This is a genomic window from Arthrobacter sp. 3Tela_A (assembly GCF_049311025.1).
In the GTDB taxonomy this organism is placed as follows: domain Bacteria; phylum Actinomycetota; class Actinomycetes; order Actinomycetales; family Micrococcaceae; genus Arthrobacter_B.
In genome coordinates, this window is sequence record NZ_JAXIOM010000011.1 from 1 (window position 1) to 54760 (window position 54760).

Consider the following 54760-nt stretch of genomic DNA (forward strand, 5'->3'; position numbering starts at 1 on the left):
GCCCGATATCGGGCGGCCCGGCTGTTTCTGTTGTGGGATAGCACTCCCCGCTCCTCGGTTCAGCGGCCCACCTTGCCGGAAAGCTGGGCAATTGGCCGCAGGACCATCGGCCTGGCGAGGACCCACGCAGTGACAATAATGGCCACAGACAGTGCGAAGAAGATCAGTCCGAGCCATCCACCGTCGTCCCGTGCAGCGTACATGTGGTTGAGGTTCCGACGTGCGCCCGTCGCCAGCACCAGTGCGGTGTGTACCGCCGTGAACGCGACGAAATAGATCATCACCGGGAAGTGCATGCGCCGCGCTAACTGGATAGGGAAAAGACGTGACGGCCTCTCCCACGTCGAATGCCAGAGGGGTGACATGCGGAACCCGGTGGCCGCGGCGAGCGGAGCAGCGATAAAGACAGTTGTGAAGTACGCGAGGACCTGGAGCGCGTTGTAATTGACCCAGCCGTTCTCGATGGGCCATTCCAGAGACGCGTACTGCAGCGCGACGGAAATGGCATGCGGGATGAATTCCCACGACGTAGGCACAATGCGGATCCATTGCCCCGACACGAATAGGAGAGCTACAAATACAACACCGTTCAACATCCATGCCCAATCAATGGAGAAATGCAGCCAATGATTGATGGAGTGCTTTTCCGGCTGCCCCTTCGTTTTAATCCGTCCTGAATTGTCCCGCGTCCAGTAAGCGGCCGGGCGACGAGTGGAGCGAATGAGCCAGCCTGAGCGCACCAAGAGGATCAGGAGGAACACATTCAGGAAGTGTTGCCACGCAAGCCACGCAGGGAAGCCGACTGGCGCTGCCTCCGGAAGGTGGACTTCTCCGGAATAGGCCGCAATAAAATCACCTGCGGAAGTCTCGAATCGCAGCCACCTGACCAAAAGGACTGTTGCGATGAGCAGGACCAATGAGAGCGGGACCGCCCAGGCGACAACCTTAGCGCGCGATCGCGTTCCCTTTTGCTGGGCGGCGGTAGTGCTCATCTCCGCAGCTCAAGCTCTTCGATGAGCTGCGGAACGACCTTGAATACATCACCCACAACGCTGAAATCAGCAACGTCGAAAATGGGTGCCTCCATATCCTTATTGATAGCGACAATTGTTTTAGACGTCTGCATTCCGGCGCGGTGCTGGATTGCACCGGAGATTCCCAAGGCAATGTACAGCATCGGAGCCACCGTGGTTCCTGTCTGTCCGACCTGACTTGACTGCCCGACGAACCCAGCGTCAACTGCAGCGCGTGAAGCGCCTACCGCGGCACCCAATCGATCAGCGAGTGTTCCAACGAGGGCGAATCCTTCTGCTGACCCCAGCCCACGGCCGCCCGAGACCACTATGGAAGCCGTTCGGAGGTCTGGTCGGCCACTAACGGTGCCATTGGAACTCTTAGCTACGACCGTCGCGGACACCCCTGGTTCCACCTGCACGACGAAGCATTTGCCCGCGGCCGCAGGAGCGGAGGCATCGATCGCGCCTTCACGGACTGTCAAGACAGGGAGGCCACCGTCGATCCTGGACTCCACGACATATGCCCCTCCGTAGATCGAATGGACGGCGACGATGTCCGTACCCTCCCTGCGCAGGTCCACCGCGTCAACCGCCAGCGCGCCCCCGCTCCGCAGAGCTAGGCGGCCGGCCACCTCTCGTCCTTCGTTGGTGTGAGGGATAAGCACGGCGTCCGGTTGTTCATCAGCCACTGCCGCCGCAAGGGCTGCGACCTGGACTCCTGTCTCCAGGTGGCCGTCGATCGGCGTGGAAACACGCACCCGCTCGGCACCGAGCGCAGCCAGCGCCGTGGCAACCGTCTCGGCGTCGGCGGAGGTCACAGCTACGGCCACAGGAGTCCCCAGCCGGGATGCAGCTCCCAGCAATGCGCCGGCGCTGGCGGTGGGGAGACCATCAGCACTCACATTAACAAACACGATCACATTCGACATTGTGGGTTCCTTCAGATTAGACGTGCGCCAATGAGGTACTCGGCAAGCTCGCGCCCGGCATTCCCCTCATCGACAATCTTGGTTCCCGCAGTACGCGGAGGACGTTCGGCGGCGGACACAATTACGGAAACTGGCCCGGCGAGGAGGCCGCTACCGCCAAGGTCCCCGGCCGTAATCTGCCTGAGGGGCTTCTTTTTCGCCTTCATGATTCCCCGGAAGTTGGGGAACCTCGGTTCGGGAGCCTGTTCAGTCACGGACACCACAGCCGGGAGCGCACAGGCGAGTTCTGCATTGCCGGTGTCAGTGGCGCGGATGCCACGCACGGCGGTACTCTCAATCTCAATTGACTGCAGCGATGTGGCATGCGGCCATCCCGCCAGCTCTGCCACCATCGCCGGAATCATCCCGCCCCTGCCGTCGGTGCTCTCGTTGCCGCATATCACGAGGTCGGGGGCGCAGTCCTCGACCAGCAAATGAAGCATCCGCGCGGTCCGCACCAGATCCGATCCGGCCAGCGCATCATCTATCAAATGGATCGCAGAGTCCGCTCCCATCCCAAGTGTTTTCCGCAGGGCATCCGTGGCACCGGAGGGACCCATGGTCGCGACGATGACCTCGGCGCCCAATGTGTCCTTGGCGACGAGGGCCGCCTCGACCGCGCGCTCTCCCACCTCGTCAATGACCTGATCGTCAGTTGCCCGGTCCGCTCGTCCTGTTGAGAGGTCGAGGTGACGATCACCCCACGTGTCCGGAACCTGTTTGATGAGTACAAGTATTTTCATTTGTCCGCCCCCTTAGATCGCGATGCCGATGAGCTTGGTGTCGAGGTACTCGTTGATACCCTCATAGCCGCCCTCTCGCCCGAGACCACTCGACTTGATGCCGCCAAAGGGTGCCGCGGCCGACGTCGGGTTGATGTCGTTCACCCCGACCATTCCAAAGCGGAGTTTCTCTGTCACACGAATGGCCGTCGAGAGGTCGTTCGTGTAGACGTAGGCAGCAAGACCATACTCCGTGTCATTGGCGAGCCTAATCACCTCATCCTCGTCATCGAACGGGGTGACCGCCGCGATGGGACCAAAGGTCTCTTCATGGCTGATGACCATGTCACGGGTGACGTCAGCCAGTACCGTAGGACTGTAAAAGTTCTTACCGGTGAGACCATCGACCGTCACCCTCTCTCCCCCGACAAGCACCCGCGCGCCCTTGGACCGCGCGTCTTCCACCTGCTCCACCATCTTCGCGGTAGCAGCGTCGTCGATGAGCGGACCAATTGTGACTCCGTCCTGGTCGCCCTTCCCAATGCGGAGCGCGGCCACCCGCTCCTGCAGCGTGGTTAGGAACGCATCGTAGATCGACCGGTGCACGTAGATGCGGTTGGGGCTGATGCAGGCCTGACCTGCATTGAGGAACTTCACCAGCGCGGCACCTTTGGCCGCCCTTACCGGGTCAGCATCGGGAAAGACGATAAACGGTGCATGTCCACCTAGTTCGACTGATACCCGTTTCAGCGTGGCGCCGGCGCGTGCGGTCAGCATCTTGCCGACGCCCGTCGAGCCCGTGAAGGTCAGCTTTCGCACATCACTGGAATCGAGGAACGCGTCACCCACCTCGGAGGAACGCTTTGAAGTGATCATGTTAATGACTCCGGGCGGCACACCGGCGTCTTCAAACACCCTGAGCACAGCAACTGCGCAGAGCGGAGTTTGGTTCGCGGGCTTAAGAACCGATGTGCAGCCTGCCGCAAGGGCAGGGCCTAGCTTTCGGGTGATCATGGAAATGGGATAGTTCCAAGGCGTAATGGCAGCGATGACCCCAACGGGCTGCCTCATCGTCACAAAGCGCTGGTCTGCCCTGGCGGAGGGAATGGTGACTCCGCTGATCCGCTTCGCCTCTTCCGCAAACCAGGAAAGGAAGTCCGATGCGTAGGTCACCTCGTTGCGGGACGCCTTCAGCGGCTTTCCCTGCTCGAGTGTCATGAGCTGGGCAAGTTCTTCGCGGCGCTCAAGCATGATGGCGTGCGCTTCCGAAAGGATTGCTGCCCGCTGGTATGGGGTCTTTCCTGCCCATTCTTCAAACGCAGCGGCCGCAGCGGCAATGGCGTCCTCCGACTCTGCGCGCCCTCCGTTCGAGGCGTACCCGATCACATCGCCGGTACTGGGGTCGTGTACCGGGAATTCACCTCCGTCATCGGCTGCACGCCATTTCCCATCGATGTACAGCGTCTGAGCCGCTTCGTCTGCCATTGGTGCGCTCCCTCGCGTCGTTGCGTAGTTTCCTGGTTCGCAGAACCAGTACTCGTAGAGCTTACGGTAACATATACTGCAATGTGAACGGGGGTGCTTTTTCCCTAGGATGACAACGAAGGGGAACGGATGCGACGCGAGGCGACCCTCATCCATGGCACAGCATCGACGGCTTCCCATACGTGGGAACGAAGCGGCTGGCTGGAGCTTCTCGAAGACGCCGAGATCGCTGTTGCGCTCTTCCCCCTGCCTGGACATGCTGGCTCCACGCTTCCAGCGTCCGCTCCCTTGGAAGCCGTGGTTGATGCACTCCTCGACACTGCTAGAGATTCGACGATCCTCATCGGCTTCTCGGCCGGAGCCACACTTGCGCTCCATGCCGCCCTGGCTGCCGAGGGGCGCATCACCACCCTCGTTTTACTCGGCCTCGGTGACGGATTCTGGAGTGCCGGCTCGGCGAAGCCGGACGTGGCCGAGCGAATGCGGCAGGGGGCCACCGATGCCTTCACTCGCCTCATGTCCGCCACGGCCACGAGCGCGGGGAACACTGTGGAGGACGTTGCGACCTTTATCGAGGCTGCGCACAGTCCCCCGCCTTTGTCCGGTTTGAGTGCAGTCTCCGCTCGCACGCTGATCATCTGCGGCACTGACGATGCTGCCGGCCCTGTAACGGGGCTCACCTCCGCCCTTCCCGAGGCCACAGTACTCAGCCCAGTGGGGCTCGACCATTTCCGCACCACCTCCTCGCGGGAGGTCATGACGGCGGTCATGCGGTTCCTACAGCGATAGCATCTATACGACTGCCGTACCCACACGATCCCGGGGAACCGTGTCCCGGAGCACGGCGATGCCGATGGGGATAAGAGGGACGCCGAGCCCTGCGAGGGCACGGCCCATGAGCATGAATCTGATGTCCGCAGACGCGCGGACCATCCCGCTTAAGGCCACCACGCCGGAGACCATCCGCGGGTCAAATGACCGGGCCATGTTCCCCCCGTCCGCCGTTTCCCTCGAGCCGACGGGGCACTCCTTAGTCGTTCACAAGGCAGAGCGCGTCGACTGCGAGAAACCCGTCGTCAGTGACGAGTACCGGGTTGGCGTCGATGGAGTCCATCCACCCAGCCCCTGCTGCCGCAAGCTGCCCCGCGTTCACCAGGAGGTCCGCGAGGGCGTCGAGGTTCCACGGTTCCTGGCCGCGGAATCCGTGCATCAGTTTTGTTTCCTCGAATTCTGCGATGAGCTCCTCTGCCTGGCTTCGCGTTATGGGTGCCATCCGGCCGCCCACTTTCTTTAGCACTTCGACGAAGATGCCCCCAAGCCCAAACACGACCATCGGACCGAGCTCACTGTTCTGGATGCCAAGGAATGCCTCTCCCTTAGCCTGGATCATCGGCTGCACTGCCACAACGGACGCGAGGCCGTCTGCCTGGGCGATCTCCCGTAACTCCTTGACCGCTGCGGGCAGCGCGTCGGCGTCGATGTTCAGGAGAACTGCCCCGTGTTCTGTGCGGTGGGCAACGTCCGAGAGTTTGACGACGTATGGCCCTTCGAAGGACGGCACCGTGGTTTCCTCGTCCTCGGTCAGGAGATGGTAAGGGGCTACAGGAATGCCGTTTTCCCTGAGCAACCGCATGGCATCTGCAAATGGAAGCATATTGCCCTCGGGGCCAACAATGGGAGTTCCTGAGGGCCGGGCCAATGGCTCTGGCTTCGATGCCACTGCCGTGAGGGCAGTCCGGGCACGCACGAACTGTCCCAGCGTCTCGATGCCGCGAAGAGTGGCTCGAGGACCGTAGCCCGTGGCGGCCCCCGGGTGCGCATCAATGATGCCGGTCGCCCATCCACCCAGTTCGGTGGCACAGTTCGAGACGATAAATGGCTTGCCGTGCGTCGCGGAGGCTTCAGCAAACAACTGCACAAAAGGGCTGCCGCCCGGTCCTGCATCCTCTTCCGCGAGGGGATGGACCATAAGGTATGCGTCAATTTGGGAAGATTTGCCGTAGATGTCAAGAATCTCCGGCCATTTCAACGCGCCCATCCCCGTCGTGTCCAGGGGATTCGGCACAGAAACGCCCGGGAGATTCTCCGCCACCCATCCCCGTAGTTCATGGAGTGGTGGCACATTTATGCCCTCGTCGGTGGCGAGGTCCATGCACATCGACGCGAACCCGCCCGTGAACGTGAGGATGGCGAGGTTTTCAACCGCGGTCCAGTAGCTGGAGTCGAGCTGTTCAACGATTGCAAGCCGGTCAACCAGCTCCTCGGCGTCACGGGCGATGCCTATTCCCAGCTGGCGGAAGGCGACCTCATAAACCCAAGCATCGCCAGTGAGTGATCCGGTATGTGATGCGGCAAGTTCCTGGGTGCGCGTACTGCGGGCAAGCTTCAGCGCAACTATGGGCTTACCCGCGAGGATCGCACGCTTGGCAGCCGCGAAGAACGCCTCCGGGCGCCGAATCTTCTCGATCACCAGTCCGATCGCCGTCGTTCCCGGGTCATCGACGAGGTAATCAACGTAGTCCGCGAGGTCGGTGACCGCCTCGTTGCCCGCCGACACCAGGACATTCAGTCCAATTGAAGGAAGCCTCCATGCCGCCATCGCGACGCCGCTGAGAACGGCACCGCTTTGGGAAATGACAGATATTCCTCCCGGCCTGCGTTTGTGATCACTTGCCAGCGTCAGGCTCACTTGGTGGGGGACATTGATAATGCCCAACCCGTTGGGGCCCGCCACAGCGAAACCCCCGGCCTCCGCTGCAGCTTTGAGCCGACCCTGCAATTCAACTCCGTTCGCCCCGGCTTCTGCAAAGCCTCCCGCCACGAGGACAAGCCCGCCAATGCCGAGCGAGACACATTGCTCGGCGATGCTCACCGAAACTGCGGCATTCGTGACCGCGTAGACCACATCGATCTTCCCAGGGATGTCGGTCAGATCCTTATACGCAGTCCGGCCCATCACTGTGTCGTACTTGGGACTTACGAAGTACACGGTGGCATCACTATGGTCCAACGTGCGCTGCACGTACTGCGGGAAAGGCGAATCATCCTTCATCCCCACAATCGCGATCGTCCTGGGGTTGAGCATTCGGCCGATATCAGCCCGGGTTCGGCCTTCGGCAGGGGCGAGTTTCATGCGTTTCTCCTTGGAGCATCAGAGGAAAGGCGGGATCACGGGCAGCCCGGCCTGGGGCTCAGTGCAATGCGCCGGGATAGGGGTTCACATGAGGGAGGGCAACCAGGTGACGAAGTCGGGGAAGAAGATCATCAGCATGGTCAGGACAATGATCGCGGGGAAGAAGAGGCCAACTGCCATGAAGACATCCTTGAGCGAGATGCGCTGCCCCAGATTTACTTCCTTCGCCTGCACCATCTTGTGCACGATGAAAGTGAGCATTCCCACCGGCGGAGTAAGAATGGCCAGCTCCCCCATAAGTACGGCGAAGACCCCAAACCACAGGACGTCGATTCCGAGCACCTCGAAGGAGGGCTGGAGCACCGGAATGGTGAGCAGGAGAATCGCCAGGGGATCCATGAACATGCCGAGAATTATGTAGATCCCCATTACAACCAGCAAAAAGCCGACGCGTCCCAGCCCGAGGCTGAGGATCATGTCGGAGAAGAGCGCACCGAGGCGGGTGACGGCCACCATGTGACTCAGGATGGTCGCCCCGATCAGGATGAAGAAGATCGCGCCAACGCTCAGAACCGTTTGGGCCGCGCCTTCAACGATGTACCCAAAGGGCTTATCGCCGCGGCGGAACCACAGGGTCAGGAGCACGGCGACGAATGCGCCGAGAGCGCCGGCCTCGGTCGCCGTAAGCACTCCGCCAAACATTGCCCCGAAGATCGCAATCATAAGCACCGCGATAGGCCACACACCGCCGAGTGACCGTACACGGTCGAGGAACGTGTATTCGGTCGGGTCCGCTGCCTTGGCGGTTGCACGCTGCTCGGGAGCACGACCGGCCCAGCGGGGTTTGATCAGTGCGTAGATGAGTATGGAGACGCAGACCACCAACACGAGTGCAATCCCGGGAAGCACGCCTGCGATGAGCTGCGGACCAACAGCAGCTCCCGTGATCCCGGCGACAATGATCAAGAAGGTACTCGGAGGAATAAGCTGGCCCGGCAGGCCAGCCATGACGACGGACCCGATTGCAAGCTTGGGGTCGTACTGCCTCTTGAGCATCTCGGGGATGCCGACGCGCCCGAGAGCGTAGGTGATACCTATGGTTGATCCTGAGACCGCGGCGAGGCCAGCACCGGCAACGTTCGTTCCGATCGCCAACCCACCGGGAAGCCAGCCGAGCCAGAGTCGTGCGGCGGTGTACGCGCGGGTCGTGATTCCTGAAGAACCAAGCAGCATTCCCATAAGGATGAACATCGGGAGCACGCTGAGCGACCAGTTGGAAATGGCAGTATAGGGGGCGCCGGTCAGCAGGTTCTCTACCGCGCGCCATCCGTTGATCGTGAAGAGCCCGAGCAAACCCGGGATAGCCAGGGCGAACGCAATTGGCACCTTCATAAACATGAGAATAAGCATGAGGACGACGGCGAGTCCTCCGATCATCTCCCGCTCGGGGACGACCCACATGAGTGCAATCGTGACGATGGCCGCTGCTATCAACGCCCATATGACCCAGGTGGGACCGCGGCCAGCTTGAAGCCCGGGGTGCCCAGCGCTAACGACTCTGCGGCGGTTACGTTTCTCGGCCGTGATCGTCATCAGAGGGTCTCCTTTTTCGTGGCGCCGAGATGTTGATTGGGTCCCTGCGTGGGCTCGACTCTTTGCTCGTCGTCCATCTGCCGTATGAATCCATCTGGGTCGTCGTCGTCGGCGGTGTCATGCACTCCGAGATCCCCGCGGATCGCTTTTATCAAGTCCATCAAATACATGGCTACCAGGATCAGAAATACGGCGGGCAGCAGGAAGAAGACCGGCCAGATCGGCAGCGAGGATACCCCTCCGGTGGTCTGCACCTTGAGCCCGTGCAGCGCCTCGTTGACGAACGTGAAGTAGGCGTACGCCGAGCAGACAACAACCCCCAGCCCTGAAAACATGATCACCAGAACGCGGCGGTTTCCCCAGGTGAGCTTGTCGAAGATGAGGGGCGCATCGATGAATTCGTTCGCGTGTTTGGCCAGGACGAAGCCGAGGGCCGCGACAATAGGCAGATACCAGAAGCTGACGTATTCGAGCGTGTTCGGAAGGGGAGAGTTGAACAGGTACCGCGTGAACACATTTGCGAGGATATGAAGCATCATGACCACGATGCCCAGGCTCGCGATGATGTTGAAGATCCTCAGGGCGAGGAAGGCAGGCCCCTTGGGCTGTACCTGGTCTTCAGAAGACATGGGGACCTACTTTCCGTGGCGGCCTTGCCACGCGGACGAAACGGGTCACGGACGAGGGAGGTGCGCTCCGAAACACCGTTGATTGTGCCGGAGCGCACCTGATACTCAGGAGGGGCGGTTCGGGATGTGAACCCGCTCGTAATAGACCTCGTTGAAGGACTCCCAGTCCGGGGATTCCTTGAGCCAGTTTTCGTAGTCGCTAAAGTCCGCGTCAGAGAAGCCTGCTTCGACCATAAGGTCGTTCCACTCTTCGAGAGATGCAGTCAGTTCTTCGGAGAAAGCGGCACCGTTCTCCAGATGTGGACTGCTGCTCCATCCGTCCTGCACCGTTTTGTTGTACGCGGCTAGGGCTTCGTTTACGTCATCATCCAGTCCGAAGAAGCCGCCACCCGCAGCGACTGCTTGTTCATGCTGCTCCGTCAGATGAAGGAACGTCTCGGAGACGGTTGTGAGTGTGTATTCAGCGAGCGTGTCAGAGACCAGCTGGCGCACCGGCAACGGCCATTCCTCATAGTCTGAACCCACAATGTCGATTCCTGTGGTAGACGCAAAGCTGGCACCGGAGGGTGTGTAGATGTAGGGAGCAAGCTCAGTCATTCCAGGGATCAGGGCCATCGTGGACGTACCGATAACCATGCAGTCGACTATGCCGCGCTGAAGCGACTCGTACAGGTCCGCGAACACGACTGAGACAGGCACCGCACCCAGGGCCTCGATCTGGCCATATGTAGCTGCCGGCCCAACACGAATCTGCTTGCCTTTCAAGTCGGCAAGACTCTCCACCGGTTTGCTGCAGGCGAGTGAGGCAGCAGGCTGGGTCGGCATGGGCGCCATAACGGTGAGGCCGCGGTCCTCGAATTCCTCGTGCATTTCGGGGAGACCCCAGGCGACTTCGTTGGTCGCTCCAAGCGCCGCGAGGTATCCGCTGAGGTAGCCACCCGGTCGTTGGATGGTCAGCTCCGGAAAGATCTGGCCGGTAACGGGGAAATCACTCGGCTGCTGGAACGGGACGAGGAGGTGGATATCGGTGCGACCATCCTCAAGTGCCTCGTCACCGTCCTGGGGCTTACCCGAAATCGCCTGCTGGAAGGCGACCTCGACCGTTACCTTCCCGCCCGAGCGCTCCTCCATGAGGTCTGCCAGCTCCTGCGTGTGCGCGCCGGAACTACTGGCAGCCGCACTCGCCGTCTCCCATACGAGTTCCCAGCTGCCGTCGACTTCCTCGAAAGCTGCATTCCATTCATCGATGCTCGCACCGAAGTCCACGCTCGGGCCCTCCGCGGAAGCCCTGCCGCCGGCTGCTGATCCACTGCATCCGGACAATGCTAGGGCTAACACCGCCGATGCTCCCGCGAGGGGAAGCAGGCGCCTGTTGGTGATTCCTAGTTTCATTGAAGGTCTTCTTCCTACGTCGTTGTAGATGAATCGACTCTTTCGGCACGTGAGGCCGGCACCGCTGCCAGGTACCTATGCAGCACCACAGTATGGAAGCCCAATTGCTTTGTCAATGGACTTGCGGTAAGGCGTTCGGTAAGAGTTATGAGATGATCTGGCTTTGTCTTATCCCCGTTATCCCCGGTCGCGCGGGCCCCCTGGAACATCCCATGTCGTCCAGCGGAAGGCAGCCCCATGCGTGGTCGTCGGGTCGGTTATAAGGGTGTGGTCATCCCGGGCGACGGTCGCGATTCCTTTCGATTCGAAGTAGCGCCGTGTGTCATCGAGATCGAGGACCCGGAAGGTCGCAGCGTGCAGGCATTCATTGTTTCTCTCCATGTCTGCCGCAGCGATGGTGCCGTCTTCAATCGGATGAGAGAGCTGAACGACAGTGTCGCCCAGCTGCACGTATGCGTCCTCCGTCCCCGTCAACGCACTGGTCGAACGATGGAGAAGCGTTCCCCCGAGGAGTCCGGAGTACACCTTCACCGCACGGTCAAGATCGCGTGTCAGTACAGTGGTGTACGCCAACCCGGGCGTCTTCACCGGATGGTTCTTGATCCACCACTCGGGGTCAAAGTCCGATCCGTTGATGCGGGGATCACGCGCATCGATGGTGCCTGCGGGGTTGAAGAACTCGAGCTGCGTGATCGTGTCTTTCGGATGGGTCATGATTGCAGACTTCGGCGCCGGGCGCTCCGCAGTCAGGACCCCGCCCTCGACAAAGACTCGGATACCTCCGTCGACGCACCGCTGCCACATTTCGCCTGCGTCATCCGAGTACCAGGCAATTGAATGCCAGTGATTCCCAAAACGGTTGTAGAAACGTCCCAGCGGCATCTGGTCCCAGCCCTCGATCCGAAAGGCGGGGGCGAGTGGCTCTATGACTGAGTCACCCAAAAGGACCAGGGAGGCATCACGCTTCTCCCCGGGCATGTAGTTGTTGTCGAGGAAGCCGCGGCGGACACTGAAGACGTCGTCATACCAAGCTTCGAGCGCGGGCAGGTCACCCGTCATATGGATGAGATGGAACAGTCTTCCGATGGACATTGTTGCTCTCCGATCTGTCCGTGTTGCGTCAGCTGATTAGGAGGCAGTGGTAACAAATGCCCGGCTGCCGGGATATTCCATGCGGGGAAGTCCGAGTTCGTGCTGCGCGATGATCGTCCGGAACACTTCGACGCTGCCGCCGTACGTGATGGTTCCCTGGGCGAATCTATTCACGAACTCCGCAACGCCGCCTCCGAGGGCGTCCGAACGGCCAAAGTCGATGAGTCCCTCCGGGCCGAGGATGTCGAGCATTTCTGCCCCAGCCCAGACAGTTGTCTCTCCGCCTTTAATTCGACCGGCGGGACCTGGCGTAGCGAGTGAAGCATCCATCTCCATCGCAAGGCGCCCGAGGCGCTCCAGCAGCGCGGGCCCAACCAGACCCGATGCGTCCGCCCAGTCGAGTACGGTTTCAAACCCCTCGTGCACTTCCTGGATGAAGCTGGCAGCCATTGAAAGCTCTTGCAGGCCTTGGGAGACATCACGACGGCCGCCGTGCTCAGCGTCGAGCGGTCCGCGCAGTACCGTCCAGCCTCCGTTGGGTTCACCCAGGAGATACCGCTCCGGCACCCGGACGTCGTCGTAGAAGACCATATTCGTCCGCTCACCGCTGAAGGCGCGGATTGGCTGGATCTCGATGCCCGGCAGATCCAGCGGAACCAGGAACATGCTGAGGCCCTTGTGCTTTGGCAGGGACGGATCCGATCGGGCAATTAGAAAACAGTACTGAGTGTGCTGCGCCCCCGTAGTGAACATCTTGGCACCGTTGATAACCCATTCATTTCCGTCTCTAACCGCCCGGGTCCGCGACATGGCAACGTCGGAACCGCCGTGGGGTTCGGTGTAGCCGAGAGAAATGCGCACGGTACCGTCGGCAACTCCCCGCAACACATCTTCCTTTATCTCGGGGGACCCGAACTGTTCCACAGCAGTGACCGCCAGCCGGGTTGTGCTCACCGTCGGGAACGGCATCTTGGCCCGCGCGAGCTCACGCGTGAGCAGATAGATGCCTAGCGGATCCATACCTGCCCCTCCCCGGTCCCGAGGCCACTGGGGCATGATCCAGCCGCGCTCCCCCAGTGCCAGGTGCACCTTCTCGTTGAAACCGTGCCCCGTCTCGATTTCGTACCGGCGGACCTCATCCGTGATGTGCTCCTTGACGAATGCACGTATCTCACTCAGCAGGGCGGCGTGCTCCGTGTCCAGCTCAATTTCACTAAAGTCCATGGTTTTGCTCCTGACTCGGTCTGATGATCATGCGGCGGCCGACTCGGCTGCACGCTTTTGCCGATGCTCTTCGAGCACCAGTCGGCCCGCTTCCCGCAGTGACTCCACGGGGTCTCCAGCCCCCAGAGCCCAGCCCTTCGCGCGGAGAAAGTACAGGCTTGCGTCGGACTCGGCGATGAACCCGAGTCCGCCCTGGACGTGAGCCGCGATAGACGTTCCTTTAGCCGCCATTTCGGCCGCATAAGCAAATGCCTCGTAGGGCAGCGCCTGTTCTGCCTCGGGCTCCTGGTCCATGAACCATGCAGCCCGGCGGACCAGATTTCGCGAACCTGACACCCACATGTGCACGTCGACGAGGGGGAACTGAACACCCTGGAGCTTCCCGATGAAGGTCCCCATGGTCTCGCGGGTCTTAGCGAACTCGACGCCGATCTGCAACGACGCTTCCGTCAGTCCGGTGAGTGCAGATGCCATGAGGACACGCCACTCCCTTCCACCGAGACCGAAGAGCCCAGGGGCGTCCATCGCGGCGATATGGGTGACCTGCGAAGCCCCCGGATCCACCCACGCATAGGGCAGTGATGCCTGGTTGGGAACGTGCGCACGAGGCTCGGCTTCAGAGAGGAGTACGAGATTGCCGTCGACAAAGCCGACGACTGTCCGGGTCACAGCCGCGTGACTGACGATCTGGCGGCCGGAGAAGGCTCTAGGCGAGAACCCGAGCATCTCCGTTCCTTCAACTGCTGCGGCCAGGAGTCCTGCGTGCACCGGATCATTGGCGGCTGCAAGAAGCCGGGTGGCGACTACATGTTCAATGATCGGCACAGGTGCAAGGGACCGTCCGACCTCCTCCATGGCCAGGGCCATTTCAACGAGTCCGGCACCGTCCCCGCCATGGTCCTCGGGAATCGCCATTGACGTTAGCCCGAGCTCAACAACACTCCCCCAGAGCGACTCATCGAAGCCGAGCGGCTCCGCCCCCCTCACACGGGTGGTCGGGACCTCCTTCGCAAAGAAGTCGGTGAACGCCTCTCGAACCAGCTCCTGATCCTCGTCCAACGTGTAGTTCTGTTTGCGGTATGCGTACGGGTCCATGTCTTCCCTCTCGGCTGGGTCGGTCAGTGAGCAAGTGGATTAGGCTGTGGTTGCCCATCGGATGGGTGAACCGGTTATTCGGTGAACGCGGCTCATGAATTCGAGGTGTTCCAGGTGTGCGAGGGTCTCGGACATGGCCATCTGCCTCATGGGCCCCGTCAGCGTTTCCCAACCCCGCGACCAGGAAATGGCCCTCGTTATCTGCCAGGTCGTGGCCCCGTCATCTACCTCGCATTCGATCTCCTCGAGGCGATGCGAGTGGTGGAGCAATAACTGGCCGGCACGCTCCACAGCACCCTCGAATCGGTACTCGTGCGCTGGGAGGACTTCATCGGCGTCGAGCTCCGCAACGCGGGCAAGCGAGGCCAAGTAGTCTCCGAGCGGATTCCCCAGCTGGCCTGACATCCAATTCACACTGGGTGTGATGCGCGGGAGCAGATGGTCGCCAGAGAAGAGCAGCTTTTCGTCCTCCAGGAGAAAGCTCATATGCCCCGCCGTATGCCCGGGCGTCCAGATGGCTCTGAGGGAGGGCAGCGCGCCGACCGGGATTGAGAGATCGACAAGGTCGAGATCGCCGGGCTTCATTCGTGTGTAGGCCGCGATGAAATAGCCGGCATGGTTTTCAAACTCCGTAACGGTGGCGGGGTCCTCCGGCATGCCATGCTGGGTGAACCACCCGTTACCGCGGCCGCTCGCCCCCTGCAGGGCCATAAGTGAGCTGGATTCGAGGGCGTGCATGTGAACGCGGGCCCCGCTGCGCTCGACTACCCGGCCGGTGAGCCCGTGGTGATCAAGATGTGAATGCGTCAGGAGCACGTCCGTCACGTCTTCGACGGTGTGCCCGGTCTGGTCGATACCGTCGGTGAGGTCGGTCCAGGACTCCGGCGAGTCCCAGCCCGTATCGATGAGCACGAGACCGTCTGCCGTTGCGATCGCGTACGCCATCACGTACCGCAGCGGGTTGTCCGGAATGGCGGTCGGGATCGACCACACACCCTCACGCACCATCTCCACCGCCGGGGTAGCGCGGCGGTTCCACGCCTCGTACTGAACCCGCGCCGAGCGCGCGGGGCGTGCGGCCTCGATCACCCGGCTGCCCCGTTCACGACGGGCGTGGTGCCCGCTGCTCTCCTGCACGAGCCACCACCTTTTGCTTCGCGGTTCACAGAGCACGTCCTCAGTTTGTCGTCACGGACCTCGGCGTCCGCACGATCAGACTGACACCTCGACCTATCCCTGTCAAATGGTTTACTGTAAGCCTCACGGCTAGCTATCCGATAACACTTTTCAGGAGCGGCATCATGATTAATGCCCCGGCGTCCCCGCACATGTTCGTCGACGGAACAGCCGTTCAGGCTGCTCTCAGCGCGCAGCGCTACCTTGCCGATACCGCGCTTGCAACGACGGTCTATCTTGCAGAAGCACTTGAGAAACCACTGCTGATTGAGGGGCCCGCAGGCACGGGAAAGACAGAGCTCGCGCTCGCCGTCGCGGCGTCGACGGGGTCACGCCTGATTCGCCTCCAATGCCACGTGGGCATCGATGAGTCCCGTGCCCTCTACGAGTGGGACTACCGGCGCCAGTTGCTGGCGATTCAGGCATCTCAGGGGGACAGCAAGGTGGAGAGCATGTTTACCGAGGAGTTCCTTCTCTCCCGGCCCCTCCTCGACGCCATCCGGGCCACCGAGCCCGTGTTGCTCCTAATTGACGAGGTTGACCAGTTGGATCCGGAATCAGAGGCACTGCTTCTGGAGTTCCTCGGCTCATACCAGGTCAGCGTTCCCGAGCTGGGGACCATCCGTGCTTCCCAAATCCCCCGTGTCTTCCTCACCTCCAATGGAAATCGCGATCTCACCGAAGCTCTCAAGCGGCGCTGCCTTTTCCTGCACCTCGACTATCCGACGCCGGAACGAGAGAAAGCGATCATCCAGGCACGAATCCCCGGCATCGAAAATCGGCTTGCCGGCCGGATTGCGGAAACAGTTGCGACGCTGCGCGCCATGGACCTTCGTAAACGTCCGAGCGTCTCTGAGACGCTTGATTGGGCACGCACACTCAAGCTCATCGGCGCCCCGGACGTCACTGACGCTCTTGTTCTTGAGTATGCGAACGTGCTCCTCAAGAACAAGTCCGACCTCGACGTTCTGAAGACCGAGTTGAGCAGCGCATGATAGCCACTATCCACGCGCTCGCGGCGGAGCTCCGGCGGGTTCGAATACCTGTTGCCACGAGCGACGTCATCACGGCTGTGGAAGCCCTGCTCCACATCGATCTAGGCGACCCCGCCGAGGTAAAGGCGTCGCTCGCTGCCAGCATCATCAAGCAGGCTGACCATCGACCAACGTTTGACCTCTTGTTTACCCTCTTCTTTGCCGGCCGTACGGACGGGGCTGATCGCCCGTTGGGTGCCCTGACAGACGGTGAACTACGCGCTGCCCTCGTCGAAGCGCTCACCCACCCGAACCGCCATTTGCTGCAGGAGATCGCTACGGAGGCCATCGCCCGCCATGCACGGATCAAACCGGGGAGGCGGTCTGCGGGTACCTATTACATCTACCGCACGATGGAGGCACTCAGACTGGACTCACTCCGGGAAGAGATCCTCCCACCGGCCTCGTATGACACTCCGGCGCTGGCGTGGATCACGGAACGGACTCAGAAACGCAAGTCAGCCGAAGCCTTAGAGGAGTTCGAGCGAATCGTAGAGAGCCAGGTGCGCAACAGGCTTGCCGCGGAAATGGGCGCGGCGGACCTGGCCGGAATGCTTCGGCACCCGCTGCCCGAAGACACCGAATTCCTTACGGCATCGGCCGACGCCGTCAAGCTCATGGATGCGGCGATAGCACCGATGGCTTCCGCCCTGGGGAACTTCCTGCAGGAGAAGCGACGATCTTCGGCGCAGACAGTGGACCTAGGCCGAACGCTTCGCCGTTCCCTCTCCCACGGCGGCATACCGGTTAACCTCGAGTTCAAGTCCCCGAAGGCACCGAAACCCCGGCTGGTCATTCTTGCCGACATCTCTGGCTCAGTCGCGAGCTTCGCGGCCTTTGGCCTACAGCTTGCCTTCGCGCTGCGCGCCCACTTCTCTCGCCATCGATCATTCGTATTCGTCGACGGTACCGATGAGGTCACTGACCTCATCCACGATGTCCGTTCCATCACCAAGGCAACGGAACGCATCAATAGGGAGCACCGTGGAGTCTGGATCGACGGGCACTCTGACTACGGAAACGCCTTCACGAGTTTCGTAGAACACCACATCAACAGCATCGATGCACAAACCACTGTGCTCATCCTCGGCGACGGACGCAACAACTATCGGGACCCATGTGCGGATGCCCTGGCTGACATCCATGCCAGGAGCGCGGGCATCTTCTGGCTGAACCCTGAGCACCCAAGGCTCTGGCGGGACGGCGACGCCGCTATGGGCCACTACGCACCCCACTGCGACGAGGTCGTCGAGTGCCGCACCATCCGCCAGCTCGACGCTTTTATCCGCTCGCTGGCCCAGCGAGGGACCACAAGAAAGGAAGCATCATGAAGAGCAGCATCACCGCAGCTATGAAGGAGGCCGTTGGCACCCAGATAAGCCGACGGGTCAGTTATCCAGTCTCCTCCTCCGACATCCGCCGGTGGTCCCTAGCCGTGTACTGGCCTGAACCCCCTCCGGCGCGGTACTTGTCCACCAGCAAATCAACCGTCGTCGCACCGGAGGAGTTCAATCCCTTTGGCTGGATCGAGGCGGAGACTGAGCTGCACCCGGCCGCCGTGACAGTAGACCACCTCAACCCTGATCGCACTGAGAAACAGATCGGCATCGAAGGGCCCGGACTCAAGTACCAGCTCAACGGCGGCATGTCCGTCGAGTACGGCGTGGCAATACGCCCAGGTGATGTAATCACGAGTACCAACCGGCTCTCGGGATACGCCGAACGCGAGGGCCGCCTGGGGCAGATGCTCATGACAACCACCGAGGACACGTGGATCAACCAGCGGGGAGAAGGCGTAAAGCGCTCCACCATGACCCTCATCCGTTACTGAACCCCCGACCGCAGGAGACCATGGCCATGACCACGATTGATACCAACACCATCGATGTCGGCACCGTTATCGGGCCATTCGTTCGCGAGACGGGGCTCGCGAACTGGAACCGGTACGCTGCCGTGAATTACGAATTCGTTCCCATTCACATGGATGACGAAGCTGGCCGCGCGGCCGGGATGGATGGAGCCTTTGGAATGGGCAACCTTCAGATCTCCTATCTTCATGCGCTCCTGAGGGAATGGATGGGAGAGAACGGACGCCTCCACAAATTCGAAGTGCAGTTTCGCAAGCCCAACAGCAGGGGGACGGTCAGGGCATTGGGCGTCATCACGGCAGTGATACCGGGCGACGATGGCCTGACCGTAGAGCTGGATGTGTGGACCGAGGACGCCGCCGGAGACAAAATGGCCCGGGGCACTGCCACCGTCACGCCGGGCAGGTGAGCTAGGCCATGGCCAGGGTTTCGGAATCGTCGAAGCACCGCGGGGCTCCTACATCCTGATCGATTGCTCGTTTGTCCGAGCCGGCGGAACGATGGGACTCAGCGGGCCACCCGATGGCTAAATCATTGAAGGGCAAATCGAGCAACTGGGAGTGGTCGACGGCGTTCTTTTCCAGGACACGGACTCCCCGTCAATCCGATGCGGCTGTTCCTCGCTCTTTGTCCAAAACCGTCTCGGCCTGATCGAGGATATGCGCCACAGCGAATTCGAAGGCTTCATCACCAGTGTTGTCGATGATCATCGGCTCGGTCCTGACCAGCTCAGTGAGCAGCGGCATCTTCTCCGCGTCCAGCAGGTTTAGCTGCTGCAGGCCCTCTGGCGGCGTTTGGTTGATCCGGCGAACGCGCTCGGCGATCATCAGGCCTCGAAGGTAAACACTCAGCGTAGAGAAAACCATCCACGCGGAGCGCGGGGAGAATCCAGCCTCCACAAGGAACGCGATGATGTTCTCGAGTCCCTCGTACACTGTATGGGTTGTCGTCCGCGAGTAGGAACCGGTGCGCAGGTAGACGAGGTCGACGAGTAGATCGTCCTCCGCAGACGCAGCCCGCTGGAAGTTTGCTGAATCGATGAGGAACTGCCGCCACTCCCTCGGATCATAATCAGAGGGCGCAGGTACCTTCGCCTGGATCTTGGCATGGGCCCGGGCGCTCATCTGCCGCAGGAGGTCTTCCTTATTCCGGAAGTACCAATAGATGCTGGTGACCCCAACGTCAAGGTGGGCTGCAAGGTTGGGCATGCTGAGTCCTTCGAGCCCATCCCTGCCGGCGATCTCGAAGGCACCTTCAAGGATCTCCTCGGGATCGATAGAACCTCGTGCGCGCCGCTTACGAGGTGCCGTGCCAGCCATCAGATAGCTCCTGTCCTGCCGCTACGGCATCGCCAGCTTTCATGCAGTTCGTGAATATACTAGCCCGTACCGCATGCCATACGATAATCACTCCGCTACTATGTACGGTCCGGTGCAGTGCCCATCGCCCCGCACCGGTTATCTACGCCCGGCCGATCCTTTTCCAGGAGCGTTTCGTTTAGCGCAAGCGCCGCGTTGGATTTGTCGACACCTCGGCCCACATCACACATTCCCTCCTGCTTTCTCCAGGTCCTTGCTCCAGGCCTGTGCATGGAAGCCGAGCACCGCCTCCTGCTGAAGGGAAATCCCCATCCGGTTGCACAGGAGCATGCTCTCGGTCAGGACCATTTGGTGCGCACCGCGGCTAACCCGCTGTTTGTCCGCCCGAAACAGGTACATGTCGATGGCCCGCACCCACCGTTTGCGCCACATCTCCACCGATGGTTCGGATACCAGTGCCGCCATGCTCCGGTGAGCGGACCTGGTGCCGGGGAGGGGCCGGTCCCTCATCGTCTGGCGGCCCCGCTCGGCGCGGTTGCCTAACGCAGAGGTGCACGCGTGCAGGTGGGCATCCCAGTAATAGTCCCAGCTGACGGTCCTGCGGTCGGGCCACCGCGCTGACCGGGTTCCCCACATCATGCTGTGGCAGGCATCAAAAAGAAGCAGTGCAGCCAGCGGTTCCCGGGTTTTTCCGGCAGGAAACCGGTTAACCGCCCAGATGGCCAGGTCGGATGCCAACTCGGATACTTCCGCTACCAGCTGCAGGCCTTCCTCCCCGCCGTAGCGTGCGAAGACCGTTTCAAGGGCTTCAGGCACGGGCTGTCCGTGCTTCGGCGGATAAACCAGGCTTTGCAGTTCGGTCAGCTCGACGGGTCCAGCCTGCGGTGCGCGCTCCTCGGCAACCGCATGGGCGAATTTCCATACCCGGTCCACCACTTCGCGGGGGGCGCGAAGGTGAAGCCGCACTTGGGGATTCTCCGAATCAAAATTCCGTACAAACCCAAACCGGGAGCTCCCCCAGGTACGCGCCTGGGCGCTGAGCGGACCGACCAGACGCCGGACGACCTCATCTCCGGCTCCCTTCCGTCCCGACTCAATCAAGAGCGTCCACCACAGCGTGTCGCAGGGGGAAGCCTCTGAGGCCCTTTGGCCAGTTCCGGATAACGCGGCGGTACTCATATTCCCTCGCTCAAATCGGGGGGATCGGTGCAGTACCAACACCCTTAGCCCTAAAAACCAGAAATGGAACCGGTCAAGCCAAGTTTCTACCGGACGGAAAATAATCGTATGAACCTGACCGGCCCTGGATTAGGCTGGCAAGTTTGGTACGGGCCAGCGGCGACTACCGTCAAACCGTCGGCAGCGCTGCACCCACCGGCGGGAGCTCCTCGAACGCCGGCTTGGCAAACCAATAACCCTGGAACAGCCGAATGCCGGCTTCTTTCAGGACAACGAATTCATCTTCACTTTCGATGCCTTCAGCCAGGACAGCAATATCCAGTTCCGTGGCGATCGTCAGAATGCCGTCCACGACCGCCCGGCGGGCCGGGCTGGTGTCGATTCCCCGGATAAGCCTCATATCGATTTTGATCAGATCCGGCTGGAAATCAGCCAGCAGTCCCAGGCCTGCATATCCGGCACCGAAATCATCCAGGGCGGTGGTGAACCCGTGCCGGCGGTATTCAGTGATGATGTTTGTGAGGTGGGCTGTGTCCCGCACTTCTTCGTTTTCGGTGAACTCGAACATGATCGAGGACATTGGGAAACTGAACTGCCGGGCAGCGCGCAGGGTCGCTCTGAGGCAGGCTGCAGGTTCGTAGACCGCCTTCGGCAGGAAGTTGATGGACAGTTTCAGCTCCTCCCCTGCAGGAAAGAGCCGTGACGCCAGCTCGATGGCTTTGACCCGGCAATCCTGGTCGAACCGGTACAGCTGTTCCGCTGAGACCTTGGACAGCACTTCGCGAGCGCCCTCACCGTTCATGCCCCGGACCAGCGCTTCGTAGCCCCACACACGCCGCTCAACGGCGTCGTAAATCGGCTGGAAAGCCATGCTGAACTCGAAGTCGAGCTTTGAAGCCGTACTGCAGCCGTCACATGCCATACGAAGTCTCCCGGAGTTTGGTTTTCCCAAAGATTACAGCGGCCCCTCACACTCCCCGCGCAGCCAGTCCGTCGCCGCAGCGAGCGGATCTTCGGTGAGGACATCCGGCTGCAGCGGCCCGCCGTCGGCGGACTGTCCCGATGCCGTGGCCATGTAGCTGGTGGTAATGCGCAGCCCCGTTCCGTCGCTGAGCGTCCGCACCGCATTCCCGGTGGCCAGTCCGGAGGAGGGGACTCCGAAACTGCGGACACCCGGTTTCTCGGCAAAGGACAGCAGCACTGCCTCCGCAGAACTGGAGGTCCCGTCCGACTGCAGCAGCGCCACGGGTTTGCCGGTCTCCTTGGCCGCGGCGGCCGGTGCCAGGAGCTCCTGTCCCAGGTAGACACCGTCCGGGAGCAGAGTCGCCTCCGTGGTGCGGCCGTCCCGGTCGATGAGCTGCATAAGCGGCCCGTCCGGGAGCAGCGGACTGAGGGCACCGAGCATCGGCCACATATTTCCCCCGTAGTTCTTCCGCAGGTCCACGATCCAGCCGCAGGACGCATCCGGGGCCGCAGCAAGGATCTGCTCGTTTCCCCTGCCCGCATATTCATCAACGTGTTCGGGCCGGGGGGAGCGGAAGCCGGGGACGTCGACGACGGCGATTCCGGGGGCTGTGATACTGGCCTCCGGAGCCGCAATGTAGCTGTAGCCAACGTTGCTGACCGGCCCGCGCAGAGCGCTGTGCCTGCCGCCGGCCTGGTCCAGTGCGTCCGCGAGCGCGGCGTGGGTCTCTTCCGGGGCGGTGACTCCGGAGATCCGGTCCAGGGTTTCGGCGCGGATCCCTGCCCAGTCGATGGCCGGGACGAACAGGGCCAGCTCCTCGATATGGTCCAGCGCCTCCTCCACGTAAGCGGCAGCGTCGAAGGGAGCCTGTTCGATGGGCTGTACCGACTCGGCGGAAGTTTCCGGAGGACTGCCGCCGGAGCTGCCTTCCGGAGTGCATGCGGTAAGCAGGATCAGCAGTACAGCGGCTGGTGCGATCCGCGGTTTCATTCCGGTGATGTCCTCCCCCCCAAGATGCCACGACCCTACCCGATGAAAAAGCTCCAGTGCATCCGGGACCGCACTGAACGGATTCAGAGGGAGCGGGCCTAGAGCACCGTCCTCAGCTCACCCGTTGTAGGGGGCTTCGACGTCGATCACCCAGGTGACGCCGAAGCGGTCGGTGAGCATGCCGAAGCCGGGGCTCCACGCGGAGGCAGCGAGCGGTTCGATGATGTCCGCGCCGTCGGCAAGCCGGTCCCAGAGGGTGAGCACTTCCTCCAGGCTCTGCCCGCGCAGCGACTGGAAGAACGTGCGGTCCGTAACGGTGGTGCCGTTCTCGCGGCGGGTGGTTCCCGCCGTTACGGTGGTGTCGGCGGTGTCCTGGCCGGGAATGTCATAGGCCATCAGCCGGAAGCCGTCCGCGGTTTCGACCTGCCCAAACACGATCTTCTCAGCACCGGGAACCTCTTTTGGCATACCGAAGTCGCCATAGGTCGCAGCCGTCAGGGCGCCGCCAAAGACCGCCTGGTAGAACTCCAGAGCCCGTCCGGCGGTACCGCGGAAGTTCAGGTGGGTAGTGGTGGTGATGCTCATGGGATCTGTCCTCTCGTTTCGACACGGTTTGTGCCGTTGAACCCAGCCTGGACCTGGTAGCGGACAGGATGTGTCCTCTTCTTCAGGAATACTCGGAGAATGTCCGGAACCTCCTCGCGAATGCTCACCCTGCTCTCCCTGCTGCAGTCCCGGCGGGACTGGCCGGGGAAAGTCCTGGCCGAGCGTCTGGACGTGGCACCGCGCACCGTCCGCCGGGACGTAGACCGGCTCCGCGGGCTGGGGTACTCCATCACCGCAGTCAAGGGGCCCGACGGCGGCTACCGGCTGGCCGCCGGGTCAGACCTGCCGCCGCTGCTGTTCGACGACGAGCAGGCCGTGGCCATTGCCGTGGCGCTGCAAAGCGCGCCGTCCAGCGGGGTGGACACGGGCGACGCGGCTGCCCGGGCACTGACCACGGTGCGGCAGGTGATGCCCTCCCGGCTGCGGCACCGCATCGACGCCATCCGCTTCACCGACACCGGCGCATCGACTGCACAGGTTGACCCAACTGTCCTTGAAACGCTCAGCGCCGCCGTCCGCGACCAGAGAATTGTCCGCTTCGACTATGGCGGAGACACCTCCGGGCCGGCCCGCCGCGCGGAGCCGCATGCGGTCGTCGCGCGCAGAGGCCGCTGGTATCTGGTGGCCTGGGACCTGGATAAGGAGGACTGGCGTATCTTCCGGCTGGACCGGCTCACGCCGAAGTTCCCCGCGGGAAGTACCTTCACCCGGCGTCCCGTTCCGGGAGGGGACGCCGCCGCGTTCCTGGCCGCCCGTCAAAAGGGATCGGAGTCCGACGCCGTGTGGCCGTGTTACGCGGAGTTCCTCCTGGAGCTGCCCGCAGCCGATGTGGCACCGTGGCTGGGCGACGGTGAACTGGAGCAGGTCTCCGGCGCCCTTTGTCGGGTGCGGGTGGGGTCGTGGTCCTGGGCAGGGCTGATGTCCTGGGTCCTGCGCTTTGATGCTCCGTTCAAGGTGCTGGGCCCCGATGCGTTCATCGAGTCACTTGCCGGCTTCGCAGACCGGATCAGCGCCTCCTGCCCAGGCACGGACAAAGCCGGTTAGGACCGTACCTGTAGGGTTCAAAGTCAGGAACCTCTTCGGTTCCGCCTACAGGAGCTGACATGTCAGACAAGTCCCCGCGCCAAGCAGCATCCAAAAAGTCCGGCAAATCCATCAAGGAAAAACGAGCCGACAAGAGGGCCGCGGCAGCTCCATCCAGCTCTGCGGACAAGGCCGGCACCCAGGCCGCAAGCCGCAAAAAGTGAGCGCCCCTTCGAACGGCCTCACGCTGGGCATTCTCGCCAGCACGCGCAAACCAGCTGAGCGGCGGCTGGCAATCCACCCGCTGCACGTTGAGCGGATCGAGCCCGAGCTCCGGCAGCAGCTCATCCTTGAAGAAGGTTACGGCGAGACGTTCGGCGTCTCAGACGATTTCCTGAAGCCTCTCGTGGGAGCGATGCTTCCGCGCACACAGCTGCTGGCGGAGGCCGACGTCGTCCTCCTCCCCAAGCCGCAGCCCGCGGACCTGGCCGAATTCCGGGACGGCCAGACGCTCTGGGGCTGGCCGCACTGCGTGCAGGACCGGTCGATCACCCAGCTGGCAATCGACAAGAAGCTGACGCTGATTGCCTTCGAGGCAATGAACCACTGGAAGAGCGACGGCGGCTTCGGCCTGCATGTGTTCCACAAGAACAACGAGCTCGCCGGCTACTCCTCCGTGCTGCACGCCCTGGCCCTCACCGGTTCCACGGGCGACTACGGACGGCGGCTGAGCGCCGTCGTCATCGGCTTCGGTGCCACCGCCCGAGGCGCCGTCACCGCCCTGAACGCACACGGCATCCACGACGTCCAGGTGCTGACCAACCGTGATGTCGCCGCCGTCGGATCACCGATCCACTCGGCGCGGATCATCCAGTTCGACCATGATCCGAAGGCACCGTTCCTCAGCGAAGTCATTACCGAACACGGCCGGGTACCGCTGGCACCGTTCCTCGCCGAAGCGGACATTGTGGTCAACTGCACCCTGCAGGATCCCAACGCACCGCTTACCTACCTGCGCACCGACGACCTGGCCGGCTTCCGGCCCGGCAGCCTGATCGTGGATGTTTCCTGCGATGAGGGCATGGGTTTTGAGTGGGCGAAGACCACCACGTTCGCGGACCCCATGTTCCAGGTGGGCGAACACATCGACTATTACGCCGTCGACCACAGCCCGTCCTACCTCTGGAATTCGGCCAGCTGGGAAATCAGCGAAGCGCTGCTGCCCTTCCTGGAAACGGTGCTTGCCGGACCGGGGGCCTGGCAGGACAACGACACCATCCGGAAAGCCATTGAAATCCAGGACGGCGTCATCCGGAACAAGGATGTGCTCCAGTTCCAGCAGCGCGAGGCCGCCTACCCGCACGCCGCGCTGGGCTAACGCCATTCAGGCGGAGGCAGGGCTGCAATGCCGCTAGGGTGGGACAACTGTTCACATTCTCCGGGGGAATCATGAGAAAAACCGCTGCCGTCCCTGTCCTTGCCCTGTTGCTCCTTACCGGGTGCACGGATGCCGGGTCTGATGCTTCTCCACAGACCGCGTCACCGTCGGCGTCGTCGTCCGCCGGGCAGTCCGCCGGGCAGCCCGCTGAAGCTGACGAAGCGGCCGAGGCAACAGAAGAGCAAATCTGCTCCGAACTGCTCGGGGCCGACGGCAAGGGGCCTCTCTACCAGGCGATTTCCCTCATGCGGATCGAGGACGGGACCTTCGGTTTTGTTGGATCCCCGGAGGCGGCCGGAGCTGTCGACGAAACGCTCCGGGGCCTCGCCGCGGATGCACCGCCCGTATTGGAACCACAGCTGGCAGGGCTGACCCAGGCGGTGGGGGGCGTTCTCGCGCTGGCCGAACCATCGACCGGGGCCGCCGTAACCTTCGACCCCTTCGCTTGGACGGACACCATCGGGGACATCCTCGCTGTCTGTGCCCGCTACGAGGTCGGCCTGGCGAAGCCGGCCGCCGAGGGCGCCAGTGCCGCGTACCCGGGTTACCCAATGGTCGTGAATGCCTCGTCGGTGGACTACCGCGTCGCCGCCTGGTTCAGCGGCAGACTTATGGACGGCCGGCTCGTGGCGCTCGCGCCGGGCCTGTACGGGCCCTACAACCCGGATGTGCCCGATCTTTCGCTTTACTACGTCTCCACGACGGTCGCCGGGGACAGTGCCGTGAAACAAGCCGTTTTCCCCGGGTCCGGTGGCACGGCGTCGTGGTCAGGCGTCCGGCCCGGCACTGAGGAACCGTAGGTTAGCTCGCCACAGGCCTAGCCGTTCCGGCGGGAGGCATCCGGGTCTGCGGGAGCTCCTGCACGGCGTTCCTTCAGCAGTTCCTTGGTCCGGACCAGGCGGAGGGCTGTGACCAGCACCAGTCCCCCCAGCACGTTGAAGAGCAGCGTGTAGCTAAACCAGGTGAGCCACTCTAGGTAGGTGATGCCGGCACCAGACTGAATGGCGCCGAAGACCAGCAGGGAATCCAGGATTGAATGGAACATTTGGAGCCCGGCGAGAAGGAATCCCCCGATCACTGTGGCAACGATCTTGGCCGGGTCGGAGGACGTACCCTGCTGCATGCGGCTCATCAGCGTGATGGTGCTTCCGCCCAGGACCGCGAGCGCAACGGTCTGCAGGGAAAACGGTGCGTCGGTGAAGTGCCGTGCAGATTCGGCAATGGTGTCCTCCCACTGCGGAAAGGCCTGCATGACGAACCACATAATGACCCAGCCGCCGGCAAGGTTGCCCAGAAGCGTCCCGCCCCAGAGTTTACCGAGTTGCCGCAGGCTTGCCTCCTTGGCAACCACGGCGGCGATCGGCATCAGGAAATTCTCGGTAAAGAGCTCGCTGTGTGCGAGGAACAGGGCAATTAGTCCCACGCTGAACGCAATTCCGGCCAGCAGATGATCTCCGGTTTGGTACATCACGGCGAGGTAAGCCATGACGCCCAGCCCCACCTCAAGGCCGCCAAAAACCCCGGTCACCAGAACATTGCGGAAGGTGCGGTGCAGCCGCTCCGCCCCCTCGGTAATGGTGTTCTCAAAGGACTCCTGCAGCTCGTCCTCGACCGGAGCTTCAGATTCCCCGATTTCCCTGCGGCGTTCTTCGCTCATGCCGTTCCCTTCGGTGCGTGCGCTGACCGTTCCGTGTCCCGACCATTAGACCTGCTGAGCGGCGCCGTCCGCGAGTGGGTTTCTACCTCACCGGCTGGGCCGGGCGCTCGTAGAACCGGTGGAGATGGTCAGCTGGGTCATGACCGGACGGATGCTGCGGGGTATCCGGGATCGTGCCGAGCGCAGGCCCTCCCCTGGGCGCACCTGACAGGCAACCGGGCGCGCCGGTGCGTACCGCCGTCGGGCACTCCTTCAACGGGCCGCAGGGGCAAACGTATACTGTTGCTGCTCGCCTCCGTGGACAACGACGCAGGTGGATTCCGGCACTTCCTGCCACGCCCCGTGCAGGTCGCCCAAGGGTTCGGAGACCACCAGCCGGGAGTCGTCCGAGAGTTTATTGAGCAGCTCGTTCTCCGGGTACAGGGCTTGAAGGGGCGTTATGTCCCTGCTGGTGAAGAGGGACCGCGACTTGCCTTGGCTGGAGTAGCGGAACGCCCAGGTGGTATCGCCGTCGGTGGTTGCGACCGTCATCTGAACGGGATGCCCGACGCCGCGGCGCCGTCCTGCGTCCTCGATGAATCCCACGGCCTCGGCGACCGCCGCGCGCGGGTCTTCCTCGAGCCCGAAGGTCAGTGCGAGGTAGAAGAACATCTCGGAGTCCGTTGATCCTTCGATCTCCGGATACAGGCCCGGATCCACCGTTATGGCCATATCGCGTTTGACCTTCGGGAAGTCCGCGAGCGCCCCGTTGTGCATCCAGAGCCACTTGCCATGCCGGAACGGATGGCAGTTTGTCTGCTGGATGGCCGTACCTGTTGTGGCGCGGATGTGCGCGAAGACGCGGCTGGCCGATGCCTGCCGCCCCAGCTCGCGCAGGTTGCGGTCATGCCAGGCGGGCTCCGTGCTGTGGAACAGGCCGGGAGTCGGTTCAGTGCCGTACCAGCCGATGCCAAAGCCGTCCCCGTTGGTGGTCTCCGCTCCCATGCGTGCGTGTTTGCTCTGCATGACCAGGGAGTTCACGGGTTTGTAGAGAAGATCATCCAAGCGGACGGGGGAACCGGAATACGCTAGCCAACGACACATGGTCGTCTCCTTCGGATCGGGCCGGATTTGCCAAACCGGCGGTCCGAGGGCTCGGCTTCACGAACGTCTTTACGCTCGGGCCGCAGATTCAGTCGACCACAGAACAAGAGGGAGTTCTACTGGCTGCCGGTTATGCCGTCCCCCGTCGCGCGCCGTGAGATGCTCGTTGCCATGACCGCACCAGCACGCCTTCGACCCGCCGAGACGGGCGACCTGCCCTTTATTTTCCGCCAGGAGCGCGGGTACATGGAGACCATCGAGCCGGCTGCTCTTCCGGGCTGGCTGGCTGCGCTGGACCGCAACCTTGAACTCTGGATCAGCTGCCTTCCCCATACGGTTTTCTGCGTGGACGCGGCCGGGCAGCCGCTCGGATTCGCGATGTGGCTGCCCGACGGCGACGCCGCCACCCTGGTTTCCATCCAGGTCCTCGCCAGCCACCGCCGCCAGGGCCTTGGCCGGCTCCTCCTGAAAGCGTTCGAAGAGCGCGTGAGTCCCGGCGCCGTCAAACTCGGCGTCCATAAAAGCAACCCGGCCCGCATGCTCTACGAGGCCGCGGGTTACGACGCCGCGGGCCGGGACGGTGACTACCTGCTCTTTGGCAAGACCCTGGGCGCGGCGTCGGCGTCTTAGTATGTGCGGCGGCGGGCCCCTGTGCCCGTCAGCAGTCGTCGCTCACCTCATCTGCGTACTGAGGCGGCCAGACGACCCTGAACCGCTCGAAAACGATCTCATCCGTTTCAGACCACTGACGGCCCTGGGCTGCTGATACCCGCGTCCAGTAGCGGCGGTGTTCACGCTGCCAGCTCTCCAGGCTCAGATCATCTTCCCCTTCGTCCCGGGCAAAAGCCGCGTCGGCCGTATGGAAGGACCCCAGCCGCAGTTCGATGCTGCGCAGGATGACCCGCGGTGTGCCCGTCCCGTCGCAGGCGATCCAGTGGGATCCGATCCGGGGCACCACGTCGCCCCTGGCCAGGAAGTCCGCGACGAGTTCCGACGTCGCGCGCTTCCTCCCGCTGAGCACGTAGGCGAGGAGTTCGTCAGCGAGCCGCCGCGTATCCCCGAAATGCTCCACGGTGTATTCGGGACATGCTGCCGCCGCCTCCGGGTGCGCGGCGGAGTACTTCTGCCACATTCGAAGGGCTGCGTCCTGATCAGGCTGGTTTACGGGCTGGGATTCCACCTGCCCATAATGTCATTCGCGCTTGCTGCCAGCGACTGGCGTCGCAGCATCCCATCAGGTGTGCAAAGGCCGTGGTGTAATGCGGCATGAAGGCTTGGATATGGGGAATCCTCGGTACCGTCCTGCTGCTCTCCGGGGCGGGATTCGCTTCTGTTGGATTTATCCAGCCCGGGCTGATTTGCGCGGAGGACGATTCCTCGGCCGGGTGTCCCGCCACGCCGTTCTTTTCCGGAATGCTCGGCATGGGGCTGGCGCTCCTGATCATGGGGATCACCTTTGTGGTGCAGGCCGCGAAGACCCGCAGACCGCCAGCCGGCGCAGTGGGTCCCTGGACGTAGACCCGGACCTGGGCCTGGATCTGGGTGCAGCCCAGCCCTTCACGCGCCCGCTTTCTCACTCAACATAGGGCTCATTCGTGTCCGCCGTCGGTTACAGTGTGGCGAGCAACCAATCGGGGGATAAATGCACATGGGGACACGATTCGCGGGCGCCGCAGCCGCGCTGCTGCTGGGTACACTGCTGGCCGGCTGCAGCCCGACCGACGCCGAGGTCAACGAGGCACTGGCGGCCGCAGAGGCGAAGGCCAATCCGGCACCGACGCCATGGGCCCCTCGTCCCTGCCCCGGCGGCGAGATACTGCAGACGGATTCTTCCGGCACCATCCAATCCATCAGGCCGGACTGTTTTGACCAGGCCCTGGTGGAAGCCATCGCCGAATTTCCGGAACCACTGCCTGCAGGCATTGACTGGCATTTCCGCACCATCAATTATTTTGATCCGGAAGAGAACCCATCGCTCGAAGTGCCGGTGATCATGGACGGCAACCAGGACGTTCAGGTGGCCGGCTTCTGGCTCTGCGCGTGGATGGATACGTATCTGCAGGCCGTGGACGGCGAGGACGCGTCAGGGCAGGAGAACAGCATGGCCTATCTGTCCAAGTTCACGCAGCTGCCTGCGATCCAGGCGAACCATGCCAATCCGGAAGACTTTGTGGCCAACGTGATCACTCCAGCTCAGGCCGGTGATCCAACAAGCATTCGCAAGTATTTCCAGACCTGCGGCGCCTACCGACTGTGAGGCGTCCACCGACTGCCGCCGTTTACTGTCGGGGTAGCTGACGATCGAGGGGAACCATGAAGCTCCTGCTTACATCCGGCGGCGTGACGAATCCAAGCATCCATTCCGCGCTCGACGGTCTGCTAGGCAAGCCCATCACCGAGTCCCACGCCCTGGTGATACCGACGGCGCAGTGGGGCCACCCGGCGTGCGGTCCGGCGTCGGTGGGCAGGCTGGTTGCCGCCGGCCCGGGTTCCCCTCACCTGACAGGCCTGGGGTGGGCGTCTCTCGGCGTCCTCGAGCTCACCGCGCTGCCGACCATCGGCGCGGAACGCTGGATCCCCTGGCTTCGGGGCGCCGACGCGCTGCTGGTTGACGGCGGCGACGCCACCTACCTGTATCACTGGATGCGCGTGTCCGGACTTGCCGACCTGCTGCCCTCACTGCCCGAGACCGTGTGGGTCGGCGTGAGCGCCGGAAGCATGGTGATGACCCCGCGCATCGGGACTTCCTTCGTCGAATGGCCAGGCGCGGCGGACGACCGCACGTTGAGCGTCGTGGACTTTTCGATCTTCCCGCACCTCAACGCATTCCCAATGAACACCTTGGAACACGCTGAGCGGTGGGCTGCTGACCTCGGAAGTCCGTCCTATGCCATCGATGAACAGACGGCCATCCAGGTAGTTGACGGCACCGTCGAGGTGGTCTCCGAAGGGCTGTGGAAGAAGTATGAAGGCGGTTAGTTCCCGCCTCAGGACCCAGCCACAATCTGCCTCAGGGCAGTGACGACCTGCTGGACGGCAGTCCGGTGCAGCGCTTCCGGCCTGCAGAGAAGGTCCACGTGCCTGGCAAGCGGCAGGTCGCGGATCGGTTTGAGAACCAGTCCGCTTCCCGGCCGCGGTGCCGCGGTGCGCCGCGGCATTAGCGCCACGGCGTTGCCGGCTGCAACGATTTCGGCCGCGATAAAGAACTCATTGATTTGATGCGTAATATTCAGGGGCTGCCCCGCGTGCACGGCAAGAGCCTGCAAAGCCGGCACCAGCGGGAATCCGTCCTGGACGGACACCCACTCCTCCCCGGCGAGGTCCCTCACGGTGACGCTCGGCTTCTGTGCCAGCCGGTGCTTCTCCGACATGGCGACATCCAGCGGCTCGCGCACCAGCGGAAGAACGCTGATTGATTCCGGCCAGGGTTTGCTGTGCTCGAGGCGGTGCGCAACCACCAGGTCATAGTCGGCCGCGAGCGCGGGGAAACTCTCCTGTCCCACATCCCGGTCGGAGCAGACCAGCCGCGGACTTCCTTCACCTGCCAGGGCCGAAAGCAGCGGGCGGAACCAGGTGAGGCCCGCACTGTTGAACGCGGAAATACTGACCGTCGCCCGGGGATCCTGCAGGTACCGGGCCACGGCCTGCTCCGCGGAACTCATGGCAACGCTGATATCCACCGCCGCCCGGGCCAGGGCCCGGCCGGCCTCCGTCAGGACCAGGTTCCGTCCCCGCCGTTCGGTGAGCGGCACTTCAATGCGGCGCTGCAGGGCGGTGAGCTGCTGGGAGACTGCCGACGGCGAGACGTGGGAGGCGCGGGCGACGGCGGCAAGACTGCCCCGCTCGCCAAGTTCCCGAAGAAGCCGGAGCTGATAAAGATCCATAAGAAAGACTAAACCGGCATTTCAGTTTTTGGCCTCTGGTCTTACGAATCGCTGGTCATCAAACTCAAGGAGTGCCCTCCTCGATACTGAATCCAGCAGCCATCCCCCGCACTGAACGACGACGCCGGGTCGCCTCGCTCCTCTCCGCGCGCCGGGTGGACCTGCTGCTTCTCCTCGTCGCTGTTGTTTGGGGCAGCAGTTATCTAGCGGCGAAAACCCTCACCGGGACGGTCAGCGTGACCGCCATCCTGTCCCTGCGCTTCCTCATCACCGGTGTGGCGCTGGCGGTGATCTGGCTGCTCTGGCACCGCCGTCGGACCTCGCGCCGGGAGGCGGCCACCGGCGTCGTACTGGGTTTAACCCAAGCGGCCGTGCTCATCCTTGAAACTCATGGAATTGCGGGCACGAGTGCTACGAACGCCGGACTGATCATCAGCCTGGTCGTTGTGTTCACGCCCGTTACCGAGAGCATTGCCTTCCGGGTGAAGCTGCCGCGGATGGTTTTCGTAGCCGGTGTCATCGCCGTCGTGGGGGTCTGTTTGCTCGTCTCGGCAGACGGATTTGCGGCCCCCGGAGCCGGGGACCTGCTTATGCTTGCCGCAGCTGCCGTGCGCTCGATCCATGCCACAGCGGTCTCCGCACTAACCCGGGGACGCGGCTTCAGTGCGTTGAACCTGACGCTGGTCCAGAGCGTGGTCTGCGCTCTCCTCTATACCGCCGCCGATTACCCGGGCGTGCTCCGGGCCGTGGACGGCTTCGGCGCGGCTGAGTGGGTTGGTGTGCTCTACCTCGGACTGGTGTGCAGTGTCTTCGCGTTCCTCGTCCAGACCTGGGCCATCCAGCAAACATCAGGCTCCCGGGCGAGCCTCCTGATGGGCACCGAACCCATCTGGGCTGTCCTCATTGGAATCACCATCGGCCAGGAATCGCTTGCCCTGCCAGGCTTCGCCGGGGCAGCCCTCATCATCGCCGGCACGTATCTGGGGTTGAGGGCGGAAGCCCGCCACCGAACCGGCGCAGATCGACTGCGGGCGGGGCAGCGAAGAGTTTGGCCAGCCGGGCCCAGCAGTTCATGCGCCCTCCCCTAGGGTGTAGGGATGACGGTACGGGTACGTGAGGCCAACGCCATCTCTTCGGCTCTCGCCGGGCTGGATGATGCCGGTGTGCGTGCGCTTATCGATGATGCCGAGCAGGCGGGCATAGGCATTGGGGGGACCACGAAGACTGCGCGCTTGGGCGAAACCACTGTCTTCATCAAACAGCTGCCGCTGACACGCGTTGAAGAAGCAGATCCATGCTCCACCGCCAGCCGTCTCCGGCTTCCCTTCGTTTCCCATTACGGGATCGGAACCCCTGCCAACGCAGTCGGGCGGGAACTTGCAGCACATCAGGTCACCACCCGGTGGGTTCAATCGGGTCTGGCGGACTTCTTTCCGCTCCTGCTCGGTTGGCGGGTCCTGGATGTCAAAAGCGAGGCAGACCTCAGCGAGTTCGACGGCGATACCCCTCCCCGCCAGTGGGGACCGCACTGGCCTGAAGTCCAGGGCAAACTCTCGGCCATTAAGGCCGCGTCCAAGAGCATGGTGCTCTTCCTTGAGTACGTGCCCGTTACCCTGGGCGACTTGATCCGCCGGAGCTTGAAGGAGGGTTTCGGGGCCGAGGTTTTTCCCGGCATTGTGGACCAGCTCCTGGAAGCCACTGCATGGATGAACAGCCAGGGCTTTCAGCATTTTGACGTGCATCCCGGAAACATCCTTGTCCAGGACGGCAGGCTGCTTTACACGGACTTCGGTCTGGCCCTGCACCAGGACTTCCAACTGACGCCGGAGGAAGCATGGGGCGTGCGCACCCATGACGGTTTCGACCGCGATTCCGCCCTGATGCACCTGTTCCACTGGACGTTATTCGAACTCGGCTATATCTCCGGGGAAGCACGGCTTGGCCTGCTGCAGGCCGCTGCTGCCGGCCCAACTTCTCCGGCGTTGGATCCTGTCCGGGCCGCGCTTGGAAGCGGTGCGGACCTGATTGCACAATATGCGGATACCGCCATCTACATCACCGAGCTGTTCGCTGCCCTCACACAGAACGTGTACGCGACGGAGTATCGGCGCCCATAGGGGTGCGGCATTGCGGTACGGCCTTAGGCGCCGCCCTGGCCGGATTCACCGTCTCGAAGGTGCCGGGAATTCTCCTCGTCTTCGATTTCGGAGATCGTGTAGGCCGGAGCTGCTGATTGCTCAATCGCTGAGCTTCCCGGGGTGAAGCCGAACATTCTCGATTGGACGGACGCTGACCCGGCGAGCGGTCCGGCAATTCCCTTACGCCAGGCCCCGGCACGAGTTGCCAGACGAACCAGGATCAGCACAGCCAAACCCCAGCCAACCGGGTTGCGCCACCTCTCAAGGTTCGCCAGAGTTAACCCGTCGGCGATCAGCAGAACCAGCAAAGCGATCAGCAGAACCACGGTGGACGCCGTCAAGAGACGGGAGAGTTGTGCTGCCATGCGCCCACCCTAGTCAGCCCAGTAGGCCGAAGCCAGAGACTAGGCAGCTGCGTCATTCACCGGCTCAGGTGTCCCACCTGGATGGTATCGGAGGAATTCATACGAAACCCGGCTGGGAAAGGTACAAATGTTCTCTTGCGCTGGGATAGCAAAAGATCTCCAATAGCCCAATGACAAAGGATGCCGGCAAGGCCGCCTCAAAACCGCAAACCGGGTTGAAGCGGGCAGTTGGCACGCCGCTGCTGTTCGCGTTTATCGTGGGCGACACCCTCGGGGCCGGCATCTACACCCTGGTGGGCACCATGGCCGCCGATGTCGGCGGCGCAATCTGGCTGCCGCTGCTCATCGCATTGGTCGTTGCGCTGCTTACCGCCGCAACCTACGCAGAGCTGATCACCAAATATCCGCACGCGGGCGGAGCCGCGCGGTACGTCGACCGGGCGTTCGGCATCCCGTACCTGTCCTTCATCGTCGGATTCCTGATGATGGCCTCAGGCATCACCACGGCCGCCGCCCTCGCAAACGCGTTCGCCGGCGATTACCTAACCGCGATCATCGACGTGCCTGCGGCCCCCGCAGCGGTGGTGTTCATCATCGTGCTGACCCTGATCAACCTGCGCGGAGTCCGGGAGTCCCTCACCGCGAACCTCGTCGCCTCAATCATCGAGGTCAGCGGTCTGGTCATCGTCATCTTCGTCGCCGGCATCGTCCTCGCCTCCGGGAACGGGGAGCCCTCCCGGCTCCTTGAGTTCGCCCCGGACGTACCGCCCCTCCAGGGCGCCTTTGCCGCATCCATCGTCGCCTTCTTCTCGTTCCTCGGCTTCGAAGCAGCGGCCAACATGGCCGAGGAAGTGCGTAAACCGTCCAAGTCCTACCCCCGCGCACTGTTCGGTGCCATTAGTACCGCAGGGCTTGTCTATCTCCTCATTGCCCTCGGCGCGGTCATCGTGGTGCCGCCGGCTGACCTGGCCGAATCGACCGGACCCCTGCTCGACGTCGTCGCAGCCAGCGGCGTCGGAATCCCGCCCTGGCTGTTCAGCCTCATAGCGCTGATCGCCATTGCCAACGGGGCCCTGCTGTTTATGGTCATGGCCAGCCGCGTTGGCTACGGGCTGGCAGAAGCCGAACTGCTTCCCCGCGCCTTCAGCCGTGTCCTCCCGGGCCGCCGCACCCCCTGGGTTTCAATCGTTGTCATAGCCGGCCTGACGATCGTCCTCACACTGACCGGGAATGTTGCCTCGCTCGCCGAAACCACGGTGCTGCTCCTGCTCCTGGTGTTCCTTTCCGCCAACGTCAGCGTCCTCGTCCTCAAGAAGGACAAAGTCGACCACGACCACTTCACCGCACCCAGGTTCATACCTGTCCTGGCGATCATCGCGAGCATCGTGCTCCTGACCCAGCAAACCGGGCCCATCTGGCTCGGCTCCGCCGCCTACGTTGCGGTCGGATCCCTGTTGTTCCTCGCGGCCCGGGCCCGGCGCAAGCGCGAGGAACGCAAGAGCGCCAACTGACTTACGACGCCGGAGCCTCAGAGCAGCTGCCGCGCATTCGCCCGGGCGAGGTCGATGAGTTCGCGCCCGTTTCCGGCGATCACGGTCCGCAGCGCGTAGAGCGCGAAGCCCGTGGCCTGCTTCGCGTCGATCTTCGGCGGCATGGACAGCTCCTGCCGGTCCACCGCAACCGACACGAGCGCAGGCCCGTCGTGCGCAAAGGCGCGGCGCAGTGCCCCGTCCAGGTCCTCCGGGCGGCTCACGCTTTCCCCGTGCATCCCCACGGCCTGCGCCACCGCTCCAAAGTCCGGGTTCTCGAGTCCGGTGCCGAAGTTGACGATGCCGGCCGCCTTCATCTCCACCTCCACGAAGCTGAGCGCAGCGTTGTTGAACACCACGATCTTGATAGGCAGCTTGTGCTGTACGGCCGTCAGCAGTTCACCGAGCATCATCGCGAGGCCGCCGTCGCCGGCGAGCACCACCACCTGCCGGTTCCGGTCCACCGCCTGCGCGCCGAGGCCCAGCGGTGTTGCCGCGGCCATGGTGCCGTGCCAGAAGGAGCCGATCAGCCGCCGTCGCGGGCCAATGTGCAGGTGGCGGCAGGCCCAAATAACCGGAGTGCCGACGTCGGGCAGGAAGACCGCGTCCTCATCCGCCAGTTCGTCGATCAGGTGCGTGAGGTGCTGCGGATGGATGGGGCCCGGCCCCTGTTTCTCCAGGTCATCGAGCTGGGCGCGGGTGCGCCGGTAGTGGTCCAGCGACTTCTCCAGATGGGTGCGGTCCTGCTTCCGTTCGAGCAGCGGGAGCAGCGCCGCCGCCGTCTCCCGTACACCGCCGACCATGCCCTGGGTCAGCGGCGCCCGGCGGCCAAGCTGCTCGCCGCGGATGTCGATCTGCAGCATCTTCGCCTTCTCCGGATAGAACTGCTGGTACGGGAAATCCGTGCCAAGCATCAGCAGTGCGTCGCAGCTTTCCATCGCCCGGTACCCGGAGGCGAACCCGAGCAGGCCGGTCATGCCGACGTCGAACGGGTTGTCCCATTCGATGAACTCCTTGCCCCGCAGGGCGTGCACGATCGGCGCCCCGAGTGCGTCCGCGAGCGCGAGGACTTCCTCCCGGGCGCCCTCGACTCCGCCTCCGGCAAGGATCGTCACGTTTCCACAGGAGTTGAGCGTGTCCGCTGCCTCCTGGAGCTCGGCTGGCGAGGGAACCGTCACGGGACTGGAGCGCCGCACCTCGGGCACCCGGTCGCTGACGGCGTCCTGCGACGCCGTGTCCCCTGTGATCACGAGGACGGCGACGCCCTGCTTTTCGATGGCGGTGCGCATGGCGATCTCCAGCAGCCGCGGCATCTGCTCCGGGCTCAGCACCGTTTCGCAGAACACGGCGCAGTCGCGGAAGAGTTCCGTGGGCCGGGTCTCCTGGAAGTACTGGCTGCCGATCTCCTCGGTGGGAATGTGCGCAGCGATCGCGAGGACGGGGACCCGGCTCCGGTGCGCGTCGTAAAGGCCGTTGATCAGGTGCATGTTGCCGGGCCCGCAGCTGCCGGCGCAGACGGCGAGCTCACCCGTCAGCGCGGCTTCCCCGGCGGCCGCAAACGCGGCCTCCTCCTCGTGCCGGGTCAGCATCCACTCGATGCCCTTCTCCCGGCGGATGGCCTCGGTCACCGCGTTCAGGGAGTCACCGGGGACACCCCAGATCCGCTGGATTCCATTGGCTGCGAGGGTCTGGACGATGTTCTCGGCGATGGTGGCCATGGTGCTCCTCTGCTCGGGACTCAGACGGAGGGTCCAGTCTAGGACCCCGTGCTCCGGCAGTGCCAGCGAGGCCCCGGCGCCGCGTCCGGTCAAAGTCCCTGGGTCTCCTGCCCGGGGATCCGGCAGCGCTGCTAATCGTCTGCAGGCTTAAGGAGAATGACGTCCCGGCCGCACCTGAGTTCCAAGCCTGCGTCGCCGGGGCTGAGCGTGCAATCTTCTTCCGCAACCGCCTCCATGTCCGTCAGTGCCGGGCCTTCAAACCGCTGGTAGAGCGGGCCGGCGTAGGGCGTCCAGATTTCGACGCCGTAGCTCTGATACCGGACCAGGGCCCGGTGCCCTTCGCCGTCCGAATAGGACGAGTAGCTCCACACGGCGGCGATCAAAAGGAGGAAGAGGGAAAAGAGCGCCCAAATGGCGAGCAGGGACAGGTACAACAAGGTCAGCAGGGTTTTCAGGATCCAGCGCAGCCAACGGAGACGGATTCTGTTTAGGAGTGGTGGAAGCAGGCACGGGACCGCTATGGCCACGCAGATTCCGCCGAGGACGAAGAACACCAGGCTCCACATGCTTTCGTCCATGACCAGAAAAAAGAGGAGCCGCTGGCCATTTCCTCCGTGGACACTTATCCGTTCAAGCAGGAGGTGTCCGCCGAAGAGCAGCAGGCCGACGGCTCCGAGCAAGGTTCCCCAGCCCAAGCCCGGGCCAGGCCCGGAAACCGGCTGGTCCGGCGCTTCTTCCTCAGCTGGCAAGCCGTTTGCAGCCTCCGGTTCCGCTGCACCCATGTCCGCTCCCCTCGTTGTCAGAGAGCAGCATACGGGCAACGCAAGCGTCAGTACCCGCATGCCCTCCCGGTCGCCCCCACCGGTCAGGGAACTAGGCTGGGGGCATGGCGACAGTAATCCTCGTGCGGCACGGCCGCACCACAGCGAATGCCTCCGGCCTGCTGGCCGGCCGCACCCCCGGCGTCAGCCTCGACGACACCGGCCGGGACCAGGCGGCAGCGGCTGGTGACCGGCTCGCCGTCGTGCCCCTCGTGGGCGTGGTGTCCAGCCCGCTCGAGCGCTGCCGGCAGACCGCGCAGTTCATCCTGGACCGGCAGAAAGCCGCTCCGCACGCGCCGGTCGACGACGATCTCACCGAGTGTGATTACGGCCAGTGGCAGGGCGGCACCCTTGCCGACCTCGCGAAGGAGGACCTGTGGAAGGTGGTGCAGTCGCAGCCGTCGGCCGTGACCTTCCCGGGCGGTGAGTCCATGGCCACAATGCAGGCCCGTTCGGTCGCTGCGGTCCGCCGCCACGATGCGGCGTTCGAAGCCGAGCACGGACCTGGCGCAGTCTGGGCTGCGGTGAGCCACGGGGACATCATCAAATCAGTCCTGGCCGACGCGCTTGGCATGCATCTGGACATGTTCCAGCGCATCGACGTCGGGCCGGCGTCGCTGTCGATCGTGCGCTACGGCCCGGGGCGCCCCACCGTGCATGCCACCAATACCGATTCCGGAGACCTTTCGTGGCTGGCAGCTGTCCACGGGCAGGACGATGCGCCGGTGGGAGGTGGCGCGGGACACGCAGCGCCGCCCGCCCAAGGAGCCTAGAGTAGTCCTATGCCTACAACCGTTCATGATTTCGACTGGCCGGACCGCGTAGTAGTCGGCACCGTCGGCGTCCCCGGTCAGCGCACGTTCTACCTGCAGGCGCGGGCAGGCAAGCAGCTCATCAGCATCGCGATGGAGAAGCTGCAGGCGGACCAGCTGGCGGAGAAGATCGATGAGATCCTCGACCAGCTGATGACCATCGACGGCAACCCCTTCCATGTTCCCGCGAACACTCCCCTGGAACTCGTGGACAATGACGATCTGGGCCCTGTGGAGGAACAGTTCCGCGCCGGTGTGATGAGCCTTGGCTGGGACCCGACCACGGCGCAGGTCGTCATCGAGGCCTACCCCATCGAAGAAGTCGATGAGGACGACGACGGCCTCCTCGAGGAAGGCGACGACGACGATGCTGACGCCGCCGAGGTGCTGCGGGTGCGGATGCCTGTGGGCACCGCCCGCGCCTTCGCGAAGCGCACGCGGGAAGTGGTGGGCGCCGGGCGTCCGATCTGCGTGATCTGCGGACAGCCGATCGACGACGACGGCCACACCTGCGCCCTCCCCGAAAACTAATGCCGGAGCCTGACCTGCTCACCGATGAGCTGACACTCACCGGGCGGATTACGACGGCGTCGAACGCCACGTTCCTAGGCAGCATCGGCGACGCGGAAGTTGTCTATAAACCCATTGCGGGCGAGAAGCCGCTGTGGGATTTCCCCGACGGCTGCCTGGCGCACCGCGAAGTCGCCGCGTATCTGGTCTCCGAAGCCTTGGGGTGGAACATCGTGCCGCGCACCTGGCTGCGCGACGGCCCACTGGGCGAGGGCATGGTCCAGCTTTGGCAGGATGCCGATCCGGAGCAGGACGCGGTGGATCTGGTGCCTCTCGGTGAGGTGCCGGAGTCCGGGTTCAAGCTCGTGCTCGAGGGCGAGGACCAGGAAGGGCAGATCGTCGCCCTCATTCACGAGGACACTGCGGCGCTGCGGCGGATGGCGGTGTTCGACGTCGTCGTCAACAATGCCGACCGCAAAGGCAATCACATCCTTCCCATGCCCGGCGGGCACCGGTACGGCGTGGACCACGGGGTCACGCTCCACGCCGAGCACAAGCTGCGGACCGTGCTCTGGGGATGGATCGGTGAGTCTTTGAGCGCCGAGGAGCTCGCGGGCGTTGATCGCGTTCTCACTGCTTTGGAGGGTGAGCTTGGCGCGAAGCTGGCGGAGCTGCTGACCGCCGAGGAGATCGAGGCGCTTGCCGCGCGCTGTGCCCGGCTGCGCACGACGGCGGTGTTCCCGGGTCCGAGCGGCGGGATGCCTGCGGTTCCCTGGCCACTGTTTTAGCTAGGGTCTCCTTATCCTCCGTAGGGATCGTAATTGGCCAGAGCGATCAGCAGCCAAATAACAGCGGCCAGGACCGTTCCCTGCCAGATCAGAGACGGAATGATGTACAGGCGGGCGGCGCGTCTCTTGTTTCCGTTGATGAGTGCCACGACGAATCCCGCTACCCCTCCGAGCAGGACAATCAGGCCGGACAAGACAATGAAGTCCAAGGTGGGGTCGCCGGAGCCTCCCCGGCCCAGCATGCTGATGAGCGGACCGGTGATGATCACCCAGACGATCGTCACGAGGAGCATCCCCGTTATGGCCGCCCCACTGAAACGTGTCCTTTGGGGGTCTGTTGCGGGAGGAACCGAAGTCTTCCCCTGGCTCATGCCATCTTCCACCGCAGTTAGCCGAGACTTTCGAAAACCATCGTCGCCTGGATCCGGTCTCCACCGCCAAAGCCCTTGCTGCCGCTGCTCGCGGTGGTCACCGTGTGGAGCCTGTACCCTTTCGCAGCCTGTTCATTTATGGCCTGTTCCAGTGACGTCAGATTTCCTGATCCGGACCCCATGAATTTCTCTTTCAGAATTACTTGCAGAACTACATAGTGCGGCATGTTGTCCCCCATTTTTGTCGATTAGAAAGGGAATGCTACCGGATGGCTGTGGCCCACCTGGGGATTTCCTATGGCACTGGAGTTTGGTCTTGATTCGGTTCCATGACAAGGAATCTGTTGCGGGACTCGATGAGGTTCTGCATGTAACGGCCCAGCACCAGTTTCTCCACCAGTCGGCCAAGCGGGCCGAAGGGAGCTTCAAACTCGATGCGGTCGATCATGACCGTGCCGGCCGAATCCTCTTTGAATTCGTGCTCATGCCGGAACCGCTTGAACGGTCCTTTGACCTGCTCATCGACGAAGTAGTCTGGGGCTTCCATGCCGGTGATGCGACTCGTCATCCTGAGCGGGACACCGAAGTGCCAGGCCCGCCAGGTGACGTCCTCGCCCAGGGAAATGGGGCCCGTAGTCACACCCGCGACCGCCTCTTCGCGGGACCGGGCCATCGAGTCTTTGTGGGCGTCGATGTTCCGCGCACGGTCGAACAACTCGGCACTGGGCATGGTGGTCCGGGTGGCGCATTCGAAGGAAACGGTCATCTGTGGAGTATTGCAGCTAGCAGGCGGGGCGGGGCTTTCCATCTGCGTCGGAGAGGTTTTCGTGAAGCGCCTCCGGCACGAGTACCGGTACAAGGCTGACGAGCCGCACCTCTAGATGACTCCTCTCCTATAAACGGATGGGCGGAAGGAAGCACCGTTTGAGGTCTGTTCCGTCGCCGTCTAGGGTGGCCGGACAGCTACCACCGGCCAGAAGGAAACAATGAAGTCCGCCTTTCGTGCAGCCCTTCCCATCCTTGCGGTAGTCCTGCTCGGCACCGCCGTCGTCACCATCGGCGGCCTGGCAACGGACCAGACAGAGATCTTTCCAGTCACCGGAGCGCTGGCAGCCGTTGTTGCCGGAATCGTGGCGGGCCTGCGTCATTGGCAGTTCATGCCGTGGCTTCCAGTTGCGGCGATGATCGCGACCGCCGGCGGGTATATGGCCAATAACTCCAACTGGATGCTCGCCGGCTTCTTCGCCGTCATCACCTTGCTTGCATGGCACGGGCTGCAGCGCGAAAAGCCTGGCTCCGCTGCCGCCGTCAGGCACTGACTTTCCCTCGTGAATCAGCCTGCACTATTCGGCTTCAACAAAAGGATCATTGATGCAAAACAAACCGAACCGCAACTTCATCACTCTGCTGCTCACGATGTCGCTGGCGGCAGGAGCCCTCGTCCTGAACATTCCGGCGCTTTTCGGATCGCCCGGACCAGGGCAGCTCTGGCTCACCGCAGGGCTCGGATTGCTCGCTGCTGCGCTGGGAACGGGTGTTGTGCTCCTTCGCCCGCAGCGCCGGGCCAACGGCGCCTAGCCGGCACCCGGTGGAAAGGTTCCGGATTCAGTCGACCGGCCAGCAGATCTGGGTGCGCGCGTTCTCCGGGATCTGCTCGGTCTCGGGATCTGCAAGGTAGTTCTCCCACATCACTTCGCGCGGTTTGAGCTTGTGATCAGTGAAGAAGCTCTCGACATCCGCGTAGGTGTTTGCCAAAGTGTCGAACGAACCAATGTGCGTCGCCTCGACAATCCTTCCTGCCGGAAGATGCCCCGGCACAACGTTCCCGGCAGGATCGATGATGCCGGGAACCGGGAACCCTGCTTCGACGTTGACCAGGGCTCCGGGCTGTCCGTAGTACTTGCCGAACGGCGGGCCCACAGGCTGCACGCCCTGTTTCTGCAGAGCCGCCATGATGTCGGAGAACGCGTGCGAGAAGAAGTCTGCCAGTCCGGCCATCGGCACCTGCCCGCGAATGGCAGCCGTCGCCTGCTCGGGGCGTTCGGTGATCTTGATGTCCGTCATGCTTTCCACGCTAACCTTCCCCCGCAACCCAGGACAGGGAACGGGCTAACCGCCCACCCCGGCGGGCAGAACCGCGGAGACCCGGATGCCGCCGGCGGGCCTTCCCGCAATAGTGAGGATTCCGTCGTGGGCCTGGACAATGTTCTTGAGGATGGCCAGTCCCAAGCCGGCGCCCACCAGGCCCGAACGCACACGGTCCGTGCCGCGCTGGAACGGCTCGGTAAGTGTTGAGATCAGGTCCGGCGCCAGTGTCTCGCCGGTGTTTCCCACGATGAGTTCGATGCTCCACTGGCCCACTTCGGTCCTCGCCCACACTCTGCCGTCCTCGGGCAGATTATGGATGATCGCATTGTGCAGGAGATTGGTTGTCAGCTGGCGCAGCAGCGCACGGGAGCCGACGGCGTCGGCCACACCGCCGTAGGTGTGAAGGCTGACGCGGCGTTTTTCCGCGAGAGGCAGCAGGGTCTCGGCTGCTTCATCGAGGAGCAGGGACAGGTCAACCGGTTCGCTGGTGAAGGTCTTCTGGTCTGCGCGGCTAAGCATGAGCTGGGCCTCGGTGAGGTCGACGGCGCGGACGTTGACGGCGTGCAGCCGGTCGAGGAGTGAGTCCACGTCCCGGTTCGGATCGTTCCAGGAGGAATTCGGCGCCGTTTTCGTCTGGTCGATGTACCTGGCGATCGCCGCTGACGGGTACCTGCGCTACGGCGATGACCCGGTCCGGGCGCTGGCCGCCCGCTTCGTCGGGATCACGGACCAGCTCTATGTGCCGCCGTGGTCTGCCCAGTGGTACGTGAAGGAGGCGCTGAGCCATCGGGTGGACGGGGTGGTGCATCTGGTGGCGGACGATACACCCGGCAGCGGGTTTATTACCGAGGCCCTGGAGGCTGAGGGGATTCCAGTGCTGGAGATCCGGGCCAACAATGCCGACCAGCGGTCCAGCGATGCCGCCCGCATCCCCGAGCGGATGGCCGAGTTTATCCGCCGCCGTGTCTGATTCCAGCTGCCGCTTCCGCTGCCTCTGTTGGTCGCGCCGGGCCTGCCGTGGGTAGCGGCGCGGGGCCGGCGGGCCCGTTCCGGTATCCGAACTTCTCCTGGTACTTCACCGGGCAGGTCCTCTCAAACACCGGCGTCTGGTTCCAGAACCTCGCCCTGCAGCTGGTGGTCCTTGGGGCGACCGGCAGTGCCCAGGCCCTGAGCGGCATCACTATTGCCCAGTTCCTGCCGATCTTCCTGCTCGGCATACCGGCAGGGCGGCTGCTGGACCGGGTGGCACCGCGCACTGTGCTGCTGGCGACGTCGCTGGCTTCCGCCGTTGTCACCGCCAGCCTGGTCTTTGTGGTGACCCGGGATCCGGATCTGTGGCTGCTTTACGGCATGGTGGGGGTGCTGGGTTCGGTCCAGGCCTTTGAACGGGTGGCTGCGCAGACCATCATCTTCGAGCTGGTGGGCCCGGACAGCCTGTCCAAGGCTGCGTCCATCAGCACCATTTCGCTGGCCGCTGCCCGGTCGGTGGGCCCGGCGCTGGCCGGACTCGCTTTCCAGGGACTCGGGCCCAGCGCGTGCATCCTTATTAACGCCGCCGCCTACCTGCTGGTGTTTGCTTCGCGGCTGCGGATCCTTCCGGACGAGCTACACCGGCGTTCGTCCCAGGCCCAGCAGCGGCCGCGGCGAAACGAGATCAAATCGGTGGGGGCAGCGGCGTCGGGCGCCTTCCGGCGAAGCCGGGACGTGAACACCCTGCTGGTGGTCAACGTGGTGATTTCCCTCTTGGCCATGAACTTCGGGCTGGTGCTCACCTCTACCGTGAATCTCTCCTACGGCGGTGATGCCGGCGCGGTGGGCGCTGTTCACACCCTCAACGCTGTGGGCGCGGTACTGGGCGGGATCCTGGCCGCCCGGCGGCCGCGGGTGTCGGTGCGGTCCATGATTGCGGCAACCAGCATTTTCGGAGCGGCGCTGGCCCTTAATGCCGCAGCCCCCACGCTCCTGCTCTTCCTGGCAGCCGCTCCGGTCTTGGGCATTGCGGTGGGCTATTACCAAGGGATTGTGAACGCTGCGGCCCAGGAATCGGTACGGCCGCAGTTCATTGGGCGCATGATGTCCCTGATGACGATGGGAAGTTACGGCATGGTGCCATTTGGGGCGCTGCTGATGGGCTGGGTGATCGATGCCAGCTCCGGCCGGGTCGCCCTGGCCGTCTCTGCGGTGAGCGCGTTTGTCTGTCTGGTGGTGGTGCTGGTCCGGACGCGGCCCGCGCCGAAGTAGGGGTGCTTGTTAGCTGTCCGGGGTGGCGCCGTCGGCTTCACGGTTGAGGCCCTTTAGGCGGCTGGCCGCCAGCCGGGACGGCACGTGCCGCGGCCGGCTGGTGATCTGCCGGCGGAAGACTGCTTCTGCCTCGGCTTCGTCATCGCCGAAGTATCCGCCGGCAAGGACCTCGGCAGCGTGGTCCAGGACGCCGACGATCGAGTTTCCGAGGTCTTTTCCGATATGGCTGGTTAGGCGCTGTTCGTGGTCGCGCAGTTCCTGCGTGCAGGCCTGCACCACGTCCCAGCCGGCTTCGGTGAGCTGGACGAGGCGTATCCGCCGGTTGGTCGGGTGGCTTCCCCGTTCCACGAGTCCGAGCTCGAGGAGTTCGTTCGCCACGAGGTGCGCGGCCTGGGAGCTGACGAAGGTCCTTCGTCCCAGCTGGGCGTTGGAGAGCGGCAAGCCTTCCCCCAGGACCTGGAGCACGAGGAACTGGGACAGCGTCACGCCGTGGGCCAGTGCCAGGTTCTCGGTAAACCGGTCGAGTGCCCTGCCGAGACGATAGGCCGTGTAGTTAAGGCGATCGGTCGCGGGCTCGCCGCGTTCGTCTCGTTCAAGCTCCATCAGGGGAGAATATCAAGTTATTTGCGATTCTCTGGTGCTCTGCGTGCGGGGATGCGTTTGAGGTGGACTCCCGCCCACATTGGGCCGCGCGCCAACGGCCCGGCGAACCGTAAACAAAGTCAGGCGGCGGTCAGCACATAAACCGCACCCATCTCTTTCTCTTCAGAGAGAAGGACGACATGCACAGCGACTATGAAGAAGTGTATGCATTGGGCAGCTTTCCCCTGCAGTCTGGAATGACGCTGCGGAATGCACGCCTCGCCTACAAAACCTATGGGACCTTGAACGAGCACCACAGCAACGCGATTCTCTACCCCACCAGGTATTCCGGACGCCCTTGGGACAACGAGTGGCTGATCGGTGAGGGGATGAGCTAGACCCGGCGAAGTACTTCATCATCGTCGTCAACAATGCCGTCCGCAAAAGCCACCACGCCCTGGCCAGTCCCGTCCAACACCGCTACGCCGTAGACCACGGGCTCACGTTCCAGACCGACCACAAGCTGGAGAGTGTGTTGTGTGCTGGACCGGCGAGGCGTTGAACCCTGATGAAGTCGATCACTGAGGAAATGAAGGTATTGCTTCCGCTGGCAAAGCCTTGGACAACGTCTCCCAAAAAACATGACAGACAGAATGTCATCCACCGTTAGAGACACGGCACCTAGTAGGATCACGCCATGTCTAAATATCGTTTGACCGGCCTCAGTTCACCTTGGGGCGGAGTGCAGTGGGAAATCGGGCTGAGCGACAGGGACATCGCCGTCAATTTGATCGACGAGCTAGAGAACAGACGAATATTGTTCCAGTCCACTACCCGTGAAGATGCCTCTCATTGCGCCGCCTCGGCGAGCTACGTCCGGGAGTTTATCGGAACTCTTTTGCGTACCCCAGGAATCGGAAGGGACCTCAAACTTGAACTGAAGGCGATTCGAACCGCGTTCATGAACTTTATGACCCAGTTGAGCGACGCAAACCTAAACAGGCTTGGGCCTGTCGACATAGCCGCGCTCGAAAGGGTCCTCACTCACCTCCGCTTGGAAGTTGGGGATCGCATTGGGATAATCGCGGCTACATATGATGTCGAAGTATCAGTGGAGTTAGCGACAATTATTCCAGACAAAAACAATTGGTTCTTCAATGTCTAGATAAAGCCTAGCTCTATTGACCAGAGAGGTTAGGTACGTAGCTGGTGGGGAGCTGACCTTTGAGCGAGGTGGGGACTGTCCCTACTTTTGTTGATTGGGGGACTTAGGTCGCTGTGGTCGCGGCTTGGTTGTTGTTTCATATTTGGTTGGCGTGCGTTTTCCAACCGTTGTTGCCGTCGCAGGCGGTGGTAGGCCCTTCCGATCCAGATCGTCACGCCGAGTCGGATTTCACGCCGGGTGTCCCCCCTGACGCGCAGAACGTTCTTCGGCAGCAGGGAGAAGAACGATTCCATCGCAGCATTGTCAACCAGCAATAGCCTTGCATGCTAAATCCCAACACCCCGCAGATCACTGTCGCTTAAACACCGTCGGCGGTAAGACCCATGACCAGCAGGAGCCACTACCCAGCAGTAGCCCACTCGGATGACGCCGCCGCAATCGACGAGGGGCGCTCGGAAAGCAGGGCTTCTAATCGTCGCCTAGGAAACTAGAGATGGCTTTGCAGCTCCACTTAATACGAGATGCAGCGGGTAACGATCAATCATTTGGAGATACAGTGAGTGGAAGCCACCCTTTTAGCGACGTCTCGTCTAGGCCTTTCGAGTGAGCGAGCTCGTGGGGGCAGTGTGGGAGTTCATCTTGCACCGACTCGATAGTGCGTATCTCTTTGTCGCTTCGCTCCTAGCCCTCGCAACAATTTGTGGCCAGGTTCTCCTTGACGACATCACCGCTCTCAGCCGCCATAGTGGCGGCCTCTCCCCCACATTTCACACGTTCACTGTCGTCTCCGAGTTCATTTCGGGCAACCAATCGTCCTGGATCCAAAAAACCTCGCACTGGTTCGCCGAACGTTCTGAGTTTTTGCATCCCGCAGCAGTTCTCCTGCTGTTAGGAGCGGGGTGGGTGGTCGGACGGCAAGGCAGCGACTCACTGAAAACGAAATCCAGCGCAACACTGATCCTTAGCTGGGTTTTGGTGGTCAATACCGGGGGCATGACCTTTGGAAGCTGGGCTCTTTTGATCGGCGTGTTTGTCGTCGCTTCACTGGTCCCGCGGGACGGTAACAAACCCGGTGGTGAGGAAATGGTGATGGCGGTTGTCGGCGTTGTTGCCGCCGCTTTGTATAGTGTCTTGGTCGTTGTCTTCTGGCTCATCGGAAAGACACGGAGCCAAACCCGCTCGACGGAAAACCACGGGCGACTGAAACGTGGAACAGACAACGATTATCTTGGGTAGGACCCTCATTCCGGGCTTTCGTCCGCTGGTCCGCTGGTCCGCCGATCGAACCTTCGCCCCTGCTTGTCTGAGTGATAGAACCAAACAAAAACACCAACGCATCGGCTTCGACGGGCGAGCACTGGAGCGCTGGGCTCACGGTCAGTTATCTAAGGCGCCCCCACCTCTGAACTAACGAAGCGACGATCGAGAACATGCTTAGACGAATGCGCACCATAGACTCAGCAGATCCATGGGTGAGCGCAGCGGTGGAACGGCTGTTGGACGCAGCCCTGCTGCCGGCACTACGGCCAGAAACGATGCTCCAACGCCTGCGACAGCACATGCCCTCTGTACTCTCTGAGGAAGCACGCAAACTGAAGTGATCGACACGTTGCCGCTAAGGGTTAGCCACTGGTTCCATACGCACTTGACGCGTCGAGCCTCCACCAAACCCAGATGCTTTCCTCGCAAAAATGGCCGGTGCGGCTCAGCTCGTCAGGAAACCACAAGCTGCTCTCGGGTTGATCGGTGTCACCAGGGCGTGAGGTTTGAAAAACGATCTCAGGAAGCTGCAAGCACGACCTAGCAATTACCGAGGTTTATCCTTGGACGACTGAGTCATGGTGTAACCCTCTGGCGCTAGATCACTGACACCCCTCCAAAACCCGCCATAGTTCCAAGACTGTCCCTGTGCATATTCCAAAACCGCATAAATGCTTGAGGCAATGACTTTGTCGGGGAGATCACCGAAGACGGCTTGTCGAGCATCCTCATCATTATCGAGACGCTGCGCCGCGGGCATCACTCTGTCTTGGTGGTAGGCAGAGCAACTTGGGTAGAACGAGGCAGATAGTTGCCTATCGTCTGATGCCAAAGACAGACAGCACCATATGAAGTCAAATTGGCAGAGGGAGTCCAAGGAGGCTTCGTTGAGGCTGTTTTTATCTGCGTCGAGAATGTCTGGGCGGAGCTCTTGGTACTCCAGCATGATTTCGGATGACAAGGCAATTATGCCGCCACCCCGCGAGGTTCCTTGCACATCTGCGAAGAGATTTACTCGTGAAGCCATCGTGAGTCCATGCCGGATCCACGACCTATACGAATAGGTGTCATCACCAATCTTCCGCAATACCAAGGTGGGTATTGCCTCATACATGTCTTCCCTGACTGCGGCAGCGCCGATAGCCATGATACGGAGAGTTATCTCCAGCCACCGCGCTTCAGCTCCGGCCCTCCCCGCTGTCTGTGTGGGCTCGATAAGATAGCTCTTGTACAACTCAAACAAGGTATCCGAAGCTTGCTCAATGGCCTTTAGATCCTTGACGATGACCGCCTCCGCGGCGACTGCGGCAATTCGGTTTAGGGCAAGGATCCTTCCCTCATCGTTGTCGCTTCCTCGATACGAACCCTTAGCAGTGACCAGGAATCGTTTGAGCGCACTGTGGTTTTGAGCGTCCAACACGGTGTGTATCGCTTCGGTAAAAGTGGATGGATCCATGGCCAGGTCTGGGATTATCGAGACCGGGTTGGTTCCGGTACCCATCATTTGGACGACGCGACGTATCAAGGAGTCAACGTCAGCACGGGCCGCCACTCGCTCTTGGTCACGGAAGTTCTCCAATATTTGTGCCCACGTTTGGTGGCGCACCAAAGCATTAGTCGTACCTTCGCGCGTATAGACGGAACCGACACGGAAATGGATGATAGGTGCTCCGTTGGAGGGGCTCTTCGACACCCCATCTTTAGACATTATTGCAGGAATGCCATCGGCGGGAGGACCTATATAGATGACTGCCATACAGGCGGACTGGCCCCTGATCATTATGGTGTGCACTTGGGCGCGGATATCTACAGCCGCGTCAACATACCCCTTTACCGTCTGGGCAAGCCTTCCCGAATCAAACATCTCTTTGGTCGGCGGATCGATGCCTATGGCTGGCGTCCCATCATCCTCGGCCCCCACTACCAGATACCCGCCTCTAGGAAGGTTCATCATGGCAGCACAATCCTTGATGAAGTCCATTTTCTTCCCCTTGCTACCGAGATCCAGCTCTCGTTTAAAGTCCAGGGAGGGGAACTCGGCACCTGCGGCAAGGAGCTCGACGAGCTTTTCTTCCCCTACCTGACCATCACATGCAAAAGGCTGTAACTGCATGGCCCTAGCGTCTGAGTCATGAGGGGAATCGCTCATGTGGGGCACTTCTTTCCAAGTTGGAGTATGGTGAAATTCGAGGGGTCTGCCATTCTACAGAATCCTCGCTCCTGCGAAAACGCAGTACTTGGCGGCCACCAAAGGTCTTCCAGTTCGGCGCACCTGCGGCCAGCTGGCTTTGGCTGGGCCTCGCTAGTTCTCCTGTTCTGCCTTGAATATGGTCAGCCAGCCCGGCAGCTGCTTGTCCACTGAAGTCCTTAGTGTCCGATAGTTTGCCGGTACTGTCGGCGTTGGTTCTGCATGAAGCTGTAGAGCGTGGCCTCGTCCTCTATGTATCCACGGGGGAACCGTCCATGTTCCTAGCGGAAGTTAACCAGCACCGCGCAGCATTCATCACAGCTGGGTTTCGGTTTCTTGAGTCCCCCAGGCGGAAGGGCCGATTGGTCGTGGACCATGTGCCGGGCCCCGAACAGGTGGGGGTGGTAAGTGATCCTGGTCCGGATATGGTCATACGTCTTCCGGTACGGGACCTGGTATAGCAGCCCGATGTACCACGATTTCAGGCCTTTGGCCCACATGTAGAACCACGCTCGGCGGACCTCGGCCTCGGAAGGTTCCCGCTTTGTAATGCGGCGTCGCCGGCCATCACGATAGGGACGTCCCTGTGACTAGCCACTGACAGGAGAAAGCTCAAGAATTACACAATTTTCTATCTAGGGTGTGGTTCCGGTCTATAAATACTGCCAACGGTGTACTCTCGAGATATGACTGAACGCGACGACATCCTCCTCCGTCTCGAAGGCGCAGGAATACTCAACGGCATTCGCTGGGCTTATCGTTCGGCTGCACGCCAGGTCTCAGAAGATTTCTCTGAAGAGTCGGGACACACCGCAGGCTGGGTCGGTAATACGCGGTACGTACTGTTCCGCGACAGACTGGACCGGGTTTTTTCTTGCGGACGATACGTACTTAACGAGGATGTCCATTCGGGCGAAGGGCGAGACATAGTGTTTGCATCCCTGACGCAGAATGAAATCGAAACCCTACCGCTCATCGACCCAAATCTCGTCCAGCGTTCAAACTTGAATCACAGTATCGGATGGTCGTTCAGCGGCATGCGCTGGCTCCTAGCATCGGGTCCATATGGGAAGCTCGATGCCATTCGCTGGGACAGAAGGAGCCATACTAAGAGGATAGTTGCGCAGCAACGGAACGCAGATCCAAATCAGGCTTCTCTGTTCGAAGTTCTTTCGGAAGACTCGACGCCAGAGTGGATCGATGCCGTCACTACACCGCACTTGGCTGATCTAGACCAGTTGACCCTTGTCGTCGGCCACTCGCAGGACATTATGACCTGGCGGACCGAGATGGGAATCGGCATCCCGCGTCTGGCACGAGATGGATCAGCTTGGAACTGGTACGAAAATCTTCTTACCACGCCACCCACCAAGGGAGGCGTTCGCCAGACACAGCCATTCAACCCAACTGGTGACGATAACCTTAGCGAACCAGACGCTCCCGTCAAGCTGCGACGTAAAGCTGGTGGGACAGAACTCCGGACTGCGGAAGAAAATTAAGCTCCAAATGAATAACGCAATAGATATTTCCAGGCGCGCGGCGGACGCCGCGATGTTCTTTGACGGCTCTCGCTTGACTCTGGCGCGCAACCTTGCCGGATGGCGGAAAAGTGCCTTAGCCAACGCCATCACAATGAGTCCGGCGGCTGTCAGCTCTTGGGAAACGGGTGAGAAGCGCCCGAGTCCAGCTGCCGTCGCCCAACTCGCCTTGGCGCTGCAAATAGACCCAGAGTTCTTTTCCACCCGCCCCGGAACTCCAGCGGTATTGCAAACCGTTCCCCACTTCCGTTCCCTCCGCTCTACCACCCAGATAGTTCGAGATCAGGCTGATGCTTACGGGCGCCTTGCAATCGATGTCGCCTCAGCCTTGGAATTACGTGTAGAATTTCCCTCTCCAAATATTCCAACGTGTCACGTAGATGAGACAACCCTTGAGGGAAACGGGCCCGAACGGGCCGCGCGCTATGTCCGGCGAGAGTGGCAGCTCCCCGACGGACCAATTCGGAACATGGTCAGGCTTCTCGAGAACAACGGTGTACTGGTTGTTTTCAGTCCTGAACAAGCCGCCACTGTCGACGCTTACTCATTCTCCACCGCCGCGCGATCAGCGGTAGTCTTAAACCCTGTTAAACAGGATTATTATCGTCAACGATTCGACGCAGCCCATGAGTTGGGGCATTTAGTCATGCATGGTGACGCTGAACCTGGCGGTCGCATTGTAGAGGAACAAGCCAACAGATTCGCTGCCGAACTTCTGGCGCCTGCAGACGAAATCCGAGATCAGCTTCCGGACGTTCTAAACGCTGCCTCTTGGAGAACCTTGGGACGTTTGAAGGAGGAATGGCGGATAAGTCTTCAGGCGCTTCTCTTCCGTTCTCGTCAGCTCGGGCGATTGTCAGACGTTTCATACCGAAATGCCATGATGACGGTCTCAGCACGAGGATGGAGACGTGCTGAACCAGGCTTGGTATCAGTCATAGAAACTCCCTCTCTACTACCGAGGGCCATGGAACTGCTTAGAGATGAAGGTATTGACGAGGCTACTCTGACCCGTGAGTGCGGAGTGCCTGCCCATCTTTTCCGCGTTATGACTTCGCGGACTCCAGAACTGAAGCAAATACATTCTGAGGGATCGAAAGAGGACGATGAGATGGGAGTTAAATCCCACAAAGCCCAAGTGGTCTCTTTGCTTCACCGTCGGCCCACAGTTTGAGGTCACCACTCAATGCCAGCCGGCAACCATTCGGTCACCTCTTTCTTAGGGGTCTTCGTGGCGAGGAGGATCATAAGTGTCGAAACGGGGGAGAGCTCTGATGGGTAAATCTCGCCTAACTGTCATGTTGTGCACCCTATAACTTCAGCCCAATCCCTCGAAGCCATGCGTAAATCTATCGACAGTGTAATCAATGTCCAATGACTCCATGAATATTATGCAAGGATACAATTGTGATACCAGAGAATTACGAGCTTGAGCAGCAGATCAGCAACTCTCAATCTGCTCAGGTCTGGCTTGCGCGAGACTCATCAGACGCTCCGGTCGTTCTTAAGTTAGGCGCAAATAATTCCAGGGGTTGCACGACGCTTTAAGCGAGAAATTGAGTCAATGCGGACTGCAGCGGGTGTCCATGTAATGCCGATCTTGGACTATGACGAGTCCTATAGTTGGTATTCCATGCCCGTTGCAGTTCGCACATTGCGCGAAACGTCAGTGCCGACTTCCTTTGAAGATTGCTTGCTCGTTTTAGAGGCAATCACCGCAGCGCTCCAGCCAGTTCATTCCCGAGGACAGGTGCACCGCGATCTGAAGCCTGAAAACGTTTTGTGGCTGGAGGACAGCTATGCCGCACGATGGGTTGTCGCTGATTTCGGTATTGTTCGAAATTCGATTGGATTCACCACCCAGCAACTGACTCACGCCAACGGATTGACTGGGAGCGAAGGTTGGGCTGCACCTGAGCAGCATCATGATGCTCATGAATCAAAAACCGCAGCGGACGTCTACGGTGCAGGCGCCATCTTGTCGTGGATGCTGACGGGATCTCGACCGTCATTCGGCCACGTCGTGTTTCCTAGTCAACCACGCCTGAAAGCAGTGCTGCGACGAGCGACAAACCC

The 54760-nt window shown here is 62.0% G+C and carries 61 protein-coding genes and 1 pseudogene (1 of these 62 cut by a window edge); 28 read left to right on the forward strand and 34 right to left on the reverse strand.

Annotated elements, in window-relative coordinates; translation table 11 throughout:
- Positions 1-59 precede the first annotated feature (59 nt).
- The 4 genes from TVC13_RS05415 to TVC13_RS05430 are packed head-to-tail and all read right to left on the reverse strand — an operon-like array spanning position 60 to position 4191.
- Positions 60-992: a cytochrome b/b6 domain-containing protein gene (locus TVC13_RS05415; RefSeq protein ID WP_422400205.1), complete on the reverse strand. Its 933-nt coding sequence runs from the start codon at positions 990-992 to the stop codon at positions 60-62.
- Entirely contained in the window at positions 989-1945 is a 957-nt protein-coding gene (locus TVC13_RS05420) for an electron transfer flavoprotein subunit alpha/FixB family protein (RefSeq protein ID WP_422400206.1), read from the reverse strand. Before TVC13_RS05420 ends, TVC13_RS05415 begins: the two co-directional genes overlap by 4 nt.
- An 11-nt stretch (positions 1946-1956) precedes the next feature.
- Complete coding sequence (locus TVC13_RS05425; protein WP_422400207.1) at positions 1957-2727, reverse strand: electron transfer flavoprotein subunit beta/FixA family protein; 771 nt, start codon at positions 2725-2727, stop codon at positions 1957-1959.
- A 12-nt stretch (positions 2728-2739) separates the two neighbouring features.
- On the reverse strand, positions 2740-4191 hold the full coding sequence (locus TVC13_RS05430; RefSeq protein WP_422400208.1) for an NAD-dependent succinate-semialdehyde dehydrogenase: 1452 nt from the start codon (positions 4189-4191) through the stop codon (positions 2740-2742).
- A gap of 129 nt (positions 4192-4320) precedes the next feature.
- Between TVC13_RS05430 and TVC13_RS05435 the strand changes: the two genes are divergently transcribed.
- On the forward strand, positions 4321-4980 hold the full coding sequence (locus TVC13_RS05435; protein WP_422400209.1) for an alpha/beta fold hydrolase: 660 nt from the start codon (positions 4321-4323) through the stop codon (positions 4978-4980).
- A gap of 3 nt (positions 4981-4983) precedes the next feature.
- Here TVC13_RS05435 and TVC13_RS05440 read toward each other — a convergent pair whose 3' ends face one another.
- From TVC13_RS05440 to TVC13_RS05480, 9 genes are all read right to left on the reverse strand, one after another.
- The gene (locus tag TVC13_RS05440) at positions 4984-5178 is read right to left on the reverse strand and encodes a hypothetical protein (RefSeq protein ID WP_422400210.1); all 195 of its coding nucleotides are present in this window, start codon (positions 5176-5178) and stop codon (positions 4984-4986) included.
- 43 nt (positions 5179-5221) lie between these two features.
- Complete coding sequence (locus TVC13_RS05445) at positions 5222-7324, reverse strand: acetate--CoA ligase family protein (protein WP_422400211.1); 2103 nt, start codon at positions 7322-7324, stop codon at positions 5222-5224.
- 84 nt (positions 7325-7408) lie between these two features.
- Positions 7409-8917 carry a TRAP transporter large permease gene (locus TVC13_RS05450; protein ID WP_422400212.1) on the reverse strand — a complete coding sequence of 503 codons (1509 nt, stop codon included), beginning with the start codon at positions 8915-8917 and terminating at the stop codon, positions 7409-7411.
- Positions 8917-9546, reverse strand: coding sequence for a TRAP transporter small permease (locus TVC13_RS05455; RefSeq protein WP_422400213.1), 630 nt, complete (start codon positions 9544-9546; stop codon positions 8917-8919). Before TVC13_RS05455 ends, TVC13_RS05450 begins: the two co-directional genes overlap by 1 nt.
- 105 nt (positions 9547-9651) lie before the next feature.
- Entirely contained in the window at positions 9652-10812 is a 1161-nt protein-coding gene (locus tag TVC13_RS05460) for a hypothetical protein (protein ID WP_422400214.1), read from the reverse strand.
- A 303-nt stretch (positions 10813-11115) separates the two neighbouring features.
- A complete protein-coding gene (locus tag TVC13_RS05465) occupies positions 11116-12030 on the reverse strand; it encodes a VOC family protein (protein WP_422400215.1) in 915 nt (304 codons plus the stop codon).
- A 36-nt stretch (positions 12031-12066) separates the two neighbouring features.
- Positions 12067-13254, reverse strand: coding sequence for an acyl-CoA dehydrogenase family protein (locus tag TVC13_RS05470; protein ID WP_422400216.1), 1188 nt, complete (start codon positions 13252-13254; stop codon positions 12067-12069).
- Between the two features lie 27 nt (positions 13255-13281).
- Positions 13282-14349: an acyl-CoA dehydrogenase family protein gene (locus tag TVC13_RS05475; RefSeq protein ID WP_422400217.1), complete on the reverse strand. Its 1068-nt coding sequence runs from the start codon at positions 14347-14349 to the stop codon at positions 13282-13284.
- Between the two features lie 39 nt (positions 14350-14388).
- On the reverse strand, positions 14389-15486 hold the full coding sequence (locus tag TVC13_RS05480) for an MBL fold metallo-hydrolase (protein WP_422400218.1): 1098 nt from the start codon (positions 15484-15486) through the stop codon (positions 14389-14391).
- Positions 15487-15650: 164 nt separating this feature from the next.
- Here TVC13_RS05480 and TVC13_RS05485 point away from each other — a divergent pair, with 164 nt between their 5' ends.
- From TVC13_RS05485 to TVC13_RS05500, 4 genes are read left to right on the forward strand one after another with little or no spacing between them, the layout of a single operon-like run.
- Complete coding sequence (locus TVC13_RS05485; protein WP_422400219.1) at positions 15651-16520, forward strand: AAA family ATPase; 870 nt, start codon at positions 15651-15653, stop codon at positions 16518-16520.
- A complete protein-coding gene (locus tag TVC13_RS05490; RefSeq protein ID WP_422400220.1) occupies positions 16517-17890 on the forward strand; it encodes a VWA domain-containing protein in 1374 nt (457 codons plus the stop codon). Before TVC13_RS05485 ends, TVC13_RS05490 begins: the two co-directional genes overlap by 4 nt.
- Positions 17887-18390: an FAS1-like dehydratase domain-containing protein gene (locus TVC13_RS05495; RefSeq protein ID WP_422400221.1), complete on the forward strand. Its 504-nt coding sequence runs from the start codon at positions 17887-17889 to the stop codon at positions 18388-18390. The genes TVC13_RS05490 and TVC13_RS05495 overlap by 4 nt, the downstream gene beginning before the upstream one ends.
- A 26-nt stretch (positions 18391-18416) precedes the next feature.
- Positions 18417-18836 carry a MaoC/PaaZ C-terminal domain-containing protein gene (locus TVC13_RS05500; protein WP_422400222.1) on the forward strand — a complete coding sequence of 140 codons (420 nt, stop codon included), beginning with the start codon at positions 18417-18419 and terminating at the stop codon, positions 18834-18836.
- 190 nt (positions 18837-19026) lie between these two features.
- On the opposite strand, the gene TVC13_RS05505 is transcribed toward TVC13_RS05500, so the two are convergent.
- The 5 genes from TVC13_RS05505 to TVC13_RS05525 form a co-directional block, all read right to left on the reverse strand.
- Positions 19027-19746, reverse strand: a complete 720-nt coding sequence (locus TVC13_RS05505) for a TetR family transcriptional regulator (RefSeq protein ID WP_422400223.1) — start codon at positions 19744-19746, stop codon at positions 19027-19029.
- 222 nt (positions 19747-19968) lie between these two features.
- Positions 19969-20925 (reverse strand): lantibiotic dehydratase C-terminal domain-containing protein, encoded by a 957-nt coding sequence (locus TVC13_RS05510; RefSeq protein ID WP_422400224.1) that lies wholly within the window; start codon positions 20923-20925, stop codon positions 19969-19971.
- 169 nt (positions 20926-21094) lie between these two features.
- Positions 21095-21847, reverse strand: a complete 753-nt coding sequence (locus TVC13_RS05515) for an EAL domain-containing protein (protein ID WP_422400225.1) — start codon at positions 21845-21847, stop codon at positions 21095-21097.
- A gap of 33 nt (positions 21848-21880) precedes the next feature.
- Positions 21881-22879 carry a S41 family peptidase gene (locus TVC13_RS05520; RefSeq protein WP_422400226.1) on the reverse strand — a complete coding sequence of 333 codons (999 nt, stop codon included), beginning with the start codon at positions 22877-22879 and terminating at the stop codon, positions 21881-21883.
- Positions 22880-22996: 117 nt separating this feature from the next.
- Positions 22997-23464 (reverse strand): VOC family protein, encoded by a 468-nt coding sequence (locus TVC13_RS05525; RefSeq protein ID WP_422400227.1) that lies wholly within the window; start codon positions 23462-23464, stop codon positions 22997-22999.
- Between the two features lie 99 nt (positions 23465-23563).
- On the opposite strand from TVC13_RS05525, the gene TVC13_RS05530 reads away from it, so the two are divergent.
- From TVC13_RS05530 to TVC13_RS05540, 3 genes are all read left to right on the forward strand, one after another.
- On the forward strand, positions 23564-24529 hold the full coding sequence (locus TVC13_RS05530) for a helix-turn-helix transcriptional regulator (protein ID WP_422400228.1): 966 nt from the start codon (positions 23564-23566) through the stop codon (positions 24527-24529).
- A gap of 199 nt (positions 24530-24728) precedes the next feature.
- Positions 24729-25886, forward strand: a complete 1158-nt coding sequence (locus tag TVC13_RS05535; protein ID WP_422400229.1) for a N(5)-(carboxyethyl)ornithine synthase — start codon at positions 24729-24731, stop codon at positions 25884-25886.
- A 71-nt stretch (positions 25887-25957) separates the two neighbouring features.
- Positions 25958-26746 (forward strand): hypothetical protein, encoded by a 789-nt coding sequence (locus TVC13_RS05540; protein ID WP_422400230.1) that lies wholly within the window; start codon positions 25958-25960, stop codon positions 26744-26746.
- A gap of 17 nt (positions 26747-26763) precedes the next feature.
- Here TVC13_RS05540 and TVC13_RS05545 read toward each other — a convergent pair whose 3' ends face one another.
- Entirely contained in the window at positions 26764-27603 is an 840-nt protein-coding gene (locus TVC13_RS05545; RefSeq protein WP_422400231.1) for a formate/nitrite transporter family protein, read from the reverse strand.
- Positions 27604-27855: 252 nt separating this feature from the next.
- Complete coding sequence (locus tag TVC13_RS05550; protein ID WP_422400232.1) at positions 27856-28686, reverse strand: class II glutamine amidotransferase; 831 nt, start codon at positions 28684-28686, stop codon at positions 27856-27858.
- 171 nt (positions 28687-28857) lie between these two features.
- Between TVC13_RS05550 and TVC13_RS05555 the strand changes: the two genes are divergently transcribed.
- Positions 28858-29316, forward strand: coding sequence for a GNAT family N-acetyltransferase (locus tag TVC13_RS05555; RefSeq protein WP_422400233.1), 459 nt, complete (start codon positions 28858-28860; stop codon positions 29314-29316).
- 28 nt (positions 29317-29344) lie between these two features.
- Here TVC13_RS05555 and TVC13_RS05560 read toward each other — a convergent pair whose 3' ends face one another.
- On the reverse strand, positions 29345-29818 hold the full coding sequence (locus tag TVC13_RS05560) for an ASCH domain-containing protein (protein ID WP_422400278.1): 474 nt from the start codon (positions 29816-29818) through the stop codon (positions 29345-29347).
- Positions 29819-29952: 134 nt separating this feature from the next.
- On the opposite strand from TVC13_RS05560, the gene TVC13_RS05565 reads away from it, so the two are divergent.
- The 3 genes from TVC13_RS05565 (at position 29953) to TVC13_RS05575 (ending at position 31665) form a co-directional block, all read left to right on the forward strand.
- The gene (locus tag TVC13_RS05565; protein WP_422400234.1) at positions 29953-30204 is read left to right on the forward strand and encodes a hypothetical protein; all 252 of its coding nucleotides are present in this window, start codon (positions 29953-29955) and stop codon (positions 30202-30204) included.
- A 130-nt stretch (positions 30205-30334) separates the two neighbouring features.
- Positions 30335-30943, forward strand: a complete 609-nt coding sequence (locus TVC13_RS05570) for a hypothetical protein (RefSeq protein WP_422400235.1) — start codon at positions 30335-30337, stop codon at positions 30941-30943.
- Between the two features lie 56 nt (positions 30944-30999).
- Positions 31000-31665 carry a Type 1 glutamine amidotransferase-like domain-containing protein gene (locus tag TVC13_RS05575; protein WP_422400236.1) on the forward strand — a complete coding sequence of 222 codons (666 nt, stop codon included), beginning with the start codon at positions 31000-31002 and terminating at the stop codon, positions 31663-31665.
- 8 nt (positions 31666-31673) lie between these two features.
- On the opposite strand, the gene TVC13_RS05580 is transcribed toward TVC13_RS05575, so the two are convergent.
- Complete coding sequence (locus tag TVC13_RS05580; protein ID WP_422400237.1) at positions 31674-32570, reverse strand: LysR family transcriptional regulator; 897 nt, start codon at positions 32568-32570, stop codon at positions 31674-31676.
- A gap of 71 nt (positions 32571-32641) precedes the next feature.
- Between TVC13_RS05580 and TVC13_RS05585 the strand changes: the two genes are divergently transcribed.
- Both TVC13_RS05585 and TVC13_RS05590 read left to right on the forward strand, forming a co-directional pair.
- Positions 32642-33658: a DMT family transporter gene (locus TVC13_RS05585; RefSeq protein ID WP_422400238.1), complete on the forward strand. Its 1017-nt coding sequence runs from the start codon at positions 32642-32644 to the stop codon at positions 33656-33658.
- Positions 33659-33667: 9 nt separating this feature from the next.
- Positions 33668-34687: a protein kinase domain-containing protein gene (locus TVC13_RS05590; protein ID WP_422400239.1), complete on the forward strand. Its 1020-nt coding sequence runs from the start codon at positions 33668-33670 to the stop codon at positions 34685-34687.
- 23 nt (positions 34688-34710) lie between these two features.
- Here the strand turns inward: TVC13_RS05590 and TVC13_RS05595 are convergent, their stop codons facing one another.
- A complete protein-coding gene (locus tag TVC13_RS05595; protein ID WP_422400240.1) occupies positions 34711-35073 on the reverse strand; it encodes a hypothetical protein in 363 nt (120 codons plus the stop codon).
- A 170-nt stretch (positions 35074-35243) separates the two neighbouring features.
- On the opposite strand from TVC13_RS05595, the gene TVC13_RS05600 reads away from it, so the two are divergent.
- Positions 35244-36584 carry an APC family permease gene (locus TVC13_RS05600; RefSeq protein WP_422400241.1) on the forward strand — a complete coding sequence of 447 codons (1341 nt, stop codon included), beginning with the start codon at positions 35244-35246 and terminating at the stop codon, positions 36582-36584.
- Positions 36585-36601: 17 nt separating this feature from the next.
- Here the strand turns inward: TVC13_RS05600 and poxB are convergent, their stop codons facing one another.
- Both poxB and TVC13_RS05610 read right to left on the reverse strand, forming a co-directional pair.
- A complete protein-coding gene (gene poxB / locus TVC13_RS05605; RefSeq protein WP_422400242.1) occupies positions 36602-38320 on the reverse strand; it encodes a ubiquinone-dependent pyruvate dehydrogenase in 1719 nt (572 codons plus the stop codon).
- 131 nt (positions 38321-38451) lie between these two features.
- Positions 38452-39102: a hypothetical protein gene (locus tag TVC13_RS05610; RefSeq protein WP_422400243.1), complete on the reverse strand. Its 651-nt coding sequence runs from the start codon at positions 39100-39102 to the stop codon at positions 38452-38454.
- A gap of 104 nt (positions 39103-39206) precedes the next feature.
- On the opposite strand from TVC13_RS05610, the gene TVC13_RS05615 reads away from it, so the two are divergent.
- From TVC13_RS05615 to TVC13_RS05625, 3 genes are read left to right on the forward strand one after another with little or no spacing between them, the layout of a single operon-like run.
- On the forward strand, positions 39207-39914 hold the full coding sequence (locus tag TVC13_RS05615) for a histidine phosphatase family protein (RefSeq protein ID WP_422400244.1): 708 nt from the start codon (positions 39207-39209) through the stop codon (positions 39912-39914).
- Positions 39915-39923: 9 nt separating this feature from the next.
- Entirely contained in the window at positions 39924-40484 is a 561-nt protein-coding gene (locus TVC13_RS05620) for a DUF3090 family protein (RefSeq protein WP_422400245.1), read from the forward strand.
- On the forward strand, positions 40484-41251 hold the full coding sequence (locus TVC13_RS05625) for an SCO1664 family protein (protein ID WP_422400246.1): 768 nt from the start codon (positions 40484-40486) through the stop codon (positions 41249-41251). Before TVC13_RS05620 ends, TVC13_RS05625 begins: the two co-directional genes overlap by 1 nt.
- An 11-nt stretch (positions 41252-41262) precedes the next feature.
- Here TVC13_RS05625 and TVC13_RS05630 read toward each other — a convergent pair whose 3' ends face one another.
- From TVC13_RS05630 to TVC13_RS05640, 3 genes are all read right to left on the reverse strand, one after another.
- Positions 41263-41535: a hypothetical protein gene (locus TVC13_RS05630; RefSeq protein WP_422400247.1), complete on the reverse strand. Its 273-nt coding sequence runs from the start codon at positions 41533-41535 to the stop codon at positions 41263-41265.
- A 104-nt stretch (positions 41536-41639) separates the two neighbouring features.
- Positions 41640-41861, reverse strand: a complete 222-nt coding sequence (locus TVC13_RS05635) for a DUF4177 domain-containing protein (protein ID WP_422400248.1) — start codon at positions 41859-41861, stop codon at positions 41640-41642.
- A 56-nt stretch (positions 41862-41917) separates the two neighbouring features.
- Positions 41918-42388 (reverse strand): SRPBCC family protein, encoded by a 471-nt coding sequence (locus TVC13_RS05640; protein WP_422400249.1) that lies wholly within the window; start codon positions 42386-42388, stop codon positions 41918-41920.
- Positions 42389-42608: 220 nt separating this feature from the next.
- Between TVC13_RS05640 and TVC13_RS05645 the strand changes: the two genes are divergently transcribed.
- On the forward strand, positions 42609-42941 hold the full coding sequence (locus TVC13_RS05645; protein WP_422400250.1) for a hypothetical protein: 333 nt from the start codon (positions 42609-42611) through the stop codon (positions 42939-42941).
- Positions 42942-42993: 52 nt separating this feature from the next.
- Positions 42994-43200 (forward strand): hypothetical protein, encoded by a 207-nt coding sequence (locus TVC13_RS05650; protein ID WP_422400251.1) that lies wholly within the window; start codon positions 42994-42996, stop codon positions 43198-43200.
- Between the two features lie 27 nt (positions 43201-43227).
- Here the strand turns inward: TVC13_RS05650 and TVC13_RS05655 are convergent, their stop codons facing one another.
- Both TVC13_RS05655 and TVC13_RS05660 read right to left on the reverse strand, forming a co-directional pair.
- The gene (locus TVC13_RS05655; RefSeq protein ID WP_422400252.1) at positions 43228-43686 is read right to left on the reverse strand and encodes a GyrI-like domain-containing protein; all 459 of its coding nucleotides are present in this window, start codon (positions 43684-43686) and stop codon (positions 43228-43230) included.
- Between the two features lie 45 nt (positions 43687-43731).
- A complete protein-coding gene (locus TVC13_RS05660) occupies positions 43732-44298 on the reverse strand; it encodes an ATP-binding protein (protein ID WP_422400253.1) in 567 nt (188 codons plus the stop codon).
- Between the two features lie 52 nt (positions 44299-44350).
- Between TVC13_RS05660 and TVC13_RS05665 the strand changes: the two genes are divergently transcribed.
- Both TVC13_RS05665 and TVC13_RS05670 read left to right on the forward strand, forming a co-directional pair.
- Positions 44351-44680: a hypothetical protein gene (locus TVC13_RS05665; protein ID WP_422400254.1), complete on the forward strand. Its 330-nt coding sequence runs from the start codon at positions 44351-44353 to the stop codon at positions 44678-44680.
- Positions 44681-44727: 47 nt separating this feature from the next.
- Complete coding sequence (locus TVC13_RS05670; protein ID WP_422400255.1) at positions 44728-45951, forward strand: MFS transporter; 1224 nt, start codon at positions 44728-44730, stop codon at positions 45949-45951.
- 9 nt (positions 45952-45960) lie between these two features.
- On the opposite strand, the gene TVC13_RS05675 is transcribed toward TVC13_RS05670, so the two are convergent.
- Positions 45961-46554, reverse strand: a complete 594-nt coding sequence (locus TVC13_RS05675; RefSeq protein ID WP_422400256.1) for a MarR family winged helix-turn-helix transcriptional regulator — start codon at positions 46552-46554, stop codon at positions 45961-45963.
- A gap of 179 nt (positions 46555-46733) precedes the next feature.
- Between TVC13_RS05675 and TVC13_RS05680 the strand changes: the two genes are divergently transcribed.
- Complete coding sequence (locus TVC13_RS05680; RefSeq protein WP_422400257.1) at positions 46734-46931, forward strand: hypothetical protein; 198 nt, start codon at positions 46734-46736, stop codon at positions 46929-46931.
- On the opposite strand, the gene TVC13_RS05685 is transcribed toward TVC13_RS05680, so the two are convergent.
- Positions 46928-47053 carry a hypothetical protein gene (locus TVC13_RS05685; RefSeq protein ID WP_422400258.1) on the reverse strand — a complete coding sequence of 42 codons (126 nt, stop codon included), beginning with the start codon at positions 47051-47053 and terminating at the stop codon, positions 46928-46930. The two genes, TVC13_RS05680 and TVC13_RS05685, sit on opposite strands and share 4 nt — an antisense overlap.
- Positions 47054-47230: 177 nt before the next feature.
- Here TVC13_RS05685 and TVC13_RS05690 point away from each other — a divergent pair, with 177 nt between their 5' ends.
- Positions 47231-47698 carry a DUF6650 family protein gene (locus tag TVC13_RS05690; protein ID WP_422400259.1) on the forward strand — a complete coding sequence of 156 codons (468 nt, stop codon included), beginning with the start codon at positions 47231-47233 and terminating at the stop codon, positions 47696-47698.
- Between the two features lie 81 nt (positions 47699-47779).
- Here the strand turns inward: TVC13_RS05690 and TVC13_RS05695 are convergent.
- A pseudogene (locus TVC13_RS05695) lies at positions 47780-48003 on the reverse strand (hypothetical protein); the annotation flags it as partial.
- Between the two features lie 298 nt (positions 48004-48301).
- Here TVC13_RS05695 and TVC13_RS05700 point away from each other — a divergent pair.
- Positions 48302-48934 carry a hypothetical protein gene (locus TVC13_RS05700; RefSeq protein WP_422400260.1) on the forward strand — a complete coding sequence of 211 codons (633 nt, stop codon included), beginning with the start codon at positions 48302-48304 and terminating at the stop codon, positions 48932-48934.
- A 571-nt stretch (positions 48935-49505) separates the two neighbouring features.
- Here the strand turns inward: TVC13_RS05700 and TVC13_RS05705 are convergent.
- Positions 49506-51107, reverse strand: a complete 1602-nt coding sequence (locus TVC13_RS05705; RefSeq protein ID WP_422400261.1) for a helix-turn-helix domain-containing protein — start codon at positions 51105-51107, stop codon at positions 49506-49508.
- Positions 51108-51832: 725 nt separating this feature from the next.
- Here TVC13_RS05705 and TVC13_RS05710 point away from each other — a divergent pair.
- From TVC13_RS05710 to TVC13_RS05720, 3 genes are all read left to right on the forward strand, one after another.
- A complete protein-coding gene (locus TVC13_RS05710) occupies positions 51833-52645 on the forward strand; it encodes a hypothetical protein (RefSeq protein ID WP_422400262.1) in 813 nt (270 codons plus the stop codon).
- Positions 52646-52652: 7 nt separating this feature from the next.
- On the forward strand, positions 52653-53858 hold the full coding sequence (locus tag TVC13_RS05715; protein WP_422400263.1) for an XRE family transcriptional regulator: 1206 nt from the start codon (positions 52653-52655) through the stop codon (positions 53856-53858).
- A gap of 381 nt (positions 53859-54239) precedes the next feature.
- Positions 54240-54760 carry the start of a protein kinase domain-containing protein gene (locus TVC13_RS05720; protein ID WP_422400279.1) on the forward strand. Its footprint extends 592 nt past the window's final position, so 521 of the gene's 1113 nt are visible here — the first part of the coding sequence; its start codon is at positions 54240-54242; the stop codon falls past the right edge of the window.

Bases quoted from the DNA above. Each gene is read 5' to 3' on its own strand.
- TVC13_RS05415 (WP_422400205.1), bottom strand. From the start codon at position 992: ATGAGCACTACCGCCGCCCAGCAAAAGGGAACGCGATCGCGCGCTAAG.
- TVC13_RS05420 (WP_422400206.1), bottom strand. From the start codon at position 1,945: ATGTCGAATGTGATCGTGTTTGTTAATGTGAGTGCTGATGGTCTCCCC.
- TVC13_RS05425 (WP_422400207.1), bottom strand. From the start codon at position 2,727: ATGAAAATACTTGTACTCATCAAACAGGTTCCGGACACGTGGGGTGAT.
- TVC13_RS05430 (WP_422400208.1), bottom strand. From the start codon at position 4,191: ATGGCAGACGAAGCGGCTCAGACGCTGTACATCGATGGGAAATGGCGT.
- TVC13_RS05435 (WP_422400209.1), top strand. From the start codon at position 4,321: ATGCGACGCGAGGCGACCCTCATCCATGGCACAGCATCGACGGCTTCC.
- TVC13_RS05440 (WP_422400210.1), bottom strand. From the start codon at position 5,178: ATGGCCCGGTCATTTGACCCGCGGATGGTCTCCGGCGTGGTGGCCTTA.
- TVC13_RS05445 (WP_422400211.1), bottom strand. From the start codon at position 7,324: ATGAAACTCGCCCCTGCCGAAGGCCGAACCCGGGCTGATATCGGCCGA.
- TVC13_RS05450 (WP_422400212.1), bottom strand. From the start codon at position 8,917: ATGACGATCACGGCCGAGAAACGTAACCGCCGCAGAGTCGTTAGCGCT.
- TVC13_RS05455 (WP_422400213.1), bottom strand. From the start codon at position 9,546: ATGTCTTCTGAAGACCAGGTACAGCCCAAGGGGCCTGCCTTCCTCGCC.
- TVC13_RS05465 (WP_422400215.1), bottom strand. From the start codon at position 12,030: ATGTCCATCGGAAGACTGTTCCATCTCATCCATATGACGGGTGACCTG.
- TVC13_RS05470 (WP_422400216.1), bottom strand. From the start codon at position 13,254: ATGGACTTTAGTGAAATTGAGCTGGACACGGAGCACGCCGCCCTGCTG.
- TVC13_RS05475 (WP_422400217.1), bottom strand. From the start codon at position 14,349: ATGGACCCGTACGCATACCGCAAACAGAACTACACGTTGGACGAGGAT.
- TVC13_RS05485 (WP_422400219.1), top strand. From the start codon at position 15,651: ATGATTAATGCCCCGGCGTCCCCGCACATGTTCGTCGACGGAACAGCC.
- TVC13_RS05490 (WP_422400220.1), top strand. From the start codon at position 16,517: ATGATAGCCACTATCCACGCGCTCGCGGCGGAGCTCCGGCGGGTTCGA.
- TVC13_RS05495 (WP_422400221.1), top strand. From the start codon at position 17,887: ATGAAGAGCAGCATCACCGCAGCTATGAAGGAGGCCGTTGGCACCCAG.
- TVC13_RS05500 (WP_422400222.1), top strand. From the start codon at position 18,417: ATGACCACGATTGATACCAACACCATCGATGTCGGCACCGTTATCGGG.
- TVC13_RS05505 (WP_422400223.1), bottom strand. From the start codon at position 19,746: ATGGCTGGCACGGCACCTCGTAAGCGGCGCGCACGAGGTTCTATCGAT.
- TVC13_RS05510 (WP_422400224.1), bottom strand. From the start codon at position 20,925: ATGAGTACCGCCGCGTTATCCGGAACTGGCCAAAGGGCCTCAGAGGCT.
- TVC13_RS05515 (WP_422400225.1), bottom strand. From the start codon at position 21,847: ATGGCATGTGACGGCTGCAGTACGGCTTCAAAGCTCGACTTCGAGTTC.
- TVC13_RS05520 (WP_422400226.1), bottom strand. From the start codon at position 22,879: ATGAAACCGCGGATCGCACCAGCCGCTGTACTGCTGATCCTGCTTACC.
- TVC13_RS05525 (WP_422400227.1), bottom strand. From the start codon at position 23,464: ATGAGCATCACCACCACTACCCACCTGAACTTCCGCGGTACCGCCGGA.
- TVC13_RS05530 (WP_422400228.1), top strand. From the start codon at position 23,564: ATGTCCGGAACCTCCTCGCGAATGCTCACCCTGCTCTCCCTGCTGCAG.
- TVC13_RS05540 (WP_422400230.1), top strand. From the start codon at position 25,958: ATGAGAAAAACCGCTGCCGTCCCTGTCCTTGCCCTGTTGCTCCTTACC.
- TVC13_RS05545 (WP_422400231.1), bottom strand. From the start codon at position 27,603: ATGAGCGAAGAACGCCGCAGGGAAATCGGGGAATCTGAAGCTCCGGTC.
- TVC13_RS05550 (WP_422400232.1), bottom strand. From the start codon at position 28,686: ATGTGTCGTTGGCTAGCGTATTCCGGTTCCCCCGTCCGCTTGGATGAT.
- TVC13_RS05555 (WP_422400233.1), top strand. From the start codon at position 28,858: ATGACCGCACCAGCACGCCTTCGACCCGCCGAGACGGGCGACCTGCCC.
- TVC13_RS05560 (WP_422400278.1), bottom strand. From the start codon at position 29,818: ATGTGGCAGAAGTACTCCGCCGCGCACCCGGAGGCGGCGGCAGCATGT.
- TVC13_RS05565 (WP_422400234.1), top strand. From the start codon at position 29,953: ATGAAGGCTTGGATATGGGGAATCCTCGGTACCGTCCTGCTGCTCTCC.
- TVC13_RS05570 (WP_422400235.1), top strand. From the start codon at position 30,335: ATGGGGACACGATTCGCGGGCGCCGCAGCCGCGCTGCTGCTGGGTACA.
- TVC13_RS05575 (WP_422400236.1), top strand. From the start codon at position 31,000: ATGAAGCTCCTGCTTACATCCGGCGGCGTGACGAATCCAAGCATCCAT.
- TVC13_RS05580 (WP_422400237.1), bottom strand. From the start codon at position 32,570: ATGGATCTTTATCAGCTCCGGCTTCTTCGGGAACTTGGCGAGCGGGGC.
- TVC13_RS05590 (WP_422400239.1), top strand. From the start codon at position 33,668: ATGACGGTACGGGTACGTGAGGCCAACGCCATCTCTTCGGCTCTCGCC.
- TVC13_RS05595 (WP_422400240.1), bottom strand. From the start codon at position 35,073: ATGGCAGCACAACTCTCCCGTCTCTTGACGGCGTCCACCGTGGTTCTG.
- TVC13_RS05600 (WP_422400241.1), top strand. From the start codon at position 35,244: ATGACAAAGGATGCCGGCAAGGCCGCCTCAAAACCGCAAACCGGGTTG.
- poxB (WP_422400242.1), bottom strand. From the start codon at position 38,320: ATGGCCACCATCGCCGAGAACATCGTCCAGACCCTCGCAGCCAATGGA.
- TVC13_RS05610 (WP_422400243.1), bottom strand. From the start codon at position 39,102: ATGGGTGCAGCGGAACCGGAGGCTGCAAACGGCTTGCCAGCTGAGGAA.
- TVC13_RS05615 (WP_422400244.1), top strand. From the start codon at position 39,207: ATGGCGACAGTAATCCTCGTGCGGCACGGCCGCACCACAGCGAATGCC.
- TVC13_RS05620 (WP_422400245.1), top strand. From the start codon at position 39,924: ATGCCTACAACCGTTCATGATTTCGACTGGCCGGACCGCGTAGTAGTC.
- TVC13_RS05625 (WP_422400246.1), top strand. From the start codon at position 40,484: ATGCCGGAGCCTGACCTGCTCACCGATGAGCTGACACTCACCGGGCGG.
- TVC13_RS05635 (WP_422400248.1), bottom strand. From the start codon at position 41,861: ATGGGGGACAACATGCCGCACTATGTAGTTCTGCAAGTAATTCTGAAA.
- TVC13_RS05640 (WP_422400249.1), bottom strand. From the start codon at position 42,388: ATGACCGTTTCCTTCGAATGCGCCACCCGGACCACCATGCCCAGTGCC.
- TVC13_RS05645 (WP_422400250.1), top strand. From the start codon at position 42,609: ATGAAGTCCGCCTTTCGTGCAGCCCTTCCCATCCTTGCGGTAGTCCTG.
- TVC13_RS05650 (WP_422400251.1), top strand. From the start codon at position 42,994: ATGCAAAACAAACCGAACCGCAACTTCATCACTCTGCTGCTCACGATG.
- TVC13_RS05655 (WP_422400252.1), bottom strand. From the start codon at position 43,686: ATGACGGACATCAAGATCACCGAACGCCCCGAGCAGGCGACGGCTGCC.
- TVC13_RS05665 (WP_422400254.1), top strand. From the start codon at position 44,351: ATGTACCTGGCGATCGCCGCTGACGGGTACCTGCGCTACGGCGATGAC.
- TVC13_RS05675 (WP_422400256.1), bottom strand. From the start codon at position 46,554: ATGGAGCTTGAACGAGACGAACGCGGCGAGCCCGCGACCGATCGCCTT.
- TVC13_RS05680 (WP_422400257.1), top strand. From the start codon at position 46,734: ATGCACAGCGACTATGAAGAAGTGTATGCATTGGGCAGCTTTCCCCTG.
- TVC13_RS05690 (WP_422400259.1), top strand. From the start codon at position 47,231: ATGTCTAAATATCGTTTGACCGGCCTCAGTTCACCTTGGGGCGGAGTG.
- TVC13_RS05705 (WP_422400261.1), bottom strand. From the start codon at position 51,107: ATGAGCGATTCCCCTCATGACTCAGACGCTAGGGCCATGCAGTTACAG.
- TVC13_RS05710 (WP_422400262.1), top strand. From the start codon at position 51,833: ATGACTGAACGCGACGACATCCTCCTCCGTCTCGAAGGCGCAGGAATA.
- TVC13_RS05715 (WP_422400263.1), top strand. From the start codon at position 52,653: ATGAATAACGCAATAGATATTTCCAGGCGCGCGGCGGACGCCGCGATG.